The organism is Corynebacterium fournieri (genome assembly GCF_030408775.1).
Classification (GTDB): Bacteria; Actinomycetota; Actinomycetes; order Mycobacteriales; family Mycobacteriaceae; genus Corynebacterium; species Corynebacterium fournieri.
This window is the reverse complement of sequence record NZ_CP047210.1, coordinates 1,182,782-1,238,065: the sequence shown is the minus strand read 5'-3', so window position 1 is coordinate 1,238,065 and position 55,284 is coordinate 1,182,782. Positions and strand designations below refer to the sequence as shown.

Genomic DNA, 55,284 nt, shown 5'->3' with positions numbered 1-55,284 from the left:
TCGAGGCGCCGGGCGGGGATGCCGAGCTGACCGGCGTGTACTTCGCCGATGCAGGCCAGTACATCGAGAACCGCCTGCTGGTGGACCACGCGGTGCCGAACTGCCGCTCCAACGTGCTGTACAAGGGCGCGCTGCAGGGCGACAAGGCCTCCAAGCTGCCCGAGGCGCGCACCTGCTGGGTCGGCGACGTGCTCATCCGCTCGGACGCCAAGGGCACCGACACCTACGAGACGAACCGCAACTTGGTGCTCACCGACGGCGCGCGCGCCGACGCCATCCCGAACCTGGAGATCGAAACCGGCGAGATCACCGGCGCGGGCCACGCTGCAACCGTCGGCCGCTTCGACGACGACCAGCTGTTCTACCTGCGCTCCCGCGGCATCCGCGAGGAGGACGCCACCCGCCTGATCATCCGCGGCTTCTTCAACGAGGTCCTCAACCAGATCCCCGTCGAGTCGGTCCGCGACGAGCTCATCGCCCGCGTCGCCGGCGAGCTCGAGCGCAACGCAAACTAAAAGGAGCAATATATGTCCACCCTGGAAATCAAGAACCTGCACGCCAACGTCCTTCCCTCGGAGGAGGGCCAGGAGGCCAAGCCCATTCTCAAGGGCGTCAACCTCACTATCAAGGGCGGCGAAACCCACGCCATCATGGGCCCGAACGGCTCCGGCAAGTCCACGCTGGCCTACACGCTGGCCGGCCACCCGAAGTACGAGGTGACCGACGGCGAGGTGCTGCTCGACGGCGAGAACATCCTCGACATGGAGATCGACGAGCGCGCCCGCGCAGGCCTGTTCTTGGCCATGCAGTACCCGGTGGAGGTTCCGGGCGTGTCCTCGTCGAACTTCATGCGCTCGGCTGTGACCGCCGTGCGCGGCGAGGCGCCGAAGCTGCGCGAGTGGGTCGGCGAGCTCAACTCCGCCCGCGAGGCGCTGCAGATGGACGCCTCCTTCTCCGAGCGCTCCGTCAACGAGGGCTTCTCCGGCGGCGAGAAGAAGCGCCACGAGGTCATGCAGCTGGCGCTGATGAAGCCGAAGTTCGCGGTCATGGACGAGACCGACTCCGGCCTGGACGTCGACGCGCTGCGCATCGTCTCCGAGGGCATCAACCGCTACCAGGAGGAGACCGGCGGCGGCGTGCTCATGATTACGCACTACAAGCGCATCTTGAACTACGTCAAGCCCGAGTTCATCCACGTCTTCGCCGACGGCAAGATCGTGCAGACCGGCGACGCATCCCTCGCCGACCAGCTCGAGGCCGAGGGCTACGAGAAGTTCATCTAATGGCACTCGACGTAACTGCCATCCGCAAGGAGTTCCCGATCCTGTCGCGCACGGTTCGCGGGGGCAAGCCGTTGGTGTACCTGGATTCGGGGGCGACGTCGCAGCGCCCGCAGCGGGTGTGGGACGCTGAGCGCGACTTCGTGCTCGGCTGCAACGCGCCTGTGCACCGCGGCTCGTACGAGCTCGCGGAGGAGGCGACCGACGCCTACGAGTCCGCCCGCGAGGCCATCGCTGCGTTCGTGGGTGCCGATAATGACGAGATCGCGTTCACCAAAAATGCTACCGAGGCGCTGAACTTGGTCGCGTACGTGCTGGGTGATTCCCGAGCAGGCTCGTTTGCGGTGAGCGAGGGCGACACCATTGTGATCACGGAGCTCGAGCACCACGCGAACCTCGTGCCGTGGCAGGAGCTCGCACGCCGCACCGGAGCGACGTTGAAGTGGTACAAGATGACCCCGGACGGGCGCATCGACCTCGATTCGCTCGAGCTCGACGACACCGTCAAGGTGGTCGCCTTTACCCACCAGTCCAACGTCACCGGCGCGCACGCGGACGTGGCCGAAATGGTGCGCCGCGCCAAGGCAGTCGGTGCGCTCACGGTGCTCGACGCCTGCCAGTCAGTGCCGCACATGCCGGTGGACTTCCACGCGCTCGACGTGGATTTCGCGGCCTTTTCCGGCCACAAGATGTGCGGTCCGAGCGGCGTCGGCGCGGTGTACTCGAAGCACCTCAACGAGCTTCCGCCGTTTTTGACCGGCGGCTCGATGATCGAGGTCGTGCGCATGGAGGAGACCACCTTCGCCGCAGCACCGCAGCGTTTCGAGGCGGGCACGCAGATGACCTCCCAGGTGGTCGGACTCGGTGAGGCGGTGCGCTTCCTCACCGAGATCGGCATGGAGGAGATCCAGGCGCACGAGCGCGAGCTGACCTCCTACGCGCTGGAGCAGATGCAGCGTATCGACGGCCTCCGGATCGCCGGCCCGCTCACCTCCGACAACCGCGGCGGAGCGATCGCGTTCACGGTGGAGGGCGTGCACCCGCACGACCTCGGCCAGGTCCTCGACTCCGAGGGCGTCGCCATCCGCACGGGTCACCATTGCGCGTGGCCGGCGCACCGGGGCCTGAACTTGCAGTCGACGTCGCGGGCGAGCTTCTACCTGTACAACACGCTGGAAGAGGTTGATACCTTGGTGGCGTCGATATCGAAGGCGAAGGAGTTTTTCGCGCGATGAACCTGGAATCGATGTACCAGGAAGTGATCCTGGACCACTACAAGAACCCGCAGCACGCGGGGCTGCGTGAGCCGTACGAGGCGGAGGTGCACCACGTCAACCCGTCGTGCGGCGACGAGCTGACGCTGCGCGTGCACCTGTCGGAGGACGGCAAGACGGTGGAGGACGTCTCCTACGACGCGGAGGGGTGCTCCATCTCGCAGGCCTCGACCTCGGTGATGGCCGAAGAGGTCATCGGGTTGCCGGTGGATGAGGCGATGGACAAGCTTGCCGCCTTCGACGAAATGATCACGTCCCGCGGCACCCTCGAGGGCGATGCGGAAAAGATCGGCGACGGTGTCGCGTTTGCCGGTGTGGCCAAGTTCCCGGCGCGCGTGAAGTGCGCGTTGCTGGGGTGGAAGGCGTTCCAGGCGGCGACGTCGGACGCGCTGGGAGACAAGGAGTAGCTATGACTGAACCGGATAAGCAGGCCGAGCGCCCCCAGCAGACTGAGGAGCAGATCAAGCTCGTTGGCGAGGTGGAGGAGTACCTGCACGACGTCATCGACCCGGAGTTGGGCATCAACGTGGTCGACCTCGGCCTCGTCTACGACCTGTGGATCGAGGAGCGCGAGGGCAAGACCGTCGCGGTGGTCAACATGACGTTGACGTCGCCGGCGTGCCCGCTCACCGACGTGATTGAGGAGCAGGCCTCCCTGGCGGTGGTGACCAACACGGCCGTGGACGACTTGGAGATCAACTGGGTCTGGATGCCGCCGTGGGGCCCGCAGTTCATCACGGAGGAGGGCCGCGAGCAGCTTCGCGCCCTCGGGTTCGCGGTGTAGGCCCCATTGACGCCCCCCCACAGGCTGTTAGCCTGAGGGGGATTTCACTTTTCTAGGAGGTTGTTATGAACTTGGCTCTCAGCGAGGTCCTGATCATACTCGGCACTGGCGGACTGCTCCTGCTCCCGTTAGCGCTCATTTGGTGGGTCGTGCGCTCCGCGTCGAAGAAGTAGATCTCGATTTGGGGGCTGTTGATACAGTTTCCCCGTGATTGTCACCAATGATCTCGAGGTCCGCGTAGGAGCGCGCACGCTTCTCGACGCCCCCGGCCAGCACCTTCGCGTCCAACCCGGCGACCGCGTCGGCTTGGTCGGCCGCAACGGCGCCGGTAAGACGACGACGATGCGCATCCTGGCGGGGGAGACCGAACCGTATGGCGGCTCGGTAACCCGCTCCGGTGAGATCGGCTACCTGCCGCAGGACTCGAAAGAAGGCGACATCGAGCAAACCGCCCGCGACCGTGTGCTCTCGGCCCGCGGCCTGGACCAGATCCAGCGCTCGATGGCCAAGCAGCAGAGACTGATGGAGGAGACGGACGGGGAGGAGCGCGACAAGGCCATCGCGAAATTTTCCCGCCTTGAGGAGCGCTACCAGGCGCTCGGCGGCTACGAGGCCAACGCGGAGGCGGCCCAGATCTGCGACAACCTTGGGCTGCCGGAGCGCATCCTGGACCAGCAGCTGAAGACCCTGTCGGGCGGCCAGCGACGCCGCGTGGAGCTCGCCCAGATCCTGTTCGCCTCGCGCCAGGGCTCGGGCAAGTCCCAGACGACCCTGCTTCTCGACGAGCCCACCAACCACCTCGACGCCGATTCCATCAACTGGCTGCGCGGCTTCCTGTCCAAGCACGAGGGAGGGCTGATCATGATCTCCCACGACGTGGAGCTTCTCGACGACGTCTGCAACAAGGTCTGGTTCCTCGACGCGGTGCGCGCCGAAGCCGACGTCTACAACATGGGCTTTTCCAAGTACAAGGATGCCCGCGCCCTGGATGAGGCCCGGCGCCGCCGCGAGCGCGCCAACGCCGAGAAGAAGGCCTCTGCTTTGCAGAAGCAGGCTGCGAAGCTGGGCGCGAAGGCGACCAAGGCGGCTGCGGCAAAGCAGATGCTGGCGCGCGCGGAGCGCATGATGGGGGAGCTCGACGAGGTCCGGGTGGCCGACAAGGTCGCCTCCATTTCCTTCCCGGAGCCGGCGCCGTGCGGCAAGACCCCGCTGTTTGGCAAGGGCCTGACCAAGATGTATGGCTCCCTCGAGGTCTTCGCGGGCGTCGACTTGGCGGTGGACAAGGGCTCGCGCGTGGTCGTGCTGGGCACCAACGGCGCCGGCAAGACCACCCTGCTCAAGCTGCTCGCCGGGGTGGAGCGCACCGACGGGGAGGGCGGCGTGGTTTCGGGCCACGGGCTGAAGATCGGCTACTTCGCCCAGGAGCACGACACCATCGACGGCGACAAGAGCGTCTGGGAGAACACCATCGAAGCCTGCCCCGATGCCGGCCAACAGGACCTGCGAGGCCTGCTCGGCGCCTTCATGTTCTCGGGCGACAAGCTGGAGCAGCCCGCCGGCACGCTTTCGGGCGGCGAGAAGACCCGCCTGGCGCTGGCGACCCTCGTGTCCTCGCGCGCGAACGTGCTGCTTCTCGACGAGCCCACCAACAACCTCGACCCCCAATCCCGTGAGCAGGTCCTCGACGCGTTGAAGACCTACACCGGTGCGGTGGTCCTGGTCACCCACGACCCGGGCGCGGTACGCGCGCTCGAGCCGGAGCGGGTCATCATCATGCCCGAAGGCGACGAGGACATGTGGAGCGACGAGTACATGGAGATCGTCGAGCTCGCCTAAATTTCCCGACCTGCTCGGGGCGCATCTAGAACGGCGGGTACGGGTCTTGCCCCTTCGCCCATGACGGGGGCTCCACCGGCTCCCGTGGGGGAGGCGGATCCGGCGGTTCTGGTGGTACTCGAGTTTCCGGTGGTGCCGTACCACAACCTGGATCGGGCACGGTTGTCCGCTCTCGCTGCCGATGTCTCTTCCGTAACCTGTTCACTGCCGAATGCTCGGCCGCATCTGCATGGTTGAACTGCAACGTTGCGCACCCGGGTTCCTTCACCCCGGCTCGACCCGTCGTCGGGTCCACATCCATGTGACTGGTGTTGTTTCTGTGGTCCTTGAAGTCGTTGTTACAGCGGTGGTGGGTCCGGCACAGCGCTGTAAGGTTCTCGATGTTGGTGTCGCCGCCTTGCAGCCACGATGTGATGTGATGGATCTCGGTCTCCGTGAGCGGGGCGGTGCAGCCGGTCCAGGCGCACACGCCCTGCACCGCCAGCAATGTGATCCGCTGCGCCAGCGAGGCCAATCGCCGTGTGCGGTAGAGGTTCAACGGCAACGAAGTTGCGTCGTCGACAGTCAGCACAAAGTCGGAAGTTCCATCCATGCCCAAACGCTGAAGGTCGAAGGCGTCGAGTTCGATTCCGGTGTTGGTGGCGAACTTCGTGGTTGGGTCGGCCTCCGTCAACTCGTCCAGCGTCACCGACACAACCACAGACGCGCACCCGCCGCCTGTTGGCTTCTCGCAGGTGTCGTAATGCTTGAGGATCTCGGAGAATTGGTCGTACCTGCGTTGCGACGGCGTGCGGTAATCCTCGACCCCCTCGGGGAGGTTCGAGTTGGGCACCAACCCCTTATCGCTCAGTGCTTTGAACAGCGCTGAATCAGAGGCCACGGCATCGATAGTTATCCGGCATGTCCCGTCTGCGCGCTGGGCTCCGATGTGTAGCCCGCGGTTTTCCATGCCCGCGTTCGGGTTCGAGGGCTCAACGTGCTTGCGGTTTTCGCGCTCGACCCAGCGGCGCACGGTGGCGCGCAAATCCTTCACAGAACGTCGAGGCGCCTCCGCGAGCGCGTCAGCTTGCAGACGGGCACGCGCTCCCTTCGCATCCCCGACAAGCTTGTCTAGCTCTTGGCGGATCACGCGCTGTTTCTCGGCATTCACGCGCTCGGCGGCACGGCGGGCTTCTTCTTGCTTGCGCCGCGCCTCTTCGCGGGCAGCCGCTCGAGCAGCCTCGCGGGCCGCTTGCTCCCGCCCGGCCTCCGCCGCCGGATCCGCGGGCGTTTCCTCAAACTCGGTATCGAACAGGTCGGTGACCTGCTCCTCTTCAACCTCGGGCTCACCGTAATAGTCCCGGCCCCGGGCGAGACGGTCGTAGGCCTCCCTGGGCTCTAGTCCCAGCTTCTTCTGCAGGTACTGATTAGGGTGCTTTGAGCCGACGACGCGCCCGGCGTCGTCACGCTCGCACACGTACGCGAAAAGAGCGTCAAGAGTAGCTTTCACGTTGAATATTGCCTCGAGGCGCTCGAAATCCTCCCGAACCTCCTCGAACTCGACCGCATCGGGGTCTGCACAAAGGTCCTTCATGGCCAGGAGGGCATGAGTGATTGTGTCGACGTGCTTTCGCAGTTCAACGGTCATTTCGCCCTCCTTTCAAGTTGCCTAATCGAATGGGTTTACGATTAACCTACAAGCCGCCCCGACATAAACAGGCTCTATGTCCACCAGCGAACACATAAGAAGAAACACTGTTACGAGGATCACATTGTTTAGAACGGCGCAGCGCCAGCCCAGGGCTCATAGTCGGGATGTGAACCGACGGGCATCCGGGGTTGCGACCAGGGTCCACTAGCCGCTTAAACTCGGCCAACACACGCTCAACGGCCTCAGCGGTGAGGTCCACAATCATCAGCAACTCGCCGTCAGCCGTGCTCAGCCGGAGCGACTCGTTGGGGACATCAACGTTGACCATCGGGCAGTCAACCTCGCGCGGTGGCGGTGTCGTAGTCGCGTACTCGTTGCCGATTTTCAGGAATTGAAACGGTTTCACCAAAGCGTTCAGCTCTCCGAAGTGCCAGAGGTCGGAGAAGAGTGAATCAACTGTCTGGCCCCAGTGAACTCGGGGAAGGAACTTCTCTATGGCGTCTTCACCGCCCACTGGATAGAAGACGTCAATGCCGGAGGCGAGTTCTCCACTGCGTTCGCAAATGAGCCGCACCGCCGAGCGCCTCGGAAACTTCGGCGTCTCTCCGTATGGGTCTGGCTCATTTTCGGCCCAGAGCAGCTCGAATAAGGGATACACGTCGTCTGGGGTTAGCGCGCTGCGCATCTTCGGCTTCCCACTGAGCTGCAGGGTCACCTCACCCCGGGCGTAATCCAACGTCAAATATTCTTCGCTGTGGACATCAAGGAGCTCGCCAGTGACGTTCGCGCCGAGCGGCGTCGAGTTCCAGTGGAACACCCAAGTAAGTGCCTGCCCCAACCCCCCCCGAAAAGGATCTGAGGTGTCGATTCTGAATAAATTAATTTATATATTCACAAAAGGTCTTGCGGGAAACGGAGAGCTAGGCCATCATAATTAATGAGACAGGGTTTCCTTTTTGATTCATGTCTCACTTGACCCCAACATCAGCGCCAAAGGTTTATTCTCTCCCGTCGCATATGTTCCAAACATATTTGAAGGGTGTTGCCCGTGAAAGTAAAGAAATTTTTATCCGCCACTTTGGCGGCATTTATCGGGTTACGTGTTTCCCCACTGCAGTGGCCGCTCAGCCAATTGACTGGACTATTAGCCAAACAATCATTGGCCCGAAAGGCGAGGATCTTCCACTCCGCGTAGGGCAAGGAGATGAGCCCGGCAGTGTTGGTTTTGGGCTTTCTCACATCAAGGACAGTCACGGCGGTTTCGTTCCAGCCACTACAGAGATTGACACAGTTTTACATAACGCCCCCGACTGCAAAGGCGGCTTAAATGCAGGAAATGGCAAGAAAGAATGCTCTTACCCAATCAATGGAAGAGTTATGACGGTTGTTGCCACAGAGCGAGTAGATCCCGCAAGCGGAGACGGCCGACCTGTCGGAATAATCACTGCCTTCTACCGCTAGGAGAATAGTCATCAATCAATTTATTTCTATCACGACTGATGAAATCAAGTTTTTGAAAAATATATCCACCCAAATGTTTCAAGACACCATACTTCCAGAGGGAACAATTTTAGCAGGAGTCGGCATCCAAGCGGGAAGAAACAGCGGCTCCCCCGAAAATCAGCTCTGGTACCACTTCGATCTCTTTAACCCTGGACTTCACGAAGGAAAAGTTGTTCGTCTTTGGGGAAGATTCCCTGATTTAAGTAAAAATGAAGAATCTATCGAGTGGGACGAAATGCTCCAGGGCTCTGGTTTTGTAGAGATGTTCCTTACCTCAACCCCTGAAAAGAATAGATTCAATTCTATGGAATATATCCAGAAAGGATGATCACCAATGGTATGGAAAAAGGGCTCACTTTAATAGGTTGCGCTTTACTAACTGCAGTGTCCCCCGTCACCGCCGCAGATGCAGTCAATGAATGTGTTGAAGTCTGCGGATAGTTGACGGTCTGGACGGGTCTTTGTCGCGGATGCCCCGCACGTCGGTGAGGTGCAACGCCATCGAGTTGTGCCTTTGGTTGTTGTGCCGTTTTTCTTCATTGCCCCAGCGCACACGGGACATCGTGGTCTGTTTTTCTTCATCCACTAAGACAACACCCACGCCTACCACAGACTCTGCATTGGATCGTGGATTGACCGTTCCGGGGGCGTTTATATCGCTTCGAAGATTATAAACGCCCCAGTTTTACCCCCTTCACCTGCGTGTACCCCACCCGCACAGACACACTTTCTGTCGCATACCCCGCTTTTATAATCCCTAAATTTGTCGACGTTTTTGCCAAATAAAATGGGTTTAAGCCATATGGGGGCTAAATGACACCGGTGTTATTCACTAGCCATGACACGCGAAAATATGCCTTTTACCTGCGGTTACGTATGGCTAGACATATGGCAAGCCATACGTAACCGCATTTCAGCTGCACAGGGCTGTCTGCGCAGATTTACCCTCATGGAATGAAACCCCAGGTCAGGCTGCGCTAATTTACCACACACTCTGCGCTGATTTACCCATACGGTGGCGAATTATCCAGAGCAACAGTAATACAGAAATACTGTAATACAGGTGCCATAAACCTGTGCGCAAAAATGTCACCGAGAATCCACTCGAACTGCATAATGTTTGAATCGACTGTGATCCCGCGGGGTTCGCAATTAACGCGTTCGGTAATGGTGTGCAGAAGTTTACGACGTTGCATTTTCAATCTCCTTCGGTTCGGAAGATTCGTTTCCGCGAACGTACAAACCGAAACATAAACCGCACAAGAGTTTGTCCACTATAGTGAGCATCTTGCTTATCGACGGACGAAGCGAGGACCCCGAAAGCAGCTCGCTACACTCGCAATATGGCAAGAAACAACGAGATCATCGACACCATCCGGGACGCCTGGAACGGACTTTCCTCCGACCAGAAGACCATCGCCGGCGTGCTGGCCACCATCGACACCGCCGGCAAGGCTTTCGCGCTGCGCGACCTCGCACGTACCAACTCCAAGCGTGTCCGGGGGCCGAAGTGGCTGTGGACCCCGGTGATCGGCGCAGTCAACACCCTGGGCTGGGTCGCTTGGTTCGCGGTGGGGAAGAAGCGCTAGTTCCTGAACCCGTGCACCGGAGCGGGGATGAACCCGCCGCGGTGGATGAACTCGTCGTTACCCACCGTGTTTACCGGAATGACCGGAGCGTAGCCGAGCAGGCCGCCGAAGTTCACTTCGTCGCCGGGCTTGGTGCCGGGCACCGGGATCAGGCGCGAGGCGGTGGTCTTGTGGTTCATCACGCCGATCGCGGCCTCGTCGGCGATCATGCCCGCAATGAGCTCCGCAGACGTGTCGCCCGGGATGGCGATCATGTCGAAGCCGACAGAGCAGATGGAGGTCATCGCCTCGAGCTTGTCCATGGAGATCACGCCGCTATGAACCGCATCGATCATGCCCTTGTCCTCAGAGACCGGGATGAAAGAGCCGGACAAACCTCCCACGCGGGAGCAGGCCATCATGCCGCCCTTCTTCACGGCATCGTTGAGCAGCGCCAACGCGGCAGTAGTCCCGTGCGTGCCCACCTGGTCCAGGCCCATGCGCTCGAGCACGTGCGCCACAGAATCGCCCATCTCCGCCGTCGGCGCGAGCGAGAGGTCCACGATGCCGAACGGCACGCCGAGGCGCTCGGCTGCCATCGTCCCCACGAGCTGACCTGCTCGGGTGATCTTGAACGCGGCCTTCTTAATCTCCTCGGCGACCTCGTTCAGGCTCGCACCCTTCAGCGGGGTGATCGCGTTGTCCACCACGCCGGGGCCCGAAACCCCGACGGAGATCACCGTGTCCGGCTCCTCGATGCCGTGGAAGGCGCCTGCCATGAACGGGTTGTCGCCCACGGCGTTAGCGAAGACGACGAGCTTGGCGCAGGCGATGGAGGAGCGGTCCGCGGTCGCTTCGGCGGACCGCTTCACAATCTCGCCCATCTTGGCCACGGCGTTCATGTTGATGCCGGCGCGTGACGACGCCACGTTGACCGACCCACAGACGTTGTCGGTTTCGCTCAGCGCCTCCGGGATGGAGTAGATGAGCTTCTTATCGGCGGTGGTGCCGCCCTTTTCCACCAGCGCGGAGTAGCCGCCGACGAAGTTGACGCCGAGCTCGCCGGCCGCGCGGTCCAGCGCGCGGGCAATCTCCACCGGGTTGCCCTCGGCACCCGCCGCCACCAGCGCGACGGGGGTGACGGAGATGCGCTTGTTCACGATCGGGATGCCCAGCTCGCGCTCGATGCCCTCGCACACTGACACTAGGTCACGCGCGCGCTCCACAACGCGGTCGTAGACGGCCTGGGCGGTGGCTTCCATCGTGGAACGGGTGCAGCCGATCAGCGAGATGCCCATGGTCACGGTGCGGATGTCCAGGCGGTAGTCCTCGATCATCCGAATGACATCGAGGAAGCGCTCGTCAGAAAACTCGAATTTCACTGATCGCGCCTCCTAGATGTCGTTGACGGCGCTGAACAGCGCCTCGGACTGAATGCGCACGACCATGCCGAGTGGTTCGCCGGCGGCGTCGAAAGCCTCCTGCAGCGCGCCCATGTCCACGTCGCTTTCGGGCAGTGCGACGCGCATGATCATGGTGAAGAAGTCGTCCATGATGGTCTGAGAGACGTCCAGGATGTTCAGGCCCTGTTCGGCCGCAGTTGCCGCGACGGCCGCGATGACGCCCGGGCGGTCCTTGCCAGTAGTCGTAATAATTGCGTGCATGCGCAAAGTATAGACACGGAAGTAGCGCTACGGTTGGTGTTATGAAAACTCAGCACGTACTTCTTTTGGGCGCCGGCGGAAACGTCTCGCGCCACGCCGTTCCGAAGCTCGTCGAGGCGGGCCACAAGGTCACCGCACTCGTGCGCAATCCCGACCACGCTAAGCAGCTGGTCGAAGACGGTGCCACCGCCGTTGTCCGCGACCTCACCACGCTCGACGAGGAGGGCTGGGCACGCCTGCTCACCCCCTTCGACGTGGTCGTCTGGTCGGCGGGCGCCGGCGGCGGCTCCGCGGAGCGCACATACGCGGTCGACCGCGACGCCGCGATGGGCATGATCGATGCGCTCGAGGAGCTCGGCGAGTTCGCCCCGTTTACCGTCATGGTCTCTTACGCCGGCGCCGCCGAGGCCAGCACCGAGGACGACGGCGGCTCCTGGTACGCCTACGTGGAGTCGAAAAAGGCCGTTGATCAGCGCCTCCTCGCGTCCGACCTGCCGTACCAGATCCTGGGGCCGACGCGTCTGACCGATGATCCGTCGCAAGGCATCACGCTTCTCGGCGACCAAAGGGACCCCGCCTCCGAGACCCCGCGCGAGCTCGTGGCCGACGTCATCGTCGAATCGGTCGGCCGCGGCGAGCCGTTTAGCCGCAACCCGCTCGATTTCGAGGGCGGTAGCGGCAAGGTCTCCGAAATCTAGTCGAACTGGCCCTCGCGGCAGAGCCGGGCGAAGGTGCGCAGCAGCGCGTTCGCCCGGCTTACGTCGTGGTTGGGCAGGTCGGCGACGATGCGGGCGTACTCTTCGGCTGGGAAGTAGCCGTAGTCGTGGAAGAAATCCATGCGTGTGCGCATTGCGTCGGCGTCCATTTCGGCGTGGAACTGGGACGCCCACACCCGGTCGGTGTAGCGCACCATCTGCACGAGACCGTCCGGGCCGGTGGCGACCACGGTAAGGGAATCCGGCACGGAAACCGGGTTTTCGGTGTGGCCGGTCAACGCGGTAAACGTGCCGCTTGAACCGGCGAGCGCGTCTTCTGCCACCACATTCACGGTGGTCGGACCGGACGGCTCCGGGTGGGTGCGGCCTACTTCGCCGCCCAGGTGATCGACCAACCAGGAGATGCCGAAGCAGACGAAGAAGACGGGCGTGCCCGACTCGATTGCGGTGGACAGGATGTCGTCGATACGCAAATGCCAGGCGGAGCGCTCGGGGTTGGTCACGTTGAGGGAGCAGCCGCCGACGATGATGCCGCTGACGGGGTCGAGGGGGCCGATTTCGGCGTCGGGGGAGTCGATGACTCGCAGCTCCATGTCCACTTCATCCAACCCGGTCGCGCGGAGGGCATCGTGGTACTCGGCGTGGGCGACATCTGGCCCAATTTCGCCGTTGCGCAGGGAAAGGAAGAGCAATTGAGACATAGCGGCCATTCTATACCGCTTAGTCTATTTTCTAGAATTAACCGCGAACAGACTGCTCTACAACGTCGAGCATTTCCTCGAGCCGCTCCACCGGCTCGCCCGAGGCGAGTTTGGTGATGAAGCCTTCCAGCACCGTCTCCAGGTAAGTCTGGACCACGGGCACGGGGACGTCGTCACGCATCTGCTTGTTGGACTCCAAGCGCTCGCGCACAGCGCGGTCGAGCACCTCCTGGTGCTCGCGCCAGCGCGCCTCGAAGGCGGGGTCGGTGCGCAGCTTGCGCAGGATTTCAGCGCGCGTGGTGAACCAGTCGTTGGACTCGCGGTCTGTCAGCATCCCGCGCATCACCTCGACCAGGCCGCGCTCGCTGACCACCTGCGCCTGGCGCTGCGCATCCGCCTCCGCGATGGCCAAAAACAGCGTTTCCTTGTCTCCGAAGTGGTGGAAGATCGCCCCGCGGGTCTTGCCGGTCGCCTCCTCGAGCCGCGCAACAGTCGCCCCCTCGTAGCCGTAATGCGCGAAGCAGGCGCGGGCGGCGTCGATAATCTCGCCACGGCGGCGCTGTAGCTCTTCGTCGCTGACAATCGGCATGAGGGGGGCTCCTTCGGGCTCCGTCGCAAAACTCAGAAAAAAGGGAAAGGGGAAGGGGCCACGCGGAAATCGCGGTGGCCCCTTCCGGCGATGGTGTCGGGCTAGAAGCTAGCTCTTGACCATCTGACGCAGCACGAACTGCAGGATGCCGCCGTGACGGAAGTACTCTGCCTCACCAGGCGTATCCACGCGCACGACCGCGTCGAACTCGACAGCGTCGGCGCCGTCCCTCTCGGCCTTCACGTGGACCGTGGACGGGATCTCGCCGTCGTTGAAGTCCGTGATGCCGGTGATGGAGAATGTCTCCGTGCCGTCCAGGCCGAGGGACTCGTGGGACTGGCCCTCCGGGAACTGCAGCGGCAGCACGCCCATGCCGATGAGGTTGGAGCGGTGGATGCGCTCGAAGGACTCGGCGATGACAGCCTTGACGCCCAGCAGGTTGGTGCCCTTCGCAGCCCAGTCGCGGGAGGAACCGGTGCCGTACTCCTTGCCAGCGATGACCACCAGCGGGATGTCCTTCTCGGCGTAGTTCATCGCGGCGTCGTAGATGTAGGCCTGCGGTGCACCCTCCTGGGTGAAGTCGCGGGTGAAGCCGCCCTGCTCGTCCACCAGCTGGTTGCGCAGGCGGATGTTGGCGAAGGTACCGCGGACCATGACCTCGTGGTTGCCACGGCGGGAGCCGAAGGAGTTGTAATCCTTGCGCTCAACGCCGTTGGCGTCCAGGTAGTTCGCGGCCGGGGTGCCCGGCTTGATGGAGGAAGCAGGGGAGATGTGGTCGGTGGTCACCGAATCGCCCAGCTTGGCCAGCACGCGAGCACCGTCGATGTCCGTGACTGCCTCCGGCTCCTCCGGCATGCCGTCGAAGTACGGCGCCTTGCGGATGTAGGTGGAGTCCTCGTTCCAGTCGAAGGTCTTGCCGGTCGGGATATCCAGACCCTGCCACTGCTCGTCGCCCTTGAAGACGTCGGCGTAGTCTTTCTCGTACATCTCGCGGGAGATGGTGCCTGCGATGGTCTCCTCGATCTCCTCGGTGGACGGCCAGACGTCCTTGAGGAAGACATCGTTGCCCTCGGAGTCCTGGCCCAGCGGCTGGGTCTCGAAGTCGAAGTCCATGGTGCCGGCGATGGCGTACGCGATGACCAGCAGCGGGGACGCGAGGTAGTTCATCTTCACGTCCGGGGAGATGCGGCCCTCGAAGTTGCGGTTGCCGGACAGGACTGCGGTGGCGGTGAGGTCGTGGTCGTTGACGGCCTCGGACACCTCGGCCGGCAGCGGGCCGGAGTTGCCGATGCAGGATGCGCAGCCGAAGCCGGAGAGGTAGAAGCCGACGGCCTCCAGGTCCTTCCACAGGTCAGCGCGCTCGTAGTAGCCGTCCACAACCTGGGAGCCCGGAGCCATGATGGTCTTGACCCACGGCTTGGCCTTCAGGCCCTTCTCTGCGGCCTTGCGGGCCAGCAGGGCAGCGCCGACCATGACGGACGGGTTGGAGGTATTGGTGCAGGAGGTCACAGCGGCGATGGCGACGAAGCCGTGATCCAGGGTGTACTCGCCGCCCTGCGGGGACTCGACGATGACCGGCTTGGACGCGCGGCCCTCAGCACCCTCGGCAGCGGACTCGCCGTTGGCCGGCCAGGACTCGTTGTAGGAGACAGCGTCGACCTTCTCGGCGCGGACCGGCTCGGAGGTGCCCTCGCCTGCGGTGTTGTAGTCCGGCAGCTGCTTGCGGAAGGTGTCCTTGGACTCGGACAGCAGGATGCGGTCCTGCGGGCGCTTCGGGCCGGCGATGGACGGCTTCACGGTGGACAGGTCCAGCTCGAGGTACTCGGAGTACTCGGCCTCCTGGGCGTCCTGCTCGAGCCACATGCCCTGTGCCTTGGCGTATGCCTCGACGCGGTCGATGTCCTCCTGGGAGCGACCGGTCAGGTGCAGGTAGTTGATGGTCTCCTCGTCGATCGGGAAGATCGCGCAGGTGGAGCCGAACTCCGGCGACATGTTGCCGATGGTGGCGCGGTTCGCCAGCGGGATCTCCTTGACACCGTTGCCGTAGAACTCGACGAACTTCTGCACCACGCCGTGCTCGCGCAGCATCTCGGTGATGGTGAGCACGACGTCGGTTGCGGTCACGCCGGTCGGGATCTCGCCGGTGAGCTTGAAGCCCACGACGCGCGGGATGAGCATGGAAACCGGCTGGCCGAGCATGGCAGCCTCAGCCTCGATGCCGCCGACGCCCCAGCCCAGGATGCCCAGGCCGTTTTCCATGGTGGTGTGGGAGTCGGTGCCGATGCAGGTGTCCGGGTACGCCAGGCCCTCGTTGTCGAAGACGACGCGGGAGAGGTACTCGATGTTGACCTGGTGGACGATGCCGGTTCCCGGCGGGACAACGCGGAAGTTGGAGAAGTTCTCTGCACCCCAGCGCAGGAACTGGTAGCGCTCCTCGTTGCGCTGGTACTCGATCTCGACGTTCTTGTCGATGGCGTTGTCGGAGCCGAACGCCTCGATGATCACGGAGTGGTCGATGACCATCTCGGCCGGGTTCAGCGGGTTGACCTGGTCCGGGTTGCCGCCGAGGGTGCTCACGGCCTCACGCATGGTTGCAAGGTCCACCACACACGGCACACCGGTGAAGTCCTGCATGAGGACGCGGGCCGGGGTGAACTGGATCTCCACGCTCGGCTCTGCCGACGGGTCCCAGTTCGCGATTGCCTTGATGTGGTCCTCGGTGACGTTCTTGCCATCTTCGGTGCGCAGGAGGTTCTCGCCCAAAACCTTCAGGGAGTAGGGGAGTTTCTCCATGCCTTCGACTGCGTCGAGCGCGAAGTAGTCGTAAGACTTTCCGCCGACCTCGAGCGTCTTCTTGGCACCGAACGAGTTCTTGCTTTCTGCCACGGTGAGCTCCAATTCTCGTCGTATCAAATCAGGGGTTAGCGACCCTATGGTCAAACCACCATTTTAGGCGACATTCCATAGTTCCGCGCACATAATAACAGTACGCGCGTTATGTTTTCGCATTGCGCCTATCGACGCACCTTCGGCCCCCACCACTACACTTCAACCCGACCGCCGCAGGAGTTGTAAAGGAGAGGTCAATGGGACCGGAAGCGAAGCTCGAAGACCTCGTCGACCAACTCTCATCCTCCCCGGTCGCCTTTGGCACAGACAACCCCGTCAACCCCGAGCTCGGCGCCGCTCTCACAAGCGCTCTCGAGGGAGCCGACACGGCGGACATTGACCCTGTGGGAGTGGTCGTGCTCGAACAGACCCCGCCGGTGATTGCGGATCTGCGCGATTTGGCGCAGGACGTCGCCGACGGCGCCGACCTGGACACGGTGCTGGTGCGGACTCCCAACGTCGCCGTCGGCGTGAGTGATTCCCTGACGCGCGCCCAGGTGGAGCGCGGAGAACGGGCAATGGCGGCCGAGCCGGACTATCCGGCGGGGGTGCAGGCCTTCGTCGATGCGGCCGCATCCGTTTCAATCCCGTGGGGCCTCATCGTCGCCGTTGTTGTAGCAGTGCTAGCCGCCGTAGCAGTCGCGGCCGCACGGGCCGCCCGCCGCTGACAAGCCGGCAGCCTTGACGTTGCGCCCACCTCGCGCGCGCACGATCTGACACGCGGGTGACAAAACCCCAGTTCGCGATCGCCCAAAATCTGCAAATTGTCAGATCGTGCGCACCTGAACTTTCTGATGTGACAGGAATCACAAACCGTCAATTCGCATTCATATTCGCAGGTGAGGAAGATGTGAATCATGTGAATAGTCTTGACTTGGGTGGTTGAATGTAACGAAAGGGATACAAGTTTGCTGCCTTGACGTATGGTTCCCGTATCGGCTCGCGGGTCGAGAGTTGCCACACGCAACGCAATGGCACCGTCAGGCGCTCTAGTCAAGCGCCATCGAAGGTTCGGGCATGTGGGGAAGCACGCCAAGTACCAGGGGCCAGGGCACAGCTGTGGTTGCTTTTGATTCGCGCTGCCGCGTCAGTAGTCAAACATTGAGACCGCTCGTGCAGCCGCTAGTCACGGCTGTGTCATGCGCATCTGAAGGCACCGGGTTTTCTTGATCGCCCGGGTGCTGCCCAGGTGTGCGCGAGGGGCGGTGTGAGGAGCACCTTCGTGGCACAACCACAAAGGGGCGCCCGGCTGAACCGTGCGCGAAATGCGTTCGGTGCGACCGTGTGCGCCGCAACTGTTTCCCTGGTGGCGGGTCTTGTCAGTCCTGCTGCCTCCGGTCAGAGCTCGACGTCTGAAGTCGGCGAGCTCGTTACTGCGGTTTCCCGCGCGCAAGCCAACGTCGACGCACTGAACCTCGACCTTGGCGGCCTGCAGGAATCCGTGAACCAATCCTTGGTGGACCTGCACGATGCCCAGGTCAGGGCCGAACAGGCTCGCCGGGGCAAGGACGAGGCGAAGCGCCGTTTGGACGAGACTCAGCAGCGCGTCGATGAGCTGCGTGCCGAGCTGGACCAGCTCAGCCGTTCCCAGTACCGCGGGGCGCAACCCGGTGACGGCCTCGTGGCCGTCAGCGGCAAGGATTCGCAGCGCGACGTGCTTGATCGCTCGCTGTTTTTGCGTCAGCGATCTGAGGAGAAGCGGGCCAAGCTGGCGGAAGCGGAGCAGGCCCGCGCAGAGGCGGCGAATGAAGAGGCCACCCTGCGCGAGGCCAGCGAGCTTGCAGACGCCTCTGCGGAGGAGGCGAAGGCATCCGAGGCGAATGCGCGCGAGCTTCTCGACGCGAACCGTGCTGCCCTCAACGATTCCGTTGCCGAGCGCGACGCCGCCCAGAGCGAGTTGGACAGCGCCCAGAAGGAGCTGCAGCAGCAGCGCCCGAGCGGGCAGTCGTCCGAGAAGCCTGCAGCGCAAGCCACTGCAGAGAGCGACGGGCAGCAGAACGCGCAGGCTCTGTCCGAGTCGGGGTCTGAGTCTGAAAAAGTGTCCGAGGCAGTGACGCAGGCCGGCGGCGACACCGCTGCCCAGTCGGCGGCGCCAGCCGAAAGCGGGACAGCGGCAGATCCGTACGCGGCGACGCTGACGGTGTCAAAGGGCGACACCACATATGAGGTGCCGGAAGAGGTCGTTGATCTGGTGCGCCAGCGCGTGTCCAACGACGCCCCGGACGCACCTGAACCGAGCCGAGATGCGGTGGTGGATGCGGTGCGCACTGTTGCGCAGACGTCGTCGGCAAGCGACCTGGCCGCATTGTCGTCGCAAGGTGGCGTGCCTGACATCAACGACGACACCATCGCGAAGGTGGGTGCGGTCGCAGCCGGCATCGCTCTGGTCGGCGGAGTGGCGTCGAACCACGGTTCCTTCGGCAGCTCCAGCGCGGACACCGGCGAGTTGGTCACCGCGTTCGCGGACGGGCTGACTGGGGCGCTGGGCACGGTCGAGCACAATTCTGACACCGCTGAGTCCGACACCGCCGATACCGTCGATACTGTGCTGCCCAAGGTGAAGACGGCGGAGGAAGTGTCCTCGGCCTCGCGCAAGACTGTCTCCTCTGTGTCTGATTCATCGCAGATCGAGACTGTCATCGCCCGTGCGCAGTCCGCCATCGGCACTCCGTACGTCTGGGGCGGCGGCGATGCGAACGGCCCGACCACCGGCGTCGACGGCGGGTCCGTGTCCGGTTTCGACTGCTCCGGTCTGGTGCTCTACGCCTTTGCCGCTGCCGGCGTGGCGCTGCCGCACTACACCGGCTACCAGTACCAGCGCGGCACCCAGATTCCTGCCAGCGAGGCTCAGCGCGGCGACCTGCTGTTCTGGGGCCCGGGCGGCAACCAGCACGTGGCCATCTACCTCGGCGACGGCACCATGATCGAGGCTCCGCAGTCCGGCCAGAACGTCACCATCGCTCCGGTGCGCTGGTCCGGCATGGCGCCCAACGCGGTTCGCCTGCTGTAACGGACTACGCTCGGAGGGCATGGCCCTCAACGACTACGACGCACTCCTCGTCCTCTCCTTCGGCGGCCCCGAAGGGGAGGACGAGGTTATTCCTTTTCTCGAGAACGTCACCCGCGGCCGCGGCATCCCGCGCGAGCGGCTGGCGCAGGTCGGTGAGCACTACTTCCACTTCGGCGGCGTCAGCCCGATCAACGGGCAAAACCGCGAGCTCATCGCCAACATCGAGGCCGAGCTTGCTGCCCGCGGCATCGAACTTCCCGTCTACTTCGGCAACCGCAACTGGCACCCTTTCGCCGAGGACACGGCAAAGCAGCTGCTTGACGACGGCCACAGGAACGTCCTCGTCTTCGCCACCAGCGCCTGGGGCGGGTACTCCGCGTGCCGCCAGTACGACGAGGACATCCAGCGCATCCGCGAGGTGACCCCGGAGATCACCTTTACCAAGCTGTGGCAGTTCTACGCCCACCCCACGTTCGTCGAGCTGGTCGCCGACGGGCTGAGCGAGGCGGTGGCTCAGGCCCCAGAGCAATCGAAGGTGCTGTTTACCGCGCACAGCGTGCCCACCGCGGCAGACAATGCTGCCGGTGGGCCGGAAGATGCGAACCTGTATTCGCGGCAGGTTGCGGAGGCCGCAAAGCTGGTCGCGCAGCAGGCTGGCGTGCACGACTACGAGGTGGTGTGGCAGTCGCGCTCCGGCAACCCGGCCACGCCGTGGCTGGAGCCGGATGTGGTGGATCGCGCCGAACAGTTGCAGCAGGAGGGGATGGAACACCTCATCTGCGTGCCGCTCGGGTTTATCACCGACCATATGGAGGTGGTGTGGGACCTAGACACCGAGCTGAAGCAGGCGTGCGAGGAGATGGGGGTGAGCCTGGACCGCACCCCGACGGTCGGCTTGGACAAGCGGTTCGCGGCGATGGTGGTCGATATCGCCGAAAGCGTTGCACAAGACGTCAAGCCTAAAACCTTGTCTAGCGTGAGTGTGCAGGGGTGCACCGTCAACGGTGCACCGTGCAAGGAAGGCTGCTGCGCTCCGGTGAAGCGGCCGCAGCGCGCCTAGCGTGCCCACTCGCGCTGGAAGTCCACCGCCGCGTCGGCCACACCGGCCATGCGCGCGGACCGCACGTGGCGCCACAAGGCAAACAGCTGGGGGTCGAAGGAGTGGTCGTCGAGCCGGTCGGTGACCGTTTCGATCGTCGCGGCGACCCTGTCCGCACGCGCGAAGACTTTCGCGGCGCGCGGTGTCACGCCAGCGGGAAGGCCCGGGGTGTCGTAGAAATCGGCGAGCGTTCCCACCACCAAGCGCGGGTCCGGCAATTCCTTGCGCGTCCCGCCGGCTGCCTCGATGAGCACCGCAGCCTGTTCGGTGGCCCGCGAGAGCAATTGGTCGGCCTCGCCGGGCGAGAGCCACTCCGGTTCCGGCAGCGGCTCCGGGTCCTCGAACCAGCGCCACTGCACACCGGAGTCCAGGTAGGACGGCACCAGGATGTGGTTGAGCCCCACACCGCGCACCACCAGGGCGCCGGCCTGGGTCAGCGCCTCCATGGCCGGGGAGCCGGCACGCAAACGGGGTGCTTGGCCCGGACCCCAGAGAACCAACCGGACCGCAGGTCCCGGGGTTTCGAGGTCGGCGGCGGAACGAACGTCGTAAAGCAGCTGTGCAACAGACTCGCCGTTGAAGCTGTGGCTGCCGCCAAGGTCGGTCAGCGCATCGAGGGTGTCGTCGGAAGATTCGACGTTGTAGAGCCACGCCGCCAGCCAGACGGCGGTGTTTTGCAGTGGGGAATAGACTTCGGCGCGCGTGTGCATCCGGGCCAGTGTAACGGGGCAGATACAATGCGGACGCATTATGGGAGATAGCCGGTACAGCGGAGACATTTTCAAAGGCCACGCGCGCACGAAGCGCCCGACCTACCCGGAAATGCCGGCAGAGCCCGGCATCATCGTGGAGATCGTGGGCAACGACTTCGTCGGCGCAGTAGTCGGCTTCGAGCGCACCTACGACGGCGACTTTGTCCGCCTCGAAGACCGCTACGGAACCCAGCGCCTGTTCAAAATGCTGCCCGGGGCGTTCATGGTGGAAGGCCAACGTGTGACCCTGACCCGGTATGTGGCGCCGCGCGCGGAAGGGCCGAAGCGCTCCAACTCCGGCTCGCGCAAAGTGGAAAACGTGCAGGCGAAAGTGGCCATGCCCTCGCGCATCTGGGTGGAAGGCATCCACGATGCCGCAATCGTGGAGCAGGTGTGGGGCCACGACCTGCGCGTCGAAGGCGTGGTGGTGGAATACCTCGAGGGCCTGGACAACCTGCAGCAGCGTTTGGACGAGTTCCAGCCCGGACCCGGGCGGCGCATCGGCGTGCTGGCGGACCACCTCATTGACGGGACCAAGGAGTCTCGCCTGGTGGAAAACGTCGGCCCTCACGTGCTGGTCACCGGCCACCCCTACATCGACATCTGGGCGGCCGTCAAGCCTTCGAGCGTGGGAATTCCCGCCTGGCCGGACGTGCCCTACGGCGAGGATTGGAAGACCGGTGTGTGCCGCAGGCTGGGGTGGTCCGACCCGAAAGAGGGCTGGCGCCGCGTGTCGTCTTCGGTGAGCACCTTCCGGGACCTCGATTCCACGTTGATCGGCGCAGTGGAGCGCCTGGTCGACTTTGTCACCAACCCTGAACTGTCCAAATCCGATATCTAACAGATGTAAGGTAGGTCTCGTGGGACCTCTACTTTGGTTTATCGCCGCTGCGCTGCTCGCGCTGCTTGAGCTCGCAGTGGGAGAGATGACGCTGCTCATGCTCGGCGCAGGTGCGCTCACCACAGCCCTCGTCGCGCTCGCGGGAGTGCCGATGTGGGCGGAGGTGGCCGTCTTCGCCGCGTCGTCCGCGCTGTTCTGGTTCTTCCTGCGGCCGCCCCTGCGGCGCCGCATGGAATCGCCGCTGGTGCTCGACGAATCTCCGCGGGCGCTTGTGGGCAGCGGGGCAGAGGTCGTCGAGGAGATCAGCGGCGGCCGCGGGCAGGTGCGTTTCGACGGCACAGTCTGGTCCGCCCGCGCGCTGGACCCGGCAGAAACCATCCCGGCGGGGTCCCACGTGACCGTTTACGATATTGACGGCCCCATCGCAATCGTGTGGAAGGAACCCTAAATGGGCGGATTTGTCACATTGATTGTCATCATCGCCTTGGTGGTGGCAATCCTGAGTGCTTCTATCAAGCTGATCCCGCAGGGCGAGGCGGCGGTTATCGAGCGCCTCGGCCGCTACACCCGCACCGCCTCAGGCGGGCTGACGTTCCTGGTGCCCTACATCGACCGCGTGCGCTCGCGCGTGGACACCCGCGAGCGCGTCGTGTCCTTCCCGCCGCAGGCCGTGATCACCCAGGACAACCTGACCGTGGCCATTGACACGGTGGTGACGTTCCAAATCAACGACCCGGCCAAGGCCATCTACGGCGTGGACAACTACCTCGTCGGCGTGGAGCAGATCTCGGTGGCCACGCTCCGCGATGTTGTCGGCGGCATGACGCTCGAGGAGACGCTGACGTCGCGCGAGACCATCAACCGCCGCCTGCGCGGCGAGCTGGACGCGGCCACCGCGAAGTGGGGCCTGCGCATCAGCCGAGTGGAGCTCAAGGCGATTGATCCGCCGCCGTCCATCCAGCAGTCGATGGAGATGCAGATGAAGGCGGACCGCGAAAAGCGCGCCATGATTCTGACCGCCGAAGGTAAGCGCGAGTCCGACATCAAGACCGCCGAGGGCGAGAAGCAAGCCCGCATCCTTTCCGCCGAGGGCGAAAAGCATGCCGCGATTCTCGCCGCGGAGGCAGAGCGTCAGGCGATGATGCTGCGCGCCGAGGGCGAGCGCGCCGCGAAGTACCTGGCCGCGCAGGGTGAGGCCCGCGCGATTCAGAAGGTCAACGCCGCGATTAAGTCGTCCGGCATCACCCCGGAGCTGCTGGCGTACCAGTATTTGGACCAGCTGCCCAAGATCGCGAACAACGAGGCGGCGACCATGTGGATGATCCCGTCCCAGTTCGGCGACTCGCTGCAGCAGTTCGCTCGCGCGTTCGCCGACAAGGACGATGACGGCGTGTTCCGCTACGAGTCCGAGAAGGTGGACGAGCGCGACCTGGAGATGGCGGACGCCGACAACACGGACCGCTGGTTCGACACCTCTACCGACCCCGAGTTGGCGAAGGCGTTGGCGGAGGCGCGTGCGGTGGCGAACAAGCACGTGGACGACCCGGATCCGACCCAGGACAGCGCCGCGGGCAAGAAGCAGAAGCCAGCCGCCGCGTCCCGCCGCGAGCTCACCGCTGGAGAGCAGGAGGGGACCGGCTTCGAGCAGGACTTCGGCTCCACCGCCCAGTCCGAACCGGTCTCGCGTCCGGTCACTCGCTCTGAGCAGCAGCCCGAGTAATCAAGTTCAGCGCCAGCTGCCACCCGGCCTGCTCTGCAGGCCACCCGGCCGCCTGCAGCCTCTGGCTCATCGCCTGTTTGGAGATGCCCAGGGTTGTGGCGGCCTCATTTTGGTTCATGCCGCGGCGCACCAGCGACGTCGCCTCCCGTCCCTCGTAGGTGCGCTTGTGCAGCACGTGCGCCATCAGCGCGAAGGTAGCTGCGATATCTGCAGCCTCGGTGGAGGCATTTTGCTTATCGACGATCACCCGCACCTGCCCCGGCCGCGTCCCCACAGCCTTGGTCGCTGTGGCGCAAGCGTCGCCCGTTTTGCCTGTGCCGTCGGCGATGCCCAGCCCGATTGCCCAGTTGCCGTCTGAGAGCAGGGCCATGATGAGGTTGAGGGCCGCTTCTGCATCGGATACCTCGGAGCGGATGTCCTCCACGCCGAGCACTTCAAAGCCGGCCACGCCGGGCAAACCACTGAGCGCCTCGGCGGAGCGCTCCACCACGGTGGCGCGGGCTTTCTCACGGCCCCGGTACCTCGCATGCACGGCAATCATGCGCCGTAGCGTACTCCTGTCTACCCTTGGGGCTTGACTCCGACACGTCCCGAGCGGGTGGGCAGGCGTGCGTCCAGCAGCAGCCCGGCGACGCCGACGACAGCGAGTACCACCATGATCGCCACGAACACCGGGTCCGCTTCGCCGGTGAGCGTGTCGCCGAACAGGGTGACAAGGATCGTGCCGGGCGCAGACCCCACCAAGGTCGCGAGTGCGAACGGGGCCACGGGCACACGGGTCAGCGCCGCGGCGTAGTTCATGATGGAAAACGGCACCGCCGCGATCATGCGCAGGCTCAAAATGGCCAACCAACCACGTTCTTCAAGCCGCCGGTTGATGTTCTCCACAGCCGGGTGTGTCAGGCGCGGCTCAACCCAGTCCCGCAGCAGCGTCCGGACGATGAGGAGAGAAATGACTGCGCTGACCGTCGTGGCCGTCAGTGCGATAAGAATCCCGCGGCCGGTGCCGAACAGGATGCCCGCGGAGACAGTCATCAGGGTCCTAGGAATGGGGAACTGGGTGATCAGCACGTACAGCAGCCAGAACAGGACAGGGAACCAGGCTCCGGTCTCATCGGACCAGGTGCGCAGCGTCGACAGCGGAGGGACGTCGAGAAGCATCCATGCTGCGACGAACAACGCGCCGGCTGCAACGATAAGTGCGATCCGGTTCCGTGGTACCTTCCGCAAACGATTCACTACGCCATCTTCCACCGGCCGGTAGCCTGGCACCAACTCGAGGAAGGGCGCCCCCCATGAGCAAAACTCAGCACGCCAACTTGCCGGTCGTCTTATTCGTTGTGTCCCTGCTTTTAGCCATCGTGGCGCTGTGGGTAGATGACGAGTCCGTGCAACAGGCGCTCGCAGCAAGGTCTGCAGCGACTGTCTTCGGCATTCTGGCGGCCGTCCGTGCCGGAGAGAAGGGCACGGCGCGCACCGTCATCGCCTGCGTCCTCGTCGTGGTAGCCATCGTCGTGCCAGGTCTGCTTTCAGCTCCGGCATCGGACACGCCCGGAATGACCCGATTCATCAACACGCTGTTGAGAGTCTTCGGCCCCGGGCTCACCCTCCTCGGATTTGTATGGGCCTATCTGGCAGCGCGGACGGAAAAGCCGTGGATCTTCGGTGCGGCTTTAGTGCCAGCGGGCGGACTATCGCCAGCGAGCCAGCTATTTACAGTGTTCATCCTCGGCCCGATAGTGAAGGAATCGATGTCGCCCTACCACCTGCTCGCCGTGTTGCTCGGGCTCGCCGGACTGGGTTTTCTGTTCGTTGTGGTCCTGGACCGTTACTTCGAGTTTGAGTACCCCGGTACGGATGGTTCGAGCGGGGGATCGCTGGGCGCGATGGGCGGCCCTGCCTGGTCGTAGAAGCACTGCGACAACGAAAAACACCCCGTCGCAACGTATGCGTACGGGGTGATGGGTCTGTGCCCGGAGGGGGACTTGAACCCCCACGTCCGTTAATAGGACACTAGCACCTCAAGCTAGCGCGTCTGCCATTCCGCCACCCGGGCTTAGGGTGTTTTACAGCCTCTCGGCTGGGCACTCGCATAACTATAGGGCGGGGCGATGGAACCGCCAAATCGCCAGTACAACCCTGAAAATTTGCTAGATTTTCCAGAATGATGCCCCCGCCGCGCAGAATGAAGACGTACAGCTGGTTCGTCCCGCCCGTGCCACCAGCGGACGATCTGAACCGTCTCCACCCGGCGCGCTGGAGTAGTGGAAACCGCGTGGTCAGGGACATGATCGGCGCGTATCCGGGCGTGTTGGTGCTGCACATTGTCAGCTACCTTCTCGGCACTGGAATCGCCGCGTTTGTGCCGGTGGTGGTGGGCATGATCGTGGACCGCCTGGTGGGCGAGAGCACATTCAACGCGTGGTGGCTCTTCGCGGTGCTGATCGCGGTGTTTGTGCTCCAGTTCATCGGCGAAGCTACTGGCGACGGCCTCGCCTCCGCTTCCGTCCGTCGTGTCACCCACAACGCGCAGCAGCACCTGGTCACCGGGGTGTTACGCCGTGGCGCCGGCACGATGAGTCCGGGCACGGTGCTCAACACCATCGACGCCGACGCGAACACTATCGGGCGATACCGCGAGCTGCTGTCGTTTCCGCTCATGGCCATCGGCTACGCCGCGGGCGCAATGGTGGCGATGTGGGCGGTTGCTCCATGGATTTCGCTCGCCATTCCCCTGAGCGCGCTAGTCATCGCGTTGTTTGCGGCGTGGACTGCTGGCCCGGTGACACGGGTGTCGCTCAAGCGGCGTGCGGCGGAGGCGGATGTGGCGAGCTTGGCCACGGATACTTCGCAAGGCATCCGCACCGTTAAAGGCCTTGGTGCGGGAGTCACCGTGGCCAAACGCTTCCACGCGGAAACGACGGCCGCGAAGCGCCTCATGCTCACCCACCTACGCGTGGAGGTGTGGCTGGGATTTGCCCGGCTGTGCGTGGCGTGGTTGTGCAACCTGGGCATCGTGGGGCTGGCCGCATGGATGACGCTGCGTGGCGAGATCACTCCTGGCCAATTGACGTCCGTGGCGCTTCTGGTGCCGCCCGCGCTGAACATGGCGGGCTTCGCTTTCGGCGACTTGGCCAGCGGGTGGGGCAGGGCGGTGGCCAGTGGCCAGCGTATCCAGCAGCTGCACCACGCGGGCGCCGCCGCAGATGCCGCTGCACCTGCAGGCGTACCGGTGCCTGGGCCGGGCTTGTGGATCCTCGAGCCGGCACAGCGCTCCTATGCCGCGGCCGCCACGTGGGCGAATCGCGCCGGTGTGCTGTTCCCGCCGCACACCGTCAACGTGTTTGAGGGCACCATTGCAGACAACGTGAATCCGCGCGGGGACGTGCCGGATCATGCGGTGAAGCAAGCACTCGCGGCCGCCCACTGCCAGGACATCCTCCGCAGGCTCGGCGGGGTCAACGAAGCGGGCGAGTTGCCGGACGCGCCCCTGGGCGAGGCTGGCCTGAACCTCTCCGGCGGACAGCGGCAGCGCGTCGCGCTGGCCCGGGCGCTCGCCGCCGACCCGGAGGTGCTCATCTTGGATGACCCGACCACGGGGCTCGATTCCGTGACCCAGGCGGATGTCGTGGAGGCCGTTGCTGCGCTCAGAGCGGTTAAAACGACCGTGGTGATCACCGGAAACACGGCGTGGCAGCACGCTGGAACCGCATTGGAGGTGGCGTAGATGCGGCGCGAGTACGAACGCACAGACGCCGTCGCCCCCGCGGGCGTGAAAGAAACTTTCGCGTACCTCTCGGCGCTGCCGAACGCGCTGGATTGGCGTTGGTGGGCGGGGCTTTTGATCATTCAGGCGCTCACCGTGGCCGTCTACACCACACAATCGAACCTGTTCGGCCGCAGCGTCGACCCGCTCACCGGCGGTGAGGTGCCGCTGCTGGGAACCGGCACCCGCGCCTTCGTGTGGACCGTAAGCCTGGCGTTGGCCTGCATGCTCGTCGAGATGTTCCTGCGGGCCCTCGGCAACTATGTGGTGGGCCTCAAGGTCGCCCGCGCGTCCATCGACCTGCGCCGTCGCTGCCTCGACGCGATCCTGCGCGCACCTGTGCCGCGGGTGATGGAGCTCGGCACCGGCAACGTGATCACGCGCATGACCAAGGACATCGACGACGTCGTGCAAACCATCACCGCCATCGGCTCGCGCGTGCTCACCACCGTGTTCGTCTTTCCAATCACGTTTATCGGGCTTTTGCTTATCGACGTTCGCTTCGCGCTCATCCTCGCCCTGGTCTGCGTCTGTACCTACCCGTTCGCACGCGAGGTGGTGCGTGCGATCCCGGATGCCTCCAACGCCGCCAGCGTGGCTGAGGCGCGCCGCAACGCGGTGCTGCTGGACACCGTCCGCGGTCTCCCCACGCTGCGCGCCTTCGACTTGGAGCGCTGGGCACTCGCGCGGATGCGGCGGACCTCGTGGGGCGCGGTGGAAGCGGAAATGGACCGCGTGCCCTGGTTCATCCGGCTGATGGGCATCGGCCAGGTCGCTTTTGCCGCGTGGGTCCTGCTCACGCTCGGCGTGGGTGCCTGGCTGGCGTCGGCAGGCGCTGTCACCCCAGGCCAGGCGAGCGCAGCGGTGTTCATGGTGATCCGCGCCGAAGTCATGGTGTTCAACGCCCTGTTCTTCATCGGCGAGTTGCAAGGCGCGGCCACTGCCGTGGGCCGCGCGGTGAGCCTGGCCAAGCTTGCGGACGGCCGCGACGCCACAGTCATACCGGAGGACCTCACCGAGCCCGTGGACGTGGCAGTCGACCACATCTCATTCGCGTACCCGGGCGGGGCTAACGTGCTGGAGGATCTCTCCGTCACGCTCGAGGCGGGAACAACCACAGCGCTTGTGGGGACTTCGGGCGCTGGCAAGTCCACGCTCGCCGCGCTCATCGCGGGGCTGGTGGAGCCCACGGCGGGCAGCATCCGGGTGGGAGGAGTGGATACTTCGCAGGTCAGTGACACGTGGACTGCGAAGAACGTCACCCTGCTCACCCAGGACGTCCACTTGTTCGCTGGCACCCTGCGCGAGGACCTCTCGATGGCGGCACAGGGCACGACCGACGCCGAGCTCAAGCGGGCGTTAGCGGGCGTCGGACTCGACCCGGAGGGCTCCCAGTTCGCGCGACTGTTTCCGGAAGGGCTGGACACCGCCGTCGGCGCGGGCGCGAATGAGCTTCCGCCGGAGGTGGAGCAGCAGCTCGCGCTCGCGCGCGTCGCACTGTCGGGCCCGAAAGTGCTCATCCTGGACGAGGCCACGGCAGAGGCTGGCAGCGACGCTACCAACACGCTAGAAGAGGCGGCCGCGCGCATCGCGGAGGGCACCACGTCGTTGGTGGTGGCGCACCGCCTGGACCAGGCGGCAGCCGCGGACCGAATCTTGGTCATGGACGCCGGGCGCATCATCGAAGACGGCACCCACGCCCAGCTCATCGCAGCCGACGGGAGATACGCGCAACTCTATGCAGCATGGAGTGGCAACGATCACTGAATCTGCGGTAGGAATGGATCTATGACTGCTTCTTACGACCAAGACCGATTCCCCGGCCCCGACCCTTACGCTCCGTTGGCGGATGTGCCCGCATTCGACATCGCCTCCGAGGACATTGTCGACGGCGAGCGCCTCGCGGACACCCTTGCTGGCGATAACGCCACGAGCCCGCAGCTGACTTGGTCGGGTGCTCCGGAGGGCACGAAGACCTACGCGGTGACCTGCTTCGACCCGGATGCGCCGACGGCCTCCGGGTTCTGGCACTGGTCCGCGTTCAACATCCCTGCGGATGTCACTGAGCTTCCCGCTGGCGCAGGCGCTGAGGACGGCCTCGGAGTCGGCGCGGTCGTGCTTACTGGCGACAGCGGTGTCAACGGCTACTACGGCGCGAACCCACCGGCCGGCCACGGCCCGCACCGCTACCTCTACGCCGTCCACGCGGTAGACGCGGAGCTGCCCGCGGACGAGATTGCCAACCCCACCCAGCTCGGCTTCAACCTGAACTTCCACTCGCTCGGCCGCGCCATCGTCTGGGGCTGGTACGAAAACCAGTAAGATTCGCCGAATGGTTCCAGTGCAACTTCGCGTCGGCGGCGCGTTTCTGGGCATCGCGCTCGTGCTCGTGCTCTACGCCGTGCTGGCGATGCTTCGAGGCGACACCACGTTCACGATCACCCCGCAGGTCCTCTCCGTGATCGCCGCGGTCGGCATCGTCGGGGCGTTCGCCACCTACAACACCAATCAGGCGGGCTCGCGCACGCAGGTGCTCGCGCTGCTGCTGGCAGTTGTGCTCATCGGGGCGGGCTTTATCGCCCCCGACACCGCGCTGACGGCCACCACACCGTTCTGGCTCACCGGGTGGGCGCTTGCCGCCGGGTTATGCGCGGTCGTGCTGCGCCGCAGCGCAGCCCGGACGGCTTAGAGTTCCTTCCACTCCAGTCCGCTGCCCACGGCCTGCCCGATAGAGTCCAGGCCGTGGGCTTTAATCTGAGCCGCGATGCCGCGGTGGATGCCGCGGATCCAGCCCAGCCCGCCGTAGATGAACGGGGTGTAGCCCTGCAGCAGGCTCGCGCCCGCGGCGATGCGCTCCCACGCCTGCTCTGGCGTGGAGATGCCACCGACGCTGACCAGGACCAGCTTGTCGCCCACACGCTCGTTGAGGCGCCCCAGCACCTCGAGCGAGCGCTTCTGTAACGGGGCACCGCTGATCCCGCCTGCGCCCATCTTCTCCACCCTGGAGGCGGGAGTTTTCAGCCCGTCGCGGGAGATGGTGGTGTTGGTGGCCACGATGCCGGCAAGGTCCAGCTCCACGGCGAGATCAGCCACGGCGTCGATGTCTTCGTCGGAAAGGTCCGGTGCGATCTTGACCAGCACCGGGGCCGTGGTGGACTTCTTTACCACCTCCAGGATCGGCCGAAGCTCTTGCACCGCCTGCAAGTCGCGCAGACCCGGCGTGTTGGGGGAGGAGACGTTGACCACCAGGTAATCCGCCAGCCCGCCGAGTAGCGTCGCGGTAGCGCGGTAGTCAGCCACGGCGTCCTCGGAAGTCTTGTTCTTGCCGATGTTGATGCCCACCACGTCGCGGGAACGGCGCGCGCGGAGGTTGTCGGCCACCACGAGCGCGCCCTTGTTGTTGAAGCCCATGCGGTTCAAAATGGCCTTGTCTTCGGGCAGGCGGAACAGCCTCGGCGCGGGGTTGCCCGGCTGGGACTTCGGGGTCACCGTGCCCATCTCGGCGTAGCCGAAGCCGACGGCACCCCAGGAGTCGATCGCCTCGGCGTTTTTGTCAAAGCCGGCAGCAAGCCCCAGCGGGGCGGGGAAATCGACGCCGAAGACGGTTTGGCACAGCACCGGGTCGTGCACGCGCACGGCCCTTTCCATCACGCGGTTGACCGGGGTGGCCAGGTGCAGCGTCTGCAGGGCGCCGCTGATGATGCCGTGGATGCGCTCCGGCGGGAGCAGGAACATGAGTTTGAGTGCGCGGTCGTAGAGCGACATGTGGGGGTTCTCCTACTCGCTGTCGGTTTGGTCGGACGGGGCGACAAACTGGATGCCGTCGCCGGATGCGGAGGCGGCGAGCACTGTGCCGTCGTCAAGCGTGATCATGCTTTGCGCATCCGCCACGGTGGCGAAGTGCTTCTTGCGCACCGGCACACCCTGGGAGATGTCATAGCCGGTGGCCGTGTTGCTGGTCAGCGAGCTGACCCACGCGAGGCGCTGCGCCCGGTCCCAGGCGGCGTCCCAGGGCGCTTCCGGCACCGGCGCGGACTGCTGCAAGCGGATGATGTCGTCGGTGGTGTAGACGTGGATCTGGTTGCCGGTCGAGTCTGCTGCCAGCACCAGGCCGTGTTCGCCACCGCGGACTTTGCCCACGCCCAGGCCGACGCGCAGCGTGCCGCCTTGGCGCGAGCCAGACCAGTCCACGTCCTGAATGGTGGTGTCGAAGCGGTTGGTGCGCACCACGGAGTCGCGCTGGCCGTCGACAGGCACCGCCTGGAGCTGGTCTGTCTCGCGCGCGACGTCGATGGTGTCTTTGAGCTCGCCGCCGTCGAAGACCCACACCTTGCGCTCGGAGTCGCTGGCGGCGAGCACTTCGCCTGACGACGCCACGGTGGCCGCCGTCACCGGCTTGTCCGTGGAGATCGTCTCTTCGCGCTGCCCGAACAGCTTGATTTCCCCGTCGCAGGCCACCGCGAAGGTGCCGGCGTTGGCGGAAGCCTCGCCGCAGGACTCGTCCAGCTCGTGGCGTGCACCGCGGCCCTGCTCGATCTCCTCCGGCGTGCCGATGGTCAGCGCATCTTGGGTGCGCACCCCGATGCGCCCGTCGGTGATGTCGAGGTCGCGCACCGGGTCGAAGTCCACAACCTTGCCAGCCGGGTTGGCTGATGCGGGGGAGCGCACCGGCTCCGCGCTGCCCATGCTCGCAGCTGCCTCACCGCCGGCTTCCTCAATCTTCGCGGCAGGTGATGCGCCGCAAGCGCTCAAGGTCAGGGTGGCTGCGGCGGCGCCGAGGGCCACAGCCATGCGGGCGCGGTGAGTGGGGGCAAACAAACGAGCATTCACAAGGTAAAAGCCTAGCAACGCGCCCGTCGCGCACCGCGATGGCCAAGCGGGCGGGGTAGTGTCTTTCGCCATGACTGATCCCGCCACAACCATGTCCTGGGTGCAGGTGATCGTCCTGTCCATCGTCCAGGGCCTCACCGAATTCCTGCCCGTGTCTTCCTCGGGACACCTGCGCATCGTCTCCCAGTTATTCTGGGGCGAAGACGCTGGCGCCAGCTTCACCGCAGTAGTCCAGCTGGGCACCGAGCTTGCGGTGTTGGTGTATTTTGCCAAAGACATCTGGCGCATCCTCACCGCCTGGTTTGCAGGCCTGGCGGATAAGTCAAAGCGCGGCTTCGACTACCGCATGGGCTGGATGGTCATTGCCGGCACCATCCCCGTCGGGCTTGCCGGTGTGCTGCTCAAAGACCTCATCCGTGACAACTTCCGCAACCTCTGGATCACCGCCACAGTGCTGATCCTGTTTTCCCTCGTGTTCATTTTCGCGGAGCGCGTGGGTAAAAAGTCCCGCGGGTTTGAGGAGCTGACCATGAAAGACGCGATCATCATGGGCCTGTGCCAATGCCTGGCGCTCATCCCTGGTGTCTCGCGCTCCGGCGGCACGATCTCCGGCGGCCTGTTTCTCAACCTGGACCGCGAAGTAGCCACCCGATTTTCCTTCCTGCTGGCTATCCCGGCGGTGCTGGCATCCGGTTTGTTCTCGCTGCCGGACGCCTTCAACCCGCAAGCTGGCCAGGCAGCCAGCGGAGCGCAGCTGCTGGTGGGCTCGGCAGTCGCGTTCGTGCTCGGCTACATCTCCATCGCGTGGCTGCTCAAGTTCGTCTCCGACCACTCCTTTGCGTGGTTCGCCGCCTACCGCATTCCATTGGGCTTGATCGTCATGGTGCTGCTCGCCACCGGCGTGATGGCCGCGTAGTTGTAGGGTTGTGCGCATGCATGCATGGCCCGCCCCCACCGTCCCCGCAGTCGCTGGCACCCCAGTGCCGCTGAAACTCCACGACACCGCTGATCAGCGCGTCAAGGAGGTGGACACCACCCCCGACCGCAACGGGGAGGTGGGCATGTACGTCTGCGGCATCACGCCGTACGACTCGACCCACCTCGGCCACGCCGCGACCTACCTCACCTTCGACTTGGCGCAGCGCCAGCTCATCGCCAACGGTCACAGCGTCCACTACGTGCAAAACATCACCGACGTGGATGACCCGCTGTTTGAGCGCGCCGAGCGCGACGGCGTGGACTGGCGCGAGCTGGGCTCCAGCCAGATCGACCTGTTCCGCAGCGACATGGAGATTCTGTCCGTGATCCCGCCGCGCGACTACATCGGCGCGATGGAATCGGTAGACGAGGTGATCGCGATGGTGCAGCAGCTGCTCGACGCCGGCGCGGCCTACGAGCTCGACCACGGCGACATCTACGCCTCCATCGAGGCCACCAAGCAGTTCGGCTACGAGTCCAACCTGGACAGCGCGACCATGGAGGAGTACTTCGCTGAGCGCGGCGGCGATCCAGACCGCAAAGGCAAGCGCGACCCGCTGGACGCGCTGGTGTGGCGCGGTCACCGCGAGGGCGAGCCCGCCTGGGAGTCACCGTTCGGCCCGGGCCGGCCGGGCTGGCACGTGGAGTGCTCCGCGATTGCGACCAACCGTCTGGGCGCGCACTTTGCTATCCAGGGCGGCGGTTCGGACCTCGCGTTTCCGCACCACGAGTTCTCCGCCGCGCACGCGGAGGCCGCGTTGAACGTCGAGCGCATGGCCGGCCACTACGTCCACGCCGGCATGATCGCGCTGGACGGGGTGAAGATGTCCAAGTCCTTGGGCAACCTCGTGTTCGTGCACAAGCTCAGCGAGGCGGGCCACGACCCGTCGGCGATTCGCCTTGCGGTCTTTTCCGGCCACTACCGCGCGGACCGCGATTTCTCCGACGCCATTATGGACGAGGCTGAAGCGCGCCTGGCGCGGTGGCGCACGCAGCTGACGGGCGAGGTGAGCGAGGCGGAGGCGACCGAGGTCGTCGATAAGCTTCGTGCGGCACTCGCGGACGATCTGGACACCCCCGCGGCACTTTCGCTTCTCGACGGCGTGACCGGCGACCACAACCAGATCATCGCTACTGCACTCGATGGCCTGCTCGGCGTGCGCATCTAGCGCCTTTCGCGCACAATGGGGCCCATGAGCGCAGCTGCCGACAACTCGATCCGGGCGCAGTTCCAGCCCGAGGTAGACGAATTCATCGACGACCTGACCACCTTCGCCACCGGCTCCTACCTCCAAGACGAGGACAAGGACCTGTGGGAAGAGCCCTTCGATCCGGCGGTGCTGCCGGATCTCAAACGCATCCTGGAGATGTTCCTGGACGCGCTCGACATGCTTGGCGACGACCCTGAGGGCGACGCGCTGGTCAAGGTCGTGGCGCCGTTCTACGAGAACTTGGGCGAGTTCAACGCGAAGCACGCGGACGCGGTGCTCGAGCCGGAAGAGAAGGCCGACATCGAAACGCTGGTATTCCGCGCGGCGGCCGCCACGGGTGCAACCGATGAGGCGCTCAACGAACTGCCGGAGCTTGAGTAGCCCGGCCGCCGTCCTGTGGGACATGGACGGCACCCTCATCGACACTGAGCCGCTGTGGGGCAAAGCCACCTACGAGCTGGGGGAGCTGCTCGGCCGGCCGCTTACGCCCGAGGTGCGCGCCAAGACCATCGGTGGCAGCTTCCCCAACACCTTGAACGTGGTGGCCGAGTGGGCGGGCTATGAGCTTCGAGACGGCGATTTGGAGCGCTACCGCACCTGGATGTTCGACCGGATGCGCGAGCTGTTCGCCACCGGCATCGAGCTCAACCCCGGCATCGGTGGAGTGCTGCAGTCCCTGCGCGAGCGGGGCACCCCGATGTTCGTGTGCACGAACACGGCGCGTGTGCTGGCAGATCCGTGCATCGACGCGATCGGGCGCGAGTTGTTCACCGGCACAATCGCAGGCGACGAAGTGGCGCAGGCGAAACCGGCCCCAGACATGTACCTCGAAGCGGCCCGGCGCGCCGGCGCCCAGCCGGGCGACTGCCTCGTGGTGGAGGATTCCTGGCACGGGATGTCGGCCGGCGCGGCCGCCGGGTGCGTTGTGCTGGGCTTGGCTGAGACTGTGCCGGACGGGGTGGTCAGGTTCGACCCGAGTTCCTTTCTCGGCGCCGGGGCCGCGGACGTGGATGGCTGGTTTTCTGCAGCTCTATAGGCATAAACGGGGGTACGGAACGCCCGTCGCAAAGCTGTCGGCGACGTATAGTGGCGACCATGACCGCACGCATTGAAGAAGACCTCCTCGGCACCGCCGAGGTCCCCGCCGACGTCTACTACGGCATCCACGCGCAGCGCGCCGTGGACAACTTCCACATCTCCGCCGCCACCATCAACGACTTCCCGGAGTTCATCCGCGGCATGGTGCAGGTGAAAAAGGCCACCGCGATTGCCAACCGCCGCCTGCACGCACTGCCCAAGGACAAGTCCGAGGCGATCGTCGCCGCCTGCGACAAGATCCTGGACGATGGCGTGTGCATGGACCAGTTCCCGATCGACGTCTTCCAGGGCGGCGCTGGCACCTCGGTGAACATGAACACCAACGAGGTGGTGGCCAACCTCGCCCTCGAGCTGATCGGCCGGGAAAAGGGCGAGTACTCCGTGATCAACCCGAACGACGACGTGAATATGTCCCAGTCCACCAACGACGCCTACCCGACCGGCTTCCGTCTCGGCGTGTACTACGCCGTGCAGGATTTGCTGGCTGAGCTGGACGACCTGCAGAAGGCGTTCCGTGCGAAGGGCGACGAGTTCGCAGACATCATCAAGATGGGCCGCACCCAGCTGCAGGACGCCGTTCCGATGACCCTGGGCCAGGAGTTCACCGCGTTCGGCGCCAACCTCGCCGAGGAGCAGCGCACCATCAGCGGCGCGGCGGATTCCCTGCTGGAAATCAACCTGGGCGCAACCGCGATCGGCACCGGCATCAACACCCCGAACGGCTACCGCGACCAGGTCGTCTCCGCCCTGCGCGAGGTCACCGGCCTGGACATTCAGGCCTCGCCGGACCTGATCGAGGCCACCTCGGACACCGGCGGCTACGTCATGATGCACGGCGCCATCAAGCGCGCGGCGATGAAGCTGTCCAAGATCTGCAACGACCTGCGCCTGTTGTCCTCCGGCCCGCGCGCCGGCCTCAACGAGATCAACCTCCCGGAGCGCCAGGCCGGTTCGTCGATCATGCCGGCGAAGGTCAACCCGGTCATCCCCGAGGTGGTCAACCAGGTCTGCTTCAAGGTCTTCGGCAACGACGTCACCGTCTCCATGGCGGCAGAGGCCGGCCAGCTGCAGCTCAACGTGATGGAGCCGGTCATCGCCCAGTCCCTGTTCGAGTCGATCCGACTCATCGCCAACGCGGCGCGCACCCTGCGTGAGAAGTGCGTGGAGGGCATCACCGCGAACAAGGAAGTTTGCGAGGCCTACGTGACCAACTCCATCGGGATTGTCACCTACCTCAACCCGGTGATCGGCCACCACAACGGCGACGTCATCGGCCGCGAGGCCGCGGCGACCGGCAAGAGCGTCTACGACCTCGTGCTGGAAAAGGGCCTCATCGGCGAGGAGGACCTGAACAAGCTGCTGAGCAAGGAAAACCTCATGCACCCGGAGTACCGCGGCAAGCTCTACGTCGACGACGAGGCGGGCCTTGAGGAGTCGGCGGGCGAGGCCGACAGCGAGTAGGGAAGCGTAACCCCCTTGATGCGGCGGGTGTGAGCAGGCGTAGCGAGGCTCACACCCGCCGCGTTTCGTTTCAGACGCACAACAGCGGATAATGGGACGACCATACCGATCCCGTAAGGAGTGCAACCGTGCTGCTCGCAGTTCACCTCATCATCCTTCTCGGCGCGATTGTGCTCGGCGCCCGCATGGGCTCCATCGCCATCGGCTTCGCCGGTGGCCTCGGGGTACTACTGCTCGGCGCGACAGGGATCCCGGTCAGCGCGGAGGCAATTCCCTTCGACGTCATCGGCATCATCATGTGCGTCATTGCCGCAATCTCCGCCATGCAGCTCGCCGGCGGCATGGACTACCTGGTCGACCTCGCGGAGCGGTTCCTGCGGCGCAACCCGAAGCGCATCACCGTGTACGCGCCGATTGTCACCTGGCTGATGACGGTGCTCGCTGGCACGGGCCACACCGCTTTTTCCACCATGCCCGTCATTGTGGAGGTGGCCAAGGAAGGCGGCGTGCGCCCCTCGCGGCCACTGTCCGCCGCAGTCATCGCGTCCCAGATGGCCATTGTCGCCTCGCCCATCTCGGCCGCTGTAGTGTTCATGGCCTCCGCGCTGGAGCCGCTTGGGGTGGGCTATCTCCAGCTGCTCGCAGTGATGCTGCCCGCGACATTCCTGGCGATCTTCCCCATGGCGTGGATCGCCAACCAGTCCGGCGCGGAGTTGGAAGACGATCCGGTGTACCAGGAGCGGTTGGCCGGAGGTCTCGTCGCTAAGCCCGCGGCGCGCGAGAACTACGTCGCCCCCGCAGGGGCGAAGGCCTCGGTGGGCATCTTCCTCGCCGCAATTGTGATCGTGATGGTCTACGCCACGCTGATCTCCGATCAAGTGGGCCTGATCCAGAACCCGACGGTGCCGCGCAACGAGGCGATTATGGCGATCATGCTCGGCGCCGCCGCCGCGATCGTGCTTGCCACCCGAACCACCGCGGCCGAGATTTTGAACACCCAGGTGTTCCGCTCCGGCATGTCGGCGAGCGTGTGCGTCCTCGGCGTGGCGTGGCTTGGCACGACCTTCATCAACTACTACATCGAAGACATCCAGGCCATCGCCGGCGACGTACTCACCGCGCAGCCGTGGATGCTGGCGGTGGTGCTGTTCGTCGCAGCCTCGCTGCTGTACTCGCAGGCAGCGACGGCGAAGGCGCTGATCCCTGCAGCGCTCGCCATCGGTGTCAGCCCGCTGACAGCCCTGGCGGCATTCCCCGCAGTCAGCGCGCTGTTCGTGCTGCCGACGTACCCCACGCTGCTGGCCGCCGTGGAGATGGACGACACCGGCTCCACCCGCATTGGCAAGTACGTGTTCAACCACCCCTTCCTCCTGCCGGGTGTGGTGTGCATCGCCGTGAGCGTAATCCTCGGTTACGCCATCGGCGCCGTTGTAGTGTGAGGTGCATGACTGCACAACCGTTGACTGACGTCGAGATCGCCCAAGCCCACCAACTCGCTCCGATTTCGGAGATCGCCGCGAAGGCGGGTGTCGGCGACGACGCGCTGATCCCGTACGGCAAGCACATGGCCAAGGTGGACATCACCCAGGTACCCCAGCGCAAACCGGGCAAACTGGTCCTCGTCACCGGTGTTTCGCCCACCCCGGCCGGCGAAGGCAAGTCCACCGTGCTCATCGGCCTCACGGACGCGCTGGCGAAGCTGGGGCACAACGCCATGGTGGCGCTGCGCGAGCCCTCTCTCGGCCCCGTGATGGGCATCAAGGGTGGCGCGGCAGGCGGCGGCTACTCCCAGGTGGTGCCGATGGAACAGATCAACCTGCACTTCACGGGCGACTTTCACGCGATTACCAGCGCCAACAACACCCTGGCGGCGCTGATTGACAACCACATCCACCAGGGCAACGCGCTGAACATCGACCCGCGGCGGGTGACGTGGCAGCGCTGCCTCGATGTCAACGACCGCGCCCTGCGCAACGTGGTCACCGGCCTGGGCGGGCCCGCGCACGGCGTGCCGGCGGAGACCGGGTTCACCATCACCGCCGCCTCCGAGATCATGGCCATCCTGGGCCTGGCCACGGACCTGGAGGACCTCAAGCAGCGCCTGGCCAACATCACCGTCGGCCTGACCTACGACAACAAGCCGGTCACTGCAGGCGACCTCGGCGCCCAGGGCGCCATGGCCGCCCTGCTGAAGGAGGCGGTGAACCCGAATCTCGTGCAAACCCTCGGCGGCACGCCGGCCTTCATCCACGGAGGCCCATTTGCCAACATCGCGCACGGCTGCAACACGCTTATCGCCACTCGCACCGCCCAGCAGCACGCGGACATCGTGCTCACCGAGGCAGGTTTCGGCTCGGATCTGGGCGCGGAGAAGTTCTTCGACATCAAGGCCCGCTACGGAGACCTCGACGTCGCCGGCGCGGTCATCGTGGCCACGGTACGCTCCATCAAGCACAACGCGGGTGTTGCGAAAGACCAGCTCGGCGAGGAAAACCTCGCGGCCCTGGAGGAGGGAATTGTCAACCTCGAGCGCCACGTGGAAAACGTGCGCAAGTTCGGCGTCACCCCGGTGGTGGCGCTGAACCGCTTCACGTCTGACACTGAGGCGGAGCTGGACTTTTTGCGCAACTGGGCGCAGTCCAAGGGCATCGCGCTGGAGGCGGCGGATGTGTGGGCCAAGGGCGGCGACGGTGCGACCGAGCTCGCCCAGACCCTGCTGGACAACCTCACGGAAGGCTCCTCGCACCCGCTCTACGATCCGGCGCAGGGCGTGGAGCACTCCATTGAGACCATTGCCAAGGAGATCTACCGCGCGGACGACGTGCAGTACTCCGCAGCGGCGAAAAAGGACCTGCAGACGCTGAAGGACAACGGCTTTGACACCTTGCCGGTGTGCATTTCCAAAACGCAGTACTCCTTCTCGGACGACCCGGCGCAGCTCGGCGCGCCGACCGGCCACACCCTGCACGTGCGCAACCTCGTCGCGCGCACGGGCGCCGGTTTCGTGCTCGCGCTGACGGGCGATGTGATGACCATGCCGGGCCTGCCCAAGCAGCCGGCGGCCAACAACATCGACGTTGACGCCGACGGCGTGGTCTCCGGTCTGTTCTAGGCGTCCTGGTCGGCCCGGGACCCCGGCCAGCCGGGGTACTCGGGCGGCGTGCCGCCGAAGATGGGGCACATGGACCGGAAGGCGCACCACCCGCACAGCTTGGATTGCTGCGGGCGGAAGGTGCCGGCCTTGCCGTCGGCTTCGATCTTCCACCACAGCTCGGCCAAGTCTCGCTCGAAGTACTCCAGCTCCTCGCGCGAGGGCGTGAGGATCATCGAGTCCATCACTTTCAGATACATCAGCTTCAGCTGGGTCGGCACCACATCGAACAGGCGCCAGTACACCAGCGCGTAGAACCGCATCTGGAACTGCGCGTCCTGGGAGTAGCGCGGCTGCGGCTTCTTGCCCGTTTTGTAGTCGACGACGCGCACCTCGCCGGTGGGGGCGATGTCGACTCGGTCGATGAACCCGCGCACGGGCACGCCGTTGGGCAGCGTGAAGTCCACCGGCATCTCTTGGGCGTGCGAGTCGAAGCCGAGCGGGTTTTCCATGGTGAAGTACCCGCGCAGCAGCGTGCGCGCGTCCACGAGCAGCTGGTGCTCGTCCGCGACGGGCGTGGCGCACTCCGGGTCCTGCTCGCGCATCTTCGCCCAATTCGGCTTCAGCCGCTTCACCGCGGCTGGGTATGTGCGCTGCTCACGCGGCCAGGTGAACATCTCTTCCAGTACCGCGTGCACGAGCGTGCCCTTGACCTGTGCCTCGGTGGACGGTTCCGGAATCTTGTCTATGGCGCGCAGCCGGTACTGCAGCGGGCAGCGTTTGTAGTCGGATGCGCGGGACGGCGAAATAGCTATTGGGCGTGTCATGGTGCCCAACATCATAGAGTGGAGCCATGACACAAGCCTTCATCGATTTCCTCGCCGAAAGCCCGTCCGCGTTCCATGCCGCAGCTGCGGTGGCCGCGAGGCTTCAGGCGGAGGGCTTTTCGCTTGACGACGACGCACACGCCCCCGGCGGTCACCTCATCGTGCGCGATGGCGCCGTGGTTGCGTGGTGGGTGCCGCAAAACGCCCGGCCGCGGTTCCGGGTCGTGGGCTCGCACACTGATTCTCCCGGCCTGATGGCCAAGCCTGACCCGGACGTGGTGCGCGAGGGGTGCCGCCAGGTGGCGGTGGAGGTCTACGGTGGTCCGATTTTGGCCAGCTGGTTCGACCGCGACCTCACGTTTGCCGGTCGCGTGGTCACCGCCGACCGCACCGAGCACCTGGTCAACGCCGGCGCGGTCGCGCGCGTGCCCAACTTGGCCATCCACCTGTACCGCGGAGATATGCCGGAGATCGAGCGGCAGGTGCACACGCAGCCGATCCTGGGCGTGGACCGCCCGCTGTTGGAGCTCGCGGCGGAATCTGCCGGCATCAAGGCCGAGGACATCGTTGCGCACGAGCTCATCACCGCAGACGCCCAGCGCGGCGAAGTCCTCGGCGACCTGCTGGCGGCTGGGCGCCTGGACAATCTGACCAGTGTGTGGGCGTCCATGGAAGCCTTCCTGGCCGCGAAAGACGACGCGCGAGACATCCTGGTGCTCGCCGCGTTCAACCACGAGGAAGTTGGCTCTGCCTCCACCTCGGGTGCGGGCGGTCCGCTGCTGGAGCGGGTGCTCAACCGCATCGCCTCCGGGTTCGGGGATCCGGCCGAGATCATCGCCAACTCGATTCAGGTCTCTGCCGACGCCGCGCACGCGGTGCACCCAAACTACCCGGGCAAGCACGACCCCACGCACCACCCGCTGCTGAACAAGGGCCCGGTGCTCAAGGTCAACGCCAACCAGCGCTACGCCTCCAACGCGGCGACGGAGACGGAGTGGATCCTGGCCTGCCGTGCGGCAGGAGTGCCGCACCAGACGTTCGTGGGCAACAACGCGGTGCCCTGCGGCTCCACCATCGGGCCCATCTCGTCCACCCGCCTCGGTTTGCCCACCGTGGATGTGGGCGTGCCGCTGTTGTCCATGCACTCCGCCCGCGAGCTGTGCGGCGTGCACGACATGGACTACTTCGTGCGCGCACTTTCGGCTTTCTATGCCGCAGCGCAGTAGGGCATACTTACCGCCATGTATTCGGGACCGTTTCAGCCAGGCGACAAGGTGCAGCTGACCGATGCGAAGCGCCGCCATTTCACCATCGAGCTTAAAGAGGGTGGCCAGTTCCACTCGCACAAAGGCATTGTCAGCCACGACGACATCATCGGCGCCGACGAGGGCACGGTGGTCAAGTCAACGCTCGGCTCGGACTACCTCTGCTTCCGCCACCTACTGGTGGACCACGTGCTGTCCATGCCGCGCGGTGCCGCGGTGATCTACCCCAAAGACGCTGCGCAGATCCTCGTGGAGGGCGACATTTTCATGGGCGCGCGCGTGCTGGAAGCCGGCGCCGGATCTGGAGCGCTGACCATGTCGCTGCTGCGCGCCGTGGGCCCGGAGGGCCATGTGTACTCCTACGAGATCCGCGACGACCACTTAGCGTTCGCCAAAGACAACGTCGCCGACTATTTCGGCGGCGAGCCGGAGTGGTGGACCCCGCGCCTCGGAGACTTCGGTGAGGTCACCCCGGAGGACCTCGACGGTCAGGTCGACCGCGTGATCTTGGACATGGTGGAGCCCTGGCACTTCATTGACACGGTGAAAAACGTGCTCATCCCGGGCGGGGTGTTCATGACCTACGTGGCCACCGTGCCACAGCTGATGAACATCATGGAGGCCATCCGCGAGGCGAAGTGCTTCACCGAGCCGCGCGCCTGGGAGACCCTGTTGCGCGAGTGGAAGGTTGAAGGCCTGGCCACGCGTCCGGAGCACCGCATGAATGCGCACACCGCTTTCCTCGTGTGGACGCGCCGTCTCGCAGACGGGGTGACGCCGCCGCGGCCGCAACGCAAAGCTCGCAGATAAGCGGTAGCTCCTATGTAGGCTCGAACGCATGCCTACTCTCCACGACGATGCCTTTGGTCCGGAGCTGCGCGATCTCAAGCGTAAAAACCGCGAGCTCGGTTCGCGCAACGAAAAGCTCGCTGAGCTGCTGAAAAACAGTCGCGACCGGCTCAACGATCTGTATGCGAAAATAGAGGAGCTCAACGAGCCTGCGTCGACCTACGGCATCTACCTCGCCCCGGCCGCCCGCGACGGGGAGGCCGAGGTGCACACCTCGGGTCGGCGTATGCGGCTGAAAGTCTCGCCCCTGGTGGACCCTTCCGCGCTCGTCCCCGGCACGCTCGTTCGCCTGGGGGAGGGCACGATCGTGGTAGAGAACTGCGGTTTCGATCCCACCGGGCAGCTGGCCACCATGGTCGAGCGCATCGGCGACGACCGGGCGATTGTGGCGGACCAGCAGGGCGCGGAGTCGCTGGTGATGTTGGCTGAGCCGCTGCGGACAGCGGCGCGCGCGGGCGATACGGTACTGGTCAATCCGTCTGCGGGCTACGCCTTCGAGCGTATTGCCAAAACTGAGGTCAACCAGCTGTCCTTGGACGAGATCCCCGATGTCACCTACGCAGACATCGGCGGGTTGTCTTCCCAGATCGAAACGATCCAGGACTCCGTGGAGCTGCCGTTCTCCCACCCGGAGCTCTATGCAGCCTACGAGCTGCGCCCGCCCAAGGGCCTGCTGCTGTACGGCCCGCCCGGTTGCGGCAAAACGCTCATTGCCAAGGCTGTGGCGAACTCGCTTTCCCAGCGCATCGGTGATGGGGGACAGGCCCACTTCATCAACGTCAAGGGCCCGGAGCTGTTAAACAAGTTCGTCGGTGAGACGGAGCGGCGTATCCGCCTGATCTTCGAGCGCGCACGCGAACTGGCGGCAAGTGGCAATCCGGTGATCGTGTTTTTCGACGAGATGGAATCGATTTTCCGCACCCGCGGATCGGGTGTGTCCTCGGACATGGAGACCACGGTGGTTCCGCAGCTGCTCACCGAGATCGACGGTGTGGAAGACATCGCCAACGTCATCGTCATCGGCGCGACCAACCGCGAGGAACTCATCGACCCGGCGATTTTGCGCCCCGGCCGCCTGGACATCAAGATCCGCGTCTCTCGCCCGAACAAGGAGGAGGCCAAGGACATCCTCGCGCGCTACATCACCGACGCGATACCGCTGGCCGATTCGCGCGAGACGCTTATCGACGCAGCCGCCGACGCCATGTTTGCCCCGCGGCCGTTTGTGCGCTTGGAGCTTGTCGACGGAGCCGAGGAAGTGCTGCACTACTCCGACTTCGTCTCCGGTGCGATGATCGCCAACGTGGTGGACCGTGCCAAGAAACTCGCCATCAAAGACCACCTCTCCGGGGCGTCCACCGCGGGGCTTTCAGGGGAGCACCTGCGCCAGGCGGTGCGCGCCGAGCAAGATGAAAGCGAGGACATGCCGAATACCGCCAACCCGGACGAGTGGGCGCGCATCACCGGCCGCCACGGCAAGCGTGTGGTCGCCGCCGAAGTTATCGGCTAGACACCTCGGGTACTCGCCGTCCTGGCTATCCCCGATCGAATAGATATTGGTCGATGGCAATTGCGACCCCAGCACCAGAACCCAACGCCTGAGAGACCTGATCTGGGGAGCTGACAACGTTGCCAACAGCCCAAAGGCCTGGTTCGGATGTTTTGCCCCCAGCAGTCTGCACCCAGCCGTCTGCCACTGCGCAACCTGCCTGACGGAGAAGATGGTCGTTCGGGAGAAACTCCGGGCCTGTAAAGCATGTGCCATACCGGACGGCTCCTGAGGCGGTCACCATCTCGACGGCCAACGATTCAGTAGGATCCGGTGACACCTGCACAACTTCGTCGTAACTGAGCTGCACCCCGCAATCGAGAAGGCGATCACGCTGCTCTGTTGTGAGGTCCATACCGTTGACGTGCAGCGTCACGCTGTCCGCCCATTTGGTCAGCAGCGTAGAGATTCTCGTGGTGAATCCAGGGTTTTCTCCTCCGACGACTCCGATGCTCTTGCCGTTGACTTCATATCCATGGCAATACGGGCAGTGGAAGACTCGCTGGCCCCACATCTCGCGCAAACCTGGAACTTGCGGGAGGCGGTCCGTGATTCCAGTTGCAACAAGAACTTGCGAGCCGGTGACACGCTCACCTGATTCGAGTTCCACCGACCAACCTTCCGCTGCTGTTCGCTGCAGAGAACTCACCCGCCCCTCGACGAGAGTGCCGCCGTATGCGAGACACTCAGAGTGACCCCGGGAGAGCAGTTCGCGTGGTGACTCACCGTCAAGGCCGATGACTCCATGCATGTGATCACTGTTGCGGTTGCGTGGCTCCCCAGCATCAATGAGGCACACGGTTCTATTCGCTCTCGCCAGGTTGATAGCTGCGGCGGTGCCGGCGAATCCTCCTCCGACGACTATCACCTCGAAGGGCTGTCCCGCGTAACTCGCTTCACCAGTCTCATCCATTGCTGTCTCCTCCTGTCGCGTTTTGGGCGCGGACCAGCATAGACACCTCCCGTGCGATGAAGCTGATGGATTGCTCGAAGTCAGCGCCTCGCAGGTGGGCGAAGCTGAGCACGAGCGCGTCGCCCGCATTCGTCCACAGCGCCGATTCGTGGCCGCATTCCAGTCCCGCTGCGAGAAGGCGCGCCTCAAACTGGTCCCGCTCGCTCGGTTGCCGAAACCTCAAGGTCAGGTCGGAACCGTCCCCGGGCACCAGCTCTGCGCGAACGCCGGCGTCGTTGAGGAGGGGGACTATGTGCTCGCGCAGGATGTCCCTCCTGCGCGCCAGGTCACGGTGCACGGCGCGGGAGGTGCGGCGCGCCACGCCGTCGTCAAGCAGATGCGCGATGGCCCGCTGTGTCACCGTGGACACTGGCACGCCGAGGATGCTGCGGATCTCTCGCAACGAGGCTGCGGTGGCAGCCGAGGCGACGACGTAACCCGCAGCGAGTTCACGCGAGAGCAGCGTGGAAAACGTCCCGAGCGTCAACACGTCTGCGTTGGTGGCGAGCGAGGACAGCGTCGGTTGCGGTGAGATGCGGTAGCGCAGCTCGGTGTTGAAGTCGTCTTCGATGATGGTTGTCCGCGTATTCGCCGCCCACTCCAGCAGCTCCGCCCTGCGCGGCACCGGCATGGCAGCGCCGAAGGGGTAAAGGTGCGACGGCGTGACCAAAAGCGCGTCCAAGTCGTCGGGGAGCGCGTGCACAACCACGCCGTCGCCGTCAGTGACGCAATCGACGACCTCGTGGCCCAGCAGCGGGATGACTCGCCGCAGGCCGGGGTGGCCGGGGTCTTCAACGCCCACGCGTAGACCGGTGCCAAGGGAATGAAGAATGCACATCAGGCCCTCGCGGGACCCGCCGGTGATCACGATCTGGTCTGGGGTGAGCGCCATGCTGCGTGCGAGACGTAGGTGGTCGGCGATGGCGCTGCGCAACTCCGGCTCGCCGGCGTTGTCTACGTCCGTGCCGGGGTGCTTGGCTGCCTCGCGCCAGGCTTTGCGCCACGTTGCCGGGCGGATCGCGCCCGCGTTGCCCGGCGAGGGTTTCAGCGAGATCCGGGGGCGCGCCACCTTGCGGGAGAGCCCGGATTGGACAGCGGTCTTTGGCCGTTCCGTCACGGTGAGCTCTGGGTGAATCCGCGTCGGTGCGCCCTGGCGGGTGAGCAGATAGCCCTCGCCTTCGAGCTGGTCGTAGGCGGTGATGACGCTGCCGCGGGAGATATCCAGCTGCTGGGCGAGGGCGCGGGTGGACGGGACGGCGTCGCCAGGCGCGAGCGTGCCGTTGGCCACGGCCGCCCTGATCTCGGCCGCGATCTGCGTCGGGATTGAGCTCGGGTGGTTCCGAGAGATATTCAGGTGCATCAACTGGTCCAAAGAAACTAAATGGAACTGGCACTTGGAATCTACCAGTTCCCGGGGCAGACTAAGCGGTATGTCTGATGTAGAAGCACTGAACCAGAAATTCCTCGGTGGCGTGATCATGGACGTGGTCACCCCGGAGCAAGCGAAGATCGCCGAAGACGCCGGCGCCGTTGCGGTGATGGCGCTCGAGCGCGTGCCGGCCGACATCCGCGCCCAGGGCGGCGTGGCCCGTATGTCCGACCCCGATCTGATCGACGGCATCATCGAGGCAGTCGATATCCCGGTCATGGCCAAGGCGCGCATCGGCCACACGGTGGAGGCGAAGGTTCTGGAGCACCTGGGCGTGGACTACATCGACGAATCCGAGGTGCTCAGCCCCGCCGACTATGTCAACCACATTGACAAGCGCGCGTTCAAGGTGCCGTTCGTCTGCGGCGCGACCAACCTGGGCGAGGCTCTGCGCCGCATCAACGAAGGCGCGGCCATGATCCGCTCCAAGGGCGAGGCGGGCACGGGTGACGTCTCCGAGGCGACCAAGCACATCCGCAAGATCACCAGCGAGATCGCCGGGCTGCAGGCGATCTGGGAGAACAACCGCGACGAGCTCTACGTCGCGGCCAAGGAACTGCAGGCGCCCTACGAGCTGGTGGCGCAGGTGGCGGAAAACGGCAAGCTGCCGGTGCCGCTGCTCGTCGCAGGTGGCGTGTCCACCCCTGCCGACGCCGCCTTCATGATGGAGCTCGGCGCGGACGGCGTGTTCGTCGGCTCCGGCATCTTCAAATCCGGCAACCCAGAGGCGCGCGCGAAGGCCGTGGTGAAGGCGACGAAGAACTTCAATGACATCGCCGTGGTCACCGAGGTCTCCCGTGGCCTGGGCGAGGCCATGGTGGGCATCAACGTCGCCGACTTGCCAGCGCCGCACCGCCTGGCTGAGCGCGGCTGGTAGGAAAGCCGAAAAAGCTCGCTGCCCAGGTCCGGGCAGCGAGCTTTTTGCTTGCGTGCGTTACTTGTGTTTAACGCACGTCCGCAAATTTGCGCACGACCCAGCGCCGAATCGCGATAAGACAGATACCCAGCGCAATAGTGACGGCGGACAGGGTGAGGAAGAAGGTGCGCTCCGCTGCAGCATCGTTCGGGTTGTACAGCGAGCCGAGCACGCCGGACAGCGCGGTGCCCATGGACACGGACATCAGCCACGCCGCGAACAGGCGGGACTTAAACGCCTGCGGGGCAACCCTGGTGGCCAGAGAGTTGCCGACGGGGGAGAGCAGCAGCTCGCCGATGGTGAACAGGAACAGGATCAGCACCAGCACCAGAAGCGGCGTGGACTGCGGGCCCTTGCCCACGTACGGCAGGAAGATAAACAGCGAGAGGCCGACGATGATGTTGGCGACGCCGAACTTCGTCGCCGACGTCCACTGGCGGTCGCCCAGCTTGGTCCACGTGGCTGCGAAGATCGGGGCGAAGATGATGATGAACGCCGGGTTGAAAGACTGCACCTGCGCCGGGGTGAGCTCCCAGACGAAGAAGGAGAGATCAGCGCGCTGGTCGGAGTACACGGCCACCACGGTGAACTGTGACTGGAAAATTGCGAAGAAGGCGACGGATCCGACCAGCAGCGGGATGTAGCCGGTCAGGCGGGACTTTTCCGCGGGGGTGACTTTTTCGGAGACGAACATCTCCCACAGCAGCGTCACCGTGGCGATCAGCGCGATGGCGAAGACAATCCAGCTCAGCCAGTCCAGCGGCAGGATGCCGGTAGTCAGCAACTCGACTACGACGGCGATCACGGCCACTGCACCAAGGCCCCACTTCGCCCACTCGGAGCGAGGCAGCGGGTTCGGCACCTCGGAGCCGGCAGAGCCGATGGAGCTTTTGCGCATCAGCGTGTACTGGAGCAGGCCGATGCCCATACCGATGGCGGCGAGGGCGAAACCCCAGTGGAATCCGGCCATGCCCCAGACGCCGCCCGTGATGGCCGGACCGAGCAGTCCGCCGATGTTGACGGACATGTAGAAGATTGAAAAACCTGCGTCGCGGCGGGGGTCTTCGCGGGAGTAGAGGTCGCCGAGCACTACCTGCGACGCCGTCTTGACGCCGCCCGAGCCGACGCCGACGCAGACCAGGCCGAGCGCCAAGCCGGCTGGTCCCGGCACCAGGGCGAGCAGGATGTGGCCGATCATGACCAGGATGGCGGAGTGGTACAGGGTGCGTTCGGGGCCGAGGAGGCGGTCGCTGACAAAGGAGGCGACCAGGGCCATCATGTAGACAAAGCCGCCGTAGGCGCCGACCAGGCTCAGGGCGGTGGACTCGTCCATGCCGAGGCCGCCTTCGGTCGTCTCGTAGTACATGTAATACGAGAGCAGACCATTCATGCCGTAGAAGCTGAAGCGCTCCCACAGCTCGATGCCGAACAGGTTGGCCAGACCCCAGGGCTGACCGAAGAATTGGCGCTCAGTGTGCGGTGAGTCCACACCGAGCGGAGTACGGGTAGTCTTAACCAATAAAATACGACGCTTCGCATTTTTGCCCAAAAGGTATCCTCGGAACTTATGACGCGCTACATGGGAACCGAGACTGAGTACGGCATTACCTGCCCCGAAAACCCGCAGATCAGCCCGCTGGTCACCTCTACCCACGCCGTGGTGGCGTACGCGGCACTGCGCACCCAGGCCCGCACCCGCTGGGACTACGCGGAGGAGGCGCCGCTGAAAGACACGCGCGGCTTCGACCTGCAGCGCTACCGCAGCGTGCCGGTTGTGGACGCCAACGCCATCGGCGTTGCCAACGTGGTCACCACCAACGGCGCGCGCTACTACGTGGATCACGGCCACCCGGAGTACTCCAGCCCGGAGTGCTCCAACGCGTTCGACGCGATGGTCTACGACGCTGCCGGCGACATCGTCCTCAACGACGCGGCTTCAGACATCCGCGAGTTGTGGCAGCAGCACGTCTCTGTGCTGTCCAAGCACGAGCCATGCCCGCCGCTGAAGTTCTACAAAAACAACGTCGACGGCAAGGGCCGCTCCTACGGCAGCCACGAGAACTACCTGTATTCGCGGCACACGAACTTTGAGCAGTTGACCCAGGCCCTCATCCCGTTCTTCGTCACGCGCCAGGTCATCATCGGTGCGGGCCGCGTGGGCATCGGCCAGGAATCCGAGTCGCCGGGGTTCCAGATTTCCCAGCGCGCGGACTACTTCGAGCAGGAGGTGTCGCTGGAAACCACGCTCAACCGCGGCATCGTCAACACGCGCGACGAGCCGCACGCGCCGGAGGATCAGTTCCGCCGCCTGCACGTCATCGTCGGCGATGCGAACATGAGCCAGTACTCCAACCTGCTCAAACTGGGTATGACGTCGCTGGTGCTCGACGCCATCGAGGCCGGGGTGGACTTTACCGATCTGCGTCTGGCCGATCCTGTCGCGGAGATCAAGGCGGTCAGCCACGACCCCACGCTCGCCCATGAGCTTCTGCTTGACGACGGCCAAAGGTCCACCGCCATTTCCATTCTCCGGGAGTACAGGAACCGGTGTGAGGCGCGAAGCGACGTCGACAAGCAAGTGCTCGCGCTGTGGGGCGAGATCCTCGACGACCTGGAGCGCGACCCGCTGTCCACCGCGGACCGCCTGGACTGGACCGCGAAGTGGGCGCTGGTGCGCCGCTTCGAAGCGCGCGGCGCATCGCAGGCAAAGCTGCAGGCGATCGACCTGCAGTACGCGGACATCGACCCGGCAACCTCGCTGTACCACGCACTCGTGCGCAAAGGCGCGATACGCACGCTGGTGTCCGCCGACGAGATTGCCCATGCGGCGAAGCACCCGCCGGAAGATACCCGCGCGTACTTCCGCGGGCGTGCGGGGGAGAAGTTTGCAGCGGATCTGACAGCCTCAAACTGGCAGTCCATGCTCTTTAACGTGGACGGACAGCTCTACCGCGTGCCGCTGGACTTGCTGGGCGAGCACACGAAGGCGGACGTCGGCGAGCTGATCGAACGTTCCGCGACGACGCGCGAATTAATTACCGGCCTGGGGCTCGCCCCCGAGCGCTAAGGTTGCATCTATGGCTACCCAACAGACACACGCATCCGGCGGAGGCGGAGAAGACCGCAGCGAGGACTTCGACGCCGGCCAGGCTCAACTCAACGCCCAGATCAATACCGCAGGCACGGACGATCTGCTCGACGAGATCGACGCACTGCTGGACACCAACGCGGAGGAGTTTGTGAAGTCCTTCGTGCAGAAGGGCGGGCAGTAAGCTGGCCACCGGTTACCCGCGCCGCATCATGGGGGTGGAAACGGAGTTCGGCGTCGTCGCCTACGACGGTTCCCGCCAGGTGCTCACGCCCGAGGAAATCGCCCGCTACCTCTTTCGCCCCGTGGTGGCCGAGCACCGCAGCTCCAACGTGTTCACCTCCAACGCCTCGAGGCTCTATTTGGACGTGGGTTCGCACCCGGAGTACGCGACGGCGGAGTGCGACTCGCTGAGCCAGCTGCTCGCCTACGACAAGGCGGGCGAGCGGATTTACCACGCCTTATCTCAGCAGTGCGACGAGGCGTTGCACAACGACGGCTTTTCTGGGGCCACTTTCCTGTTCAAAAACAACGTGGACTCGCGCGGCAACTCTTACGGCGCGCACGAAAACTACCTAATCAGCCGCGAGCTGGCGCTGAAGTCCTTCGGCCAGCAGCTGCTGCCGTTTCTGATCACGCGCCAGCTCATCTGCGGCGCCGGCAAGATCGCCGGCGGGAAGTTCCTCATCTCCCAGCGCGCAGACCAGGTGTGGGAGGGCGTGTCCTCCGCGACCACGCGCACACGGCCGATGATCAACACCCGCGACGAGCCGCACGGGGATTCCCACCGCTTCCGCCGCATGCACGTAATTGTGGGCGATTCAAACATGTCGGAGCCCACGTTTGCGCTGAAGGTGGGGTCCACGCTTTTGGTCATTGAGATGCTCGAGGCCGGCTTCGACTTGCCGGACATGGAGCTTGCAGATCCTATCTCGCACATCCGAGACATCGCGGCCGACCCGACCGGCGCCACGCAGCTCAACCTCGCCGCCGGCGGAACCGTGACCGCGCTCGAGGTGCAGCAGCGCACCTTGGAGGCGGCGACGCGCTGGCTCGAGCAGCGCCCCGACGAGGGAACCCCGAACGAAGAGATGGCCCGTGTGGTGGAGCTGTGGCACCGAGTGCTCGACGCGATCGCTGCCCAGGATTTTTCTGGGGTGGACACGGAGATCGACTGGGTGATCAAGCGCAAGTTGCTCACGCAGTTCAAAGACCGCCTCGGCTGCGACTGGGACCACCCGAAGCTGGCCCAGATCGACCTGACCTACCACGACATCCACCCCCAGCGGGGCTTGTTCTCTGTGCTGCAGCGCAAGGGGCTGGCCAAGCGCTGGATCTCAGACGCCGCCATCGAGAGCGCGGTCAACCGCCCGCCGGCAACGACCCGCGCCGCGGTGCGCGGGAAGTTTTTGGATGCCGTGCGGGAGGCGGGCCTTGCGCATAATGTCGACTGGGTACATTTGAAGGTCAACCGCCCGGAGCCCCGCACGGTGGAGCTGCAAGACCCGTTCGCGAACGAGGACCGGCATGCAGCCGACCTGATCAGCTGGGTGCGGGCGCAGGAAGGGTAGGAAACGCGGTGGCCAACGACAACGACATGGTCGTGCGCCAGGTCGGGCTCACGTTTGCGCTTTTGGCGTCGCCGGAAAAGCGCGATGTTGCGTGGGTGCAAGCGCACGTGGACGGGTACGGCGGCCGGAGCCGCGACGCCGCAGCGCACCTGGTCGAGCGCGACGTGCGCGAGCTGCGCGATCTTGGGGTGCCTGCGCGCTACCAGAACGGCCAGGTGTGGGTGGTCAAGGACCTCTACGAGCTTCCCGCGGTCGACCTCACCGCCGAGGAGGCCTCCGTGGTGGGACTGGCGGCGGACTTGAGCAAACCTGGCTCGCTGGGCGAGTTCGCCCGCTCCGGCTGGACCAAACTCGCGGCGTCGGGCGCGACGCGTTCCATGGACGCCACGGCGTTGATGAGCGTGTCCAACGACATCTTCCAGCTGCGCGCCGACACGCTGCGCGCGATTGTGAAGTGCGTGCAAGCCAACCAGCGCATCTCCTTCGACTTCGTCCGTGCCCCCGGCAAGGACCCGGAGCGACGCGTGGTGGACCCGTGGGGCGTGGTCTCGCTGAACAACCGGGCCTACTTCGTCGGCTTCGACATCGACCGCGACGACGTGCGCGTGTTCCGGCTCAAGAAGGTTTCCCGGGTGAAAAAGGTGCGCCACAGCGACGCGTTCCACGAGCGCGCCGGCGACCTGCAAGCGCTGGTGGAGGCGTCGCTTCGCGGCGATCTTGTCGACGTCACGGTGACCGTCACCGGCGGCGCCGGCGAGGAACTCGCTCAGCGGGGCACCCGTGTCTCTGGGGTCGACACGGGTGGGGAAGACAATGACACCATCACCGTGCGCGGCGTGGACCGGGACTGGGCTGTGCGCACGATCGCAAGTCTGGCCGGACAGGTGGTTGCGGTGGAGCCGGGGGAGGTCCGTCAGGACGTCGTCAAGCTGCTGCGAACTGCTGCGGAAGGGAGCAACTGATGGCTGTGGACTTCAAGCGTCAAGCGCGCGTGGTCAGGCTGCTGAACCTGTTGGCCTACGCGTCGAATCACCCGGGGCTGACCCCCATGGAGATCGCGCGCGACCTCGGCGCAGACCCAATCCAGGTGCGCGACGATTTTGAGCTGCTGTTCCTCTCCGGCGTGGGGACCGGGCCGGGGGAGATGATCGACCTGGAGTACTCCTGGAAAGGCGTCGACATCATCGACGACCAGGGGTTGACCACCCCGCTGCGCCTCTCGCCGGCCGAAGCGAGCGCGCTGCTCGTCTTGCTGGATTCGCTGGAGACCATGCCCGGTTTGGTGGACGCCCGCGCGGTGCGTTCCGCGGCGGCGAAGATCCGCGCCGTGACCAAGTCGCAGGCTGTCGGGGATGCGGAGCACTCCGATGAAGCAGGTGTGGCGGGGACCGTCGCCGAGGCGCTTTCCGCCAAGCGGCAGCTGGCCATCACGTACTATTCCGCATCCTCCGATGCGACCTCGCAACGCCAGGTGGAACCAGTCAGCCTGTTTCACGAGTCGGGGCGGACCTATCTGCGCGCGGCGCAAGACGGGGAGCTCAAGACGTTTCGCTTGGACCGGATCCGCGAGGCGATGCTTCTCGACGCCCCTTCGGCCGCAACCGATTCCGACTTCGATCCTGCGGACCCGTTCGGCTTGACCAACCGCCCGCAGGCGAACCTGTTGGTCCACCCCGACGCGACGTGGTTGGCGGACTACTGGGAGATCGAGCTTGCGCCGGCTGAAACCGGTGCAGACACTGCGGCCGAGTGGATCCCCGCGACCATGCGCTACGGCAGCGAAGGTTGGTTGGTCAGATTCTGTCTGAGCCAGGCAGACCGCGTCCGCCTCGTCGCACCGGAACATCTCGCGCGCGATGCAAAGTCGCGCGCGATGCGCGCCTTTGAGGCGTTAGACTAATCTGCGCGTTACACCGTTTTTCGGAAAGGAAATTCCATGCCCAATATCGGTTGGACCGAGCTCATCATCATCGTCTTTGTCGTGCTGCTGCTCTTTGGCGCGAACAAGCTGCCGGATCTGGCTCGTTCCATGGGCCGTTCCGCACGCATCTTCAAGTCCGAGGTCAAGGAGATGCGCCACGAGGACGAGGCTGACGGCCAGTCCGCAGCGGCGACGCCGACCCAGCAGCGCCAGATCGAGTCCGCTCCCGCGCAGGAGACCCGCAGCGCTGCCCAGGAGGCTGACTTCTGGGACCGTCCGGAGAATCAGCCGCGCTAGTTCCGGCTTATGGCACGTACGAAAACCCCGAAGAGACCGAAGCGGCCGAAGAACCCGACCGGCGAGATGTCGCTGGTGGAGCACCTCCAAGAGCTGCGCCATCGCGTGATCATCTCGCTGGCTGCCATCGTGGTGGGCACCATCATCGGATTTATCTGGTATCAGGCCGCGCCGCCGCGCATGATGCCGCTGGGCGAGATTATCCGCGGTCCGTACTGCAATCTGCCTGACGATCTGCGGGCGGATTTCACCGGCGACGGCGAGTGCCGCCTACTGGCCACGAGTCCCTTCGAGATGTTTATGCTGCGCCTGAAAGTTGGCGCCCTTGC

The 55,284-nt window shown here is 64.8% G+C and carries 55 protein-coding genes, 1 tRNA gene and 1 pseudogene (2 of these 57 only partly in view); 39 read left to right on the top strand and 18 right to left on the bottom strand.

Annotation, left to right across the window (positions count from 1 at the left end; all coding sequences use genetic code 11):
- The 6 genes from sufD to CFOUR_RS05995 form a co-directional block, all read left to right on the top strand.
- On the top strand, window positions 1-515 hold the 3' end of the coding sequence (gene sufD / locus CFOUR_RS06020; protein ID WP_085958006.1) for a Fe-S cluster assembly protein SufD. It extends 667 nt beyond the left edge of the window; 515 of the gene's 1,182 nt are visible here — the last part of the coding sequence; its start codon lies off the left edge, out of view; the stop codon is at window positions 513-515.
- Between the two features lie 12 nt (window positions 516-527).
- Window positions 528-1,283, top strand: a complete 756-nt coding sequence (gene sufC, locus CFOUR_RS06015) for a Fe-S cluster assembly ATPase SufC (protein ID WP_085958005.1) — start codon at window positions 528-530, stop codon at window positions 1,281-1,283.
- A complete protein-coding gene (locus CFOUR_RS06010; RefSeq protein WP_085958004.1) occupies window positions 1,283-2,515 on the top strand; it encodes a cysteine desulfurase in 1,233 nt (410 codons plus the stop codon). The genes sufC and CFOUR_RS06010 overlap by 1 nt, the downstream gene beginning before the upstream one ends.
- Entirely contained in the window at window positions 2,512-2,961 is a 450-nt protein-coding gene (sufU, locus tag CFOUR_RS06005; protein WP_085958003.1) for a Fe-S cluster assembly sulfur transfer protein SufU, read from the top strand. The genes CFOUR_RS06010 and sufU overlap by 4 nt, the downstream gene beginning before the upstream one ends.
- Window positions 2,962-2,963: 2 nt before the next feature.
- Window positions 2,964-3,338, top strand: a complete 375-nt coding sequence (locus CFOUR_RS06000; protein WP_085958002.1) for a metal-sulfur cluster assembly factor — start codon at window positions 2,964-2,966, stop codon at window positions 3,336-3,338.
- 207 nt (window positions 3,339-3,545) lie between these two features.
- Entirely contained in the window at window positions 3,546-5,174 is a 1,629-nt protein-coding gene (locus tag CFOUR_RS05995; protein ID WP_085958001.1) for an ABC-F family ATP-binding cassette domain-containing protein, read from the top strand.
- A 25-nt stretch (window positions 5,175-5,199) separates the two neighbouring features.
- Here the strand turns inward: CFOUR_RS05995 and CFOUR_RS05990 are convergent, their stop codons facing one another.
- Window positions 5,200-6,801: an HNH endonuclease signature motif containing protein gene (locus CFOUR_RS05990; protein ID WP_290179046.1), complete on the bottom strand. Its 1,602-nt coding sequence runs from the start codon at window positions 6,799-6,801 to the stop codon at window positions 5,200-5,202.
- A 46-nt stretch (window positions 6,802-6,847) separates the two neighbouring features.
- Window positions 6,848-7,621: a hypothetical protein gene (locus CFOUR_RS05985; protein WP_085958534.1), complete on the bottom strand. Its 774-nt coding sequence runs from the start codon at window positions 7,619-7,621 to the stop codon at window positions 6,848-6,850.
- Window positions 7,622-7,767: 146 nt separating this feature from the next.
- Between CFOUR_RS05985 and CFOUR_RS05980 the strand changes: the two genes are divergently transcribed.
- Together CFOUR_RS05980 and CFOUR_RS05975 are read left to right on the top strand one after the other, a co-directional pair.
- Window positions 7,768-8,265, top strand: a complete 498-nt coding sequence (locus tag CFOUR_RS05980) for a hypothetical protein (protein WP_143339059.1) — start codon at window positions 7,768-7,770, stop codon at window positions 8,263-8,265.
- Window positions 8,266-8,338: 73 nt separating this feature from the next.
- Window positions 8,339-8,635 (top strand): hypothetical protein, encoded by a 297-nt coding sequence (locus tag CFOUR_RS05975; RefSeq protein ID WP_143339058.1) that lies wholly within the window; start codon window positions 8,339-8,341, stop codon window positions 8,633-8,635.
- A 71-nt stretch (window positions 8,636-8,706) separates the two neighbouring features.
- Here the strand turns inward: CFOUR_RS05975 and CFOUR_RS05970 are convergent.
- Window positions 8,707-8,889: pseudogene (locus CFOUR_RS05970) on the bottom strand (IS1/IS1595 family N-terminal zinc-binding domain-containing protein); the annotation flags it as partial.
- A 761-nt stretch (window positions 8,890-9,650) separates the two neighbouring features.
- Between CFOUR_RS05970 and CFOUR_RS05965 the strand changes: the two are divergent.
- Complete coding sequence (locus CFOUR_RS05965; protein ID WP_085958532.1) at window positions 9,651-9,896, top strand: PLDc N-terminal domain-containing protein; 246 nt, start codon at window positions 9,651-9,653, stop codon at window positions 9,894-9,896.
- On the opposite strand, the gene CFOUR_RS05960 is transcribed toward CFOUR_RS05965, so the two are convergent.
- Both CFOUR_RS05960 and CFOUR_RS05955 read right to left on the bottom strand, forming a co-directional pair.
- Window positions 9,893-11,212 carry a PFL family protein gene (locus CFOUR_RS05960; protein ID WP_435383892.1) on the bottom strand — a complete coding sequence of 440 codons (1,320 nt, stop codon included), beginning with the start codon at window positions 11,210-11,212 and terminating at the stop codon, window positions 9,893-9,895. The two genes, CFOUR_RS05965 and CFOUR_RS05960, sit on opposite strands and share 4 nt — an antisense overlap.
- A gap of 57 nt (window positions 11,213-11,269) precedes the next feature.
- Window positions 11,270-11,539 (bottom strand): ACT domain-containing protein, encoded by a 270-nt coding sequence (locus CFOUR_RS05955; RefSeq protein WP_085957999.1) that lies wholly within the window; start codon window positions 11,537-11,539, stop codon window positions 11,270-11,272.
- Window positions 11,540-11,580: 41 nt separating this feature from the next.
- On the opposite strand from CFOUR_RS05955, the gene CFOUR_RS05950 reads away from it, so the two are divergent.
- Window positions 11,581-12,237 (top strand): NAD(P)H-binding protein, encoded by a 657-nt coding sequence (locus CFOUR_RS05950; RefSeq protein ID WP_290179044.1) that lies wholly within the window; start codon window positions 11,581-11,583, stop codon window positions 12,235-12,237.
- Here the strand turns inward: CFOUR_RS05950 and CFOUR_RS05945 are convergent.
- From CFOUR_RS05945 to acnA, 3 genes are all read right to left on the bottom strand, one after another.
- Window positions 12,234-12,956: a glutamine amidotransferase-related protein gene (locus CFOUR_RS05945; protein ID WP_085957997.1), complete on the bottom strand. Its 723-nt coding sequence runs from the start codon at window positions 12,954-12,956 to the stop codon at window positions 12,234-12,236. The two genes, CFOUR_RS05950 and CFOUR_RS05945, sit on opposite strands and share 4 nt — an antisense overlap.
- 37 nt (window positions 12,957-12,993) lie before the next feature.
- Window positions 12,994-13,545 carry a TetR/AcrR family transcriptional regulator gene (locus tag CFOUR_RS05940; RefSeq protein WP_085957996.1) on the bottom strand — a complete coding sequence of 184 codons (552 nt, stop codon included), beginning with the start codon at window positions 13,543-13,545 and terminating at the stop codon, window positions 12,994-12,996.
- 108 nt (window positions 13,546-13,653) lie between these two features.
- Window positions 13,654-16,431, bottom strand: coding sequence for an aconitate hydratase AcnA (acnA, locus tag CFOUR_RS05935; protein WP_179154846.1), 2,778 nt, complete (start codon window positions 16,429-16,431; stop codon window positions 13,654-13,656).
- 200 nt (window positions 16,432-16,631) lie between these two features.
- Here acnA and CFOUR_RS05930 point away from each other — a divergent pair, with 200 nt between their 5' ends.
- The 3 genes from CFOUR_RS05930 to CFOUR_RS05920 all read left to right on the top strand — a co-directional run bounded on the left by CFOUR_RS05930 (window position 16,632) and on the right by CFOUR_RS05920 (window position 20,504).
- Window positions 16,632-17,102 (top strand): Rv1476 family membrane protein, encoded by a 471-nt coding sequence (locus CFOUR_RS05930; protein WP_290179043.1) that lies wholly within the window; start codon window positions 16,632-16,634, stop codon window positions 17,100-17,102.
- 554 nt (window positions 17,103-17,656) lie between these two features.
- Entirely contained in the window at window positions 17,657-19,444 is a 1,788-nt protein-coding gene (locus CFOUR_RS05925) for a DIP1281 family NlpC/P60 protein (protein WP_179154845.1), read from the top strand.
- A 19-nt stretch (window positions 19,445-19,463) separates the two neighbouring features.
- Window positions 19,464-20,504, top strand: coding sequence for a ferrochelatase (locus tag CFOUR_RS05920; protein WP_085957992.1), 1,041 nt, complete (start codon window positions 19,464-19,466; stop codon window positions 20,502-20,504).
- Here the strand turns inward: CFOUR_RS05920 and CFOUR_RS05915 are convergent.
- Window positions 20,501-21,253 (bottom strand): Rv1486c family protein, encoded by a 753-nt coding sequence (locus CFOUR_RS05915; RefSeq protein ID WP_085957991.1) that lies wholly within the window; start codon window positions 21,251-21,253, stop codon window positions 20,501-20,503. The genes CFOUR_RS05920 and CFOUR_RS05915 overlap by 4 nt on opposite strands.
- A gap of 40 nt (window positions 21,254-21,293) precedes the next feature.
- Between CFOUR_RS05915 and CFOUR_RS05910 the strand changes: the two genes are divergently transcribed.
- From CFOUR_RS05910 to CFOUR_RS05900, 3 genes are read left to right on the top strand one after another with little or no spacing between them, the layout of a single operon-like run.
- Window positions 21,294-22,136, top strand: coding sequence for a DUF3097 domain-containing protein (locus tag CFOUR_RS05910; protein ID WP_085957990.1), 843 nt, complete (start codon window positions 21,294-21,296; stop codon window positions 22,134-22,136).
- 19 nt (window positions 22,137-22,155) lie between these two features.
- The gene (locus CFOUR_RS05905; protein ID WP_085957989.1) at window positions 22,156-22,584 is read left to right on the top strand and encodes an NfeD family protein; all 429 of its coding nucleotides are present in this window, start codon (window positions 22,156-22,158) and stop codon (window positions 22,582-22,584) included.
- Window positions 22,585-23,856, top strand: a complete 1,272-nt coding sequence (locus CFOUR_RS05900; protein ID WP_085957988.1) for an SPFH domain-containing protein — start codon at window positions 22,585-22,587, stop codon at window positions 23,854-23,856. It abuts the gene before it with no gap.
- Here the strand turns inward: CFOUR_RS05900 and CFOUR_RS05895 are convergent.
- Complete coding sequence (locus CFOUR_RS05895; protein WP_085957987.1) at window positions 23,828-24,397, bottom strand: MarR family transcriptional regulator; 570 nt, start codon at window positions 24,395-24,397, stop codon at window positions 23,828-23,830. The genes CFOUR_RS05900 and CFOUR_RS05895 overlap by 29 nt on opposite strands.
- 20 nt (window positions 24,398-24,417) lie before the next feature.
- Window positions 24,418-25,017: a TVP38/TMEM64 family protein gene (locus CFOUR_RS05890; RefSeq protein WP_085958485.1), complete on the bottom strand. Its 600-nt coding sequence runs from the start codon at window positions 25,015-25,017 to the stop codon at window positions 24,418-24,420.
- Window positions 25,018-25,151: 134 nt separating this feature from the next.
- Here CFOUR_RS05890 and CFOUR_RS05885 point away from each other — a divergent pair, with 134 nt between their 5' ends.
- Entirely contained in the window at window positions 25,152-25,766 is a 615-nt protein-coding gene (locus tag CFOUR_RS05885) for a hypothetical protein (protein WP_085957986.1), read from the top strand.
- Between the two features lie 60 nt (window positions 25,767-25,826).
- On the opposite strand, the gene CFOUR_RS05880 is transcribed toward CFOUR_RS05885, so the two are convergent.
- Window positions 25,827-25,912: transfer RNA gene (locus CFOUR_RS05880), tRNA-Leu, on the bottom strand.
- Between the two features lie 108 nt (window positions 25,913-26,020).
- Between CFOUR_RS05880 and tetA the strand changes: the two genes are divergently transcribed.
- The 4 genes from tetA to CFOUR_RS05860 are packed head-to-tail and all read left to right on the top strand — an operon-like array spanning window position 26,021 to window position 30,311.
- Window positions 26,021-27,583, top strand: a complete 1,563-nt coding sequence (gene tetA / locus CFOUR_RS05875; protein ID WP_353959378.1) for a tetracycline efflux ABC transporter TetAB subunit A — start codon at window positions 26,021-26,023, stop codon at window positions 27,581-27,583.
- Window positions 27,584-29,389, top strand: coding sequence for an ABC transporter ATP-binding protein (locus CFOUR_RS05870; RefSeq protein WP_085957984.1), 1,806 nt, complete (start codon window positions 27,584-27,586; stop codon window positions 29,387-29,389). It begins immediately after the preceding gene.
- Between the two features lie 21 nt (window positions 29,390-29,410).
- Window positions 29,411-29,944 (top strand): YbhB/YbcL family Raf kinase inhibitor-like protein, encoded by a 534-nt coding sequence (locus CFOUR_RS05865; protein WP_085957983.1) that lies wholly within the window; start codon window positions 29,411-29,413, stop codon window positions 29,942-29,944.
- Window positions 29,945-29,954: 10 nt separating this feature from the next.
- Window positions 29,955-30,311: a hypothetical protein gene (locus CFOUR_RS05860; RefSeq protein WP_085957982.1), complete on the top strand. Its 357-nt coding sequence runs from the start codon at window positions 29,955-29,957 to the stop codon at window positions 30,309-30,311.
- Here the strand turns inward: CFOUR_RS05860 and CFOUR_RS05855 are convergent.
- Together CFOUR_RS05855 and CFOUR_RS05850 are read right to left on the bottom strand one after the other, a co-directional pair.
- Window positions 30,308-31,387, bottom strand: coding sequence for a quinone-dependent dihydroorotate dehydrogenase (locus tag CFOUR_RS05855; RefSeq protein ID WP_085957981.1), 1,080 nt, complete (start codon window positions 31,385-31,387; stop codon window positions 30,308-30,310). The genes CFOUR_RS05860 and CFOUR_RS05855 overlap by 4 nt on opposite strands.
- A 12-nt stretch (window positions 31,388-31,399) precedes the next feature.
- Window positions 31,400-32,452 (bottom strand): YncE family protein, encoded by a 1,053-nt coding sequence (locus CFOUR_RS05850; protein WP_085957980.1) that lies wholly within the window; start codon window positions 32,450-32,452, stop codon window positions 31,400-31,402.
- 70 nt (window positions 32,453-32,522) lie between these two features.
- Here CFOUR_RS05850 and CFOUR_RS05845 point away from each other — a divergent pair, with 70 nt between their 5' ends.
- The 7 genes from CFOUR_RS05845 to CFOUR_RS05815 all read left to right on the top strand — a co-directional run bounded on the left by CFOUR_RS05845 (window position 32,523) and on the right by CFOUR_RS05815 (window position 40,312).
- Window positions 32,523-33,368, top strand: a complete 846-nt coding sequence (locus CFOUR_RS05845) for an undecaprenyl-diphosphate phosphatase (RefSeq protein ID WP_085958484.1) — start codon at window positions 32,523-32,525, stop codon at window positions 33,366-33,368.
- Between the two features lie 16 nt (window positions 33,369-33,384).
- A complete protein-coding gene (gene mshC / locus CFOUR_RS05840; RefSeq protein ID WP_085958483.1) occupies window positions 33,385-34,599 on the top strand; it encodes a cysteine--1-D-myo-inosityl 2-amino-2-deoxy-alpha-D-glucopyranoside ligase in 1,215 nt (404 codons plus the stop codon).
- Between the two features lie 24 nt (window positions 34,600-34,623).
- Window positions 34,624-35,022, top strand: a complete 399-nt coding sequence (locus tag CFOUR_RS05835; protein WP_085957979.1) for a hypothetical protein — start codon at window positions 34,624-34,626, stop codon at window positions 35,020-35,022.
- Window positions 34,988-35,677 (top strand): HAD family hydrolase, encoded by a 690-nt coding sequence (locus CFOUR_RS05830; RefSeq protein ID WP_413540784.1) that lies wholly within the window; start codon window positions 34,988-34,990, stop codon window positions 35,675-35,677. Before CFOUR_RS05835 ends, CFOUR_RS05830 begins: the two co-directional genes overlap by 35 nt.
- Before the next feature lie 59 nt (window positions 35,678-35,736).
- Window positions 35,737-37,200 carry an aspartate ammonia-lyase gene (aspA, locus tag CFOUR_RS05825; RefSeq protein WP_085958482.1) on the top strand — a complete coding sequence of 488 codons (1,464 nt, stop codon included), beginning with the start codon at window positions 35,737-35,739 and terminating at the stop codon, window positions 37,198-37,200.
- Between the two features lie 131 nt (window positions 37,201-37,331).
- Window positions 37,332-38,639 (top strand): anaerobic C4-dicarboxylate transporter, encoded by a 1,308-nt coding sequence (locus tag CFOUR_RS05820; RefSeq protein ID WP_179154881.1) that lies wholly within the window; start codon window positions 37,332-37,334, stop codon window positions 38,637-38,639.
- A 5-nt stretch (window positions 38,640-38,644) separates the two neighbouring features.
- Window positions 38,645-40,312, top strand: a complete 1,668-nt coding sequence (locus CFOUR_RS05815; protein ID WP_085957976.1) for a formate--tetrahydrofolate ligase — start codon at window positions 38,645-38,647, stop codon at window positions 40,310-40,312.
- On the opposite strand, the gene CFOUR_RS05810 is transcribed toward CFOUR_RS05815, so the two are convergent.
- The gene (locus CFOUR_RS05810; protein WP_085958481.1) at window positions 40,309-41,118 is read right to left on the bottom strand and encodes a RecB family exonuclease; all 810 of its coding nucleotides are present in this window, start codon (window positions 41,116-41,118) and stop codon (window positions 40,309-40,311) included. The genes CFOUR_RS05815 and CFOUR_RS05810 overlap by 4 nt on opposite strands.
- Window positions 41,119-41,144: 26 nt before the next feature.
- Here CFOUR_RS05810 and CFOUR_RS05805 point away from each other — a divergent pair, with 26 nt between their 5' ends.
- From CFOUR_RS05805 to arc, 3 genes are read left to right on the top strand one after another with little or no spacing between them, the layout of a single operon-like run.
- Window positions 41,145-42,344, top strand: coding sequence for a M18 family aminopeptidase (locus tag CFOUR_RS05805; protein ID WP_085957975.1), 1,200 nt, complete (start codon window positions 41,145-41,147; stop codon window positions 42,342-42,344).
- 15 nt (window positions 42,345-42,359) lie between these two features.
- Window positions 42,360-43,193: a tRNA (adenine-N1)-methyltransferase gene (locus tag CFOUR_RS05800; RefSeq protein ID WP_085957974.1), complete on the top strand. Its 834-nt coding sequence runs from the start codon at window positions 42,360-42,362 to the stop codon at window positions 43,191-43,193.
- 28 nt (window positions 43,194-43,221) lie between these two features.
- Complete coding sequence (gene arc / locus CFOUR_RS05795) at window positions 43,222-44,742, top strand: proteasome ATPase (protein WP_085957973.1); 1,521 nt, start codon at window positions 43,222-43,224, stop codon at window positions 44,740-44,742.
- A gap of 25 nt (window positions 44,743-44,767) precedes the next feature.
- Here the strand turns inward: arc and CFOUR_RS05790 are convergent, their stop codons facing one another.
- Window positions 44,768-45,694, bottom strand: coding sequence for an NAD(P)/FAD-dependent oxidoreductase (locus tag CFOUR_RS05790; protein ID WP_085957972.1), 927 nt, complete (start codon window positions 45,692-45,694; stop codon window positions 44,768-44,770).
- A complete protein-coding gene (gene pdxR / locus CFOUR_RS05785) occupies window positions 45,687-47,093 on the bottom strand; it encodes a MocR-like pyridoxine biosynthesis transcription factor PdxR (protein ID WP_085958480.1) in 1,407 nt (468 codons plus the stop codon). Before pdxR ends, CFOUR_RS05790 begins: the two co-directional genes overlap by 8 nt.
- A gap of 70 nt (window positions 47,094-47,163) precedes the next feature.
- On the opposite strand from pdxR, the gene pdxS reads away from it, so the two are divergent.
- Entirely contained in the window at window positions 47,164-48,039 is an 876-nt protein-coding gene (gene pdxS, locus CFOUR_RS05780) for a pyridoxal 5'-phosphate synthase lyase subunit PdxS (RefSeq protein WP_085957971.1), read from the top strand.
- 67 nt (window positions 48,040-48,106) lie between these two features.
- On the opposite strand, the gene CFOUR_RS05775 is transcribed toward pdxS, so the two are convergent.
- Entirely contained in the window at window positions 48,107-49,567 is a 1,461-nt protein-coding gene (locus tag CFOUR_RS05775) for a peptide MFS transporter (protein WP_230471845.1), read from the bottom strand.
- A 78-nt stretch (window positions 49,568-49,645) separates the two neighbouring features.
- On the opposite strand from CFOUR_RS05775, the gene dop reads away from it, so the two are divergent.
- The 7 genes in view from dop to tatC are tightly spaced (at most 36 nt apart) and all read left to right on the top strand, a layout consistent with a single transcriptional unit that may run on beyond the window.
- Window positions 49,646-51,145, top strand: a complete 1,500-nt coding sequence (dop, locus tag CFOUR_RS05770) for a depupylase/deamidase Dop (RefSeq protein WP_085957969.1) — start codon at window positions 49,646-49,648, stop codon at window positions 51,143-51,145.
- Between the two features lie 10 nt (window positions 51,146-51,155).
- Window positions 51,156-51,350: a ubiquitin-like protein Pup gene (locus CFOUR_RS05765; protein ID WP_085957968.1), complete on the top strand. Its 195-nt coding sequence runs from the start codon at window positions 51,156-51,158 to the stop codon at window positions 51,348-51,350.
- 28 nt (window positions 51,351-51,378) lie between these two features.
- The gene (gene pafA, locus CFOUR_RS05760; protein WP_101706404.1) at window positions 51,379-52,737 is read left to right on the top strand and encodes a Pup--protein ligase; all 1,359 of its coding nucleotides are present in this window, start codon (window positions 51,379-51,381) and stop codon (window positions 52,735-52,737) included.
- A gap of 8 nt (window positions 52,738-52,745) precedes the next feature.
- Window positions 52,746-53,699: a helix-turn-helix transcriptional regulator gene (locus tag CFOUR_RS05755; RefSeq protein ID WP_230471844.1), complete on the top strand. Its 954-nt coding sequence runs from the start codon at window positions 52,746-52,748 to the stop codon at window positions 53,697-53,699.
- The gene (locus tag CFOUR_RS05750) at window positions 53,699-54,637 is read left to right on the top strand and encodes a helix-turn-helix transcriptional regulator (protein ID WP_085957966.1); all 939 of its coding nucleotides are present in this window, start codon (window positions 53,699-53,701) and stop codon (window positions 54,635-54,637) included. Before CFOUR_RS05755 ends, CFOUR_RS05750 begins: the two co-directional genes overlap by 1 nt.
- A gap of 36 nt (window positions 54,638-54,673) precedes the next feature.
- Window positions 54,674-54,955: a Sec-independent protein translocase subunit TatA gene (gene tatA / locus CFOUR_RS05745; RefSeq protein WP_085957965.1), complete on the top strand. Its 282-nt coding sequence runs from the start codon at window positions 54,674-54,676 to the stop codon at window positions 54,953-54,955.
- 9 nt (window positions 54,956-54,964) lie between these two features.
- Window positions 54,965-55,284, top strand: the 5' portion of a protein-coding gene (gene tatC / locus CFOUR_RS05740; RefSeq protein WP_085957964.1) for a twin-arginine translocase subunit TatC. Its footprint extends 691 nt past the window's final position; only the first 320 of its 1,011 coding nucleotides appear in the window; its start codon is at window positions 54,965-54,967; its stop codon lies off the right edge, out of view.

Excerpts from the sequence above, each read along its gene's own strand:
- sufC (WP_085958005.1), top strand. The coding sequence starts at position 528 with ATGTCCACCCTGGAAATCAAGAACCTGCACGCCAACGTCCTTCCCTCG.
- CFOUR_RS06010 (WP_085958004.1), top strand. The coding sequence starts at position 1,283 with ATGGCACTCGACGTAACTGCCATCCGCAAGGAGTTCCCGATCCTGTCG.
- sufU (WP_085958003.1), top strand. The coding sequence starts at position 2,512 with ATGAACCTGGAATCGATGTACCAGGAAGTGATCCTGGACCACTACAAG.
- CFOUR_RS06000 (WP_085958002.1), top strand. The coding sequence starts at position 2,964 with ATGACTGAACCGGATAAGCAGGCCGAGCGCCCCCAGCAGACTGAGGAG.
- CFOUR_RS05990 (WP_290179046.1), bottom strand. The coding sequence starts at position 6,801 with ATGACCGTTGAACTGCGAAAGCACGTCGACACAATCACTCATGCCCTC.
- CFOUR_RS05980 (WP_143339059.1), top strand. The coding sequence starts at position 7,768 with ATGTCTCACTTGACCCCAACATCAGCGCCAAAGGTTTATTCTCTCCCG.
- CFOUR_RS05975 (WP_143339058.1), top strand. The coding sequence starts at position 8,339 with ATGTTTCAAGACACCATACTTCCAGAGGGAACAATTTTAGCAGGAGTC.
- CFOUR_RS05965 (WP_085958532.1), top strand. The coding sequence starts at position 9,651 with ATGGCAAGAAACAACGAGATCATCGACACCATCCGGGACGCCTGGAAC.
- CFOUR_RS05960 (WP_435383892.1), bottom strand. The coding sequence starts at position 11,212 with ATGATCGAGGACTACCGCCTGGACATCCGCACCGTGACCATGGGCATC.
- CFOUR_RS05955 (WP_085957999.1), bottom strand. The coding sequence starts at position 11,539 with ATGCACGCAATTATTACGACTACTGGCAAGGACCGCCCGGGCGTCATC.
- CFOUR_RS05950 (WP_290179044.1), top strand. The coding sequence starts at position 11,581 with ATGAAAACTCAGCACGTACTTCTTTTGGGCGCCGGCGGAAACGTCTCG.
- CFOUR_RS05945 (WP_085957997.1), bottom strand. The coding sequence starts at position 12,956 with ATGTCTCAATTGCTCTTCCTTTCCCTGCGCAACGGCGAAATTGGGCCA.
- CFOUR_RS05940 (WP_085957996.1), bottom strand. The coding sequence starts at position 13,545 with ATGCCGATTGTCAGCGACGAAGAGCTACAGCGCCGCCGTGGCGAGATT.
- CFOUR_RS05930 (WP_290179043.1), top strand. The coding sequence starts at position 16,632 with ATGGGACCGGAAGCGAAGCTCGAAGACCTCGTCGACCAACTCTCATCC.
- CFOUR_RS05920 (WP_085957992.1), top strand. The coding sequence starts at position 19,464 with ATGGCCCTCAACGACTACGACGCACTCCTCGTCCTCTCCTTCGGCGGC.
- CFOUR_RS05915 (WP_085957991.1), bottom strand. The coding sequence starts at position 21,253 with ATGCACACGCGCGCCGAAGTCTATTCCCCACTGCAAAACACCGCCGTC.
- CFOUR_RS05910 (WP_085957990.1), top strand. The coding sequence starts at position 21,294 with ATGGGAGATAGCCGGTACAGCGGAGACATTTTCAAAGGCCACGCGCGC.
- CFOUR_RS05900 (WP_085957988.1), top strand. The coding sequence starts at position 22,585 with ATGGGCGGATTTGTCACATTGATTGTCATCATCGCCTTGGTGGTGGCA.
- CFOUR_RS05895 (WP_085957987.1), bottom strand. The coding sequence starts at position 24,397 with ATGATTGCCGTGCATGCGAGGTACCGGGGCCGTGAGAAAGCCCGCGCC.
- CFOUR_RS05890 (WP_085958485.1), bottom strand. The coding sequence starts at position 25,017 with ATGCTTCTCGACGTCCCTCCGCTGTCGACGCTGCGCACCTGGTCCGAT.
- CFOUR_RS05885 (WP_085957986.1), top strand. The coding sequence starts at position 25,152 with ATGAGCAAAACTCAGCACGCCAACTTGCCGGTCGTCTTATTCGTTGTG.
- tetA (WP_353959378.1), top strand. The coding sequence starts at position 26,021 with ATGATGCCCCCGCCGCGCAGAATGAAGACGTACAGCTGGTTCGTCCCG.
- CFOUR_RS05870 (WP_085957984.1), top strand. The coding sequence starts at position 27,584 with ATGCGGCGCGAGTACGAACGCACAGACGCCGTCGCCCCCGCGGGCGTG.
- CFOUR_RS05865 (WP_085957983.1), top strand. The coding sequence starts at position 29,411 with ATGACTGCTTCTTACGACCAAGACCGATTCCCCGGCCCCGACCCTTAC.
- CFOUR_RS05860 (WP_085957982.1), top strand. The coding sequence starts at position 29,955 with ATGGTTCCAGTGCAACTTCGCGTCGGCGGCGCGTTTCTGGGCATCGCG.
- CFOUR_RS05855 (WP_085957981.1), bottom strand. The coding sequence starts at position 31,387 with ATGTCGCTCTACGACCGCGCACTCAAACTCATGTTCCTGCTCCCGCCG.
- CFOUR_RS05845 (WP_085958484.1), top strand. The coding sequence starts at position 32,523 with ATGACTGATCCCGCCACAACCATGTCCTGGGTGCAGGTGATCGTCCTG.
- mshC (WP_085958483.1), top strand. The coding sequence starts at position 33,385 with ATGCATGCATGGCCCGCCCCCACCGTCCCCGCAGTCGCTGGCACCCCA.
- CFOUR_RS05835 (WP_085957979.1), top strand. The coding sequence starts at position 34,624 with ATGAGCGCAGCTGCCGACAACTCGATCCGGGCGCAGTTCCAGCCCGAG.
- CFOUR_RS05830 (WP_413540784.1), top strand. The coding sequence starts at position 34,988 with ATGAGGCGCTCAACGAACTGCCGGAGCTTGAGTAGCCCGGCCGCCGTC.
- aspA (WP_085958482.1), top strand. The coding sequence starts at position 35,737 with ATGACCGCACGCATTGAAGAAGACCTCCTCGGCACCGCCGAGGTCCCC.
- CFOUR_RS05815 (WP_085957976.1), top strand. The coding sequence starts at position 38,645 with ATGACTGCACAACCGTTGACTGACGTCGAGATCGCCCAAGCCCACCAA.
- CFOUR_RS05810 (WP_085958481.1), bottom strand. The coding sequence starts at position 41,118 with ATGACACGCCCAATAGCTATTTCGCCGTCCCGCGCATCCGACTACAAA.
- CFOUR_RS05805 (WP_085957975.1), top strand. The coding sequence starts at position 41,145 with ATGACACAAGCCTTCATCGATTTCCTCGCCGAAAGCCCGTCCGCGTTC.
- CFOUR_RS05800 (WP_085957974.1), top strand. The coding sequence starts at position 42,360 with ATGTATTCGGGACCGTTTCAGCCAGGCGACAAGGTGCAGCTGACCGAT.
- arc (WP_085957973.1), top strand. The coding sequence starts at position 43,222 with ATGCCTACTCTCCACGACGATGCCTTTGGTCCGGAGCTGCGCGATCTC.
- CFOUR_RS05790 (WP_085957972.1), bottom strand. The coding sequence starts at position 45,694 with ATGGATGAGACTGGTGAAGCGAGTTACGCGGGACAGCCCTTCGAGGTG.
- pdxR (WP_085958480.1), bottom strand. The coding sequence starts at position 47,093 with ATGCACCTGAATATCTCTCGGAACCACCCGAGCTCAATCCCGACGCAG.
- pdxS (WP_085957971.1), top strand. The coding sequence starts at position 47,164 with ATGTCTGATGTAGAAGCACTGAACCAGAAATTCCTCGGTGGCGTGATC.
- dop (WP_085957969.1), top strand. The coding sequence starts at position 49,646 with ATGACGCGCTACATGGGAACCGAGACTGAGTACGGCATTACCTGCCCC.
- CFOUR_RS05765 (WP_085957968.1), top strand. The coding sequence starts at position 51,156 with ATGGCTACCCAACAGACACACGCATCCGGCGGAGGCGGAGAAGACCGC.
- pafA (WP_101706404.1), top strand. The coding sequence starts at position 51,379 with ATGGGGGTGGAAACGGAGTTCGGCGTCGTCGCCTACGACGGTTCCCGC.
- CFOUR_RS05750 (WP_085957966.1), top strand. The coding sequence starts at position 53,699 with ATGGCTGTGGACTTCAAGCGTCAAGCGCGCGTGGTCAGGCTGCTGAAC.
- tatA (WP_085957965.1), top strand. The coding sequence starts at position 54,674 with ATGCCCAATATCGGTTGGACCGAGCTCATCATCATCGTCTTTGTCGTG.